This is a genomic window from Pseudomonas moraviensis, from assembly GCF_900105805.1.
Lineage (GTDB): Bacteria > Pseudomonadota > Gammaproteobacteria > Pseudomonadales > Pseudomonadaceae > Aquipseudomonas > Aquipseudomonas moraviensis_A.
This window is the reverse complement of the sequence record NZ_LT629788.1, coordinates 797,664-853,992: the sequence shown is the minus strand read 5'-3', so window position 1 is coordinate 853,992 and position 56,329 is coordinate 797,664. Positions and strand designations below refer to the sequence as shown.

Annotated in this window: 59 protein-coding genes and 2 pseudogenes; 15 read left to right on the top strand and 46 right to left on the bottom strand. The window is 56.6% G+C overall.

Going from position 1 to position 56,329, the window contains the following annotated elements; genetic code table 11:
- Window positions 1-1,740 precede the first annotated feature (1,740 nt).
- A complete protein-coding gene (locus BLU71_RS04105; RefSeq protein WP_083352375.1) occupies window positions 1,741-3,162 on the top strand; it encodes an AAA family ATPase in 1,422 nt (473 codons plus the stop codon).
- Window position 3,163: 1 nt separating this feature from the next.
- Window positions 3,164-4,051, top strand: a complete 888-nt coding sequence (locus tag BLU71_RS04100; protein ID WP_083352374.1) for a DUF4435 domain-containing protein — start codon at window positions 3,164-3,166, stop codon at window positions 4,049-4,051.
- Between the two features lie 545 nt (window positions 4,052-4,596).
- Here BLU71_RS04100 and BLU71_RS27225 read toward each other — a convergent pair.
- The 37 genes and pseudogenes from BLU71_RS27225 to BLU71_RS03915 form a co-directional block, all read right to left on the bottom strand.
- Window positions 4,597-5,697 carry a hypothetical protein gene (locus tag BLU71_RS27225; RefSeq protein WP_156889211.1) on the bottom strand — a complete coding sequence of 367 codons (1,101 nt, stop codon included), beginning with the start codon at window positions 5,695-5,697 and terminating at the stop codon, window positions 4,597-4,599.
- A gap of 82 nt (window positions 5,698-5,779) precedes the next feature.
- Complete coding sequence (locus tag BLU71_RS04090; RefSeq protein ID WP_083352372.1) at window positions 5,780-6,346, bottom strand: hypothetical protein; 567 nt, start codon at window positions 6,344-6,346, stop codon at window positions 5,780-5,782.
- 242 nt (window positions 6,347-6,588) lie between these two features.
- The gene (locus BLU71_RS04085; RefSeq protein ID WP_083352371.1) at window positions 6,589-6,807 is read right to left on the bottom strand and encodes a hypothetical protein; all 219 of its coding nucleotides are present in this window, start codon (window positions 6,805-6,807) and stop codon (window positions 6,589-6,591) included.
- Between the two features lie 299 nt (window positions 6,808-7,106).
- Window positions 7,107-7,466, bottom strand: a pseudogene (locus tag BLU71_RS04080) (DUF4113 domain-containing protein); the annotation flags it as partial.
- Window positions 7,467-8,070: 604 nt separating this feature from the next.
- Complete coding sequence (locus BLU71_RS04075) at window positions 8,071-8,865, bottom strand: DNA adenine methylase (protein ID WP_083352369.1); 795 nt, start codon at window positions 8,863-8,865, stop codon at window positions 8,071-8,073.
- Window positions 8,866-9,015: 150 nt separating this feature from the next.
- A complete protein-coding gene (locus tag BLU71_RS04070; RefSeq protein ID WP_083352368.1) occupies window positions 9,016-9,558 on the bottom strand; it encodes a lysis system i-spanin subunit Rz in 543 nt (180 codons plus the stop codon).
- Window positions 9,540-10,103 carry a glycoside hydrolase family 19 protein gene (locus BLU71_RS04065; RefSeq protein WP_083352367.1) on the bottom strand — a complete coding sequence of 188 codons (564 nt, stop codon included), beginning with the start codon at window positions 10,101-10,103 and terminating at the stop codon, window positions 9,540-9,542. Before BLU71_RS04065 ends, BLU71_RS04070 begins: the two co-directional genes overlap by 19 nt.
- A 48-nt stretch (window positions 10,104-10,151) precedes the next feature.
- Window positions 10,152-11,201 carry a phage late control D family protein gene (locus tag BLU71_RS04060; RefSeq protein WP_083352366.1) on the bottom strand — a complete coding sequence of 350 codons (1,050 nt, stop codon included), beginning with the start codon at window positions 11,199-11,201 and terminating at the stop codon, window positions 10,152-10,154.
- A gap of 97 nt (window positions 11,202-11,298) precedes the next feature.
- Window positions 11,299-11,505 (bottom strand): tail protein X, encoded by a 207-nt coding sequence (locus tag BLU71_RS04055; RefSeq protein WP_034156567.1) that lies wholly within the window; start codon window positions 11,503-11,505, stop codon window positions 11,299-11,301.
- Window positions 11,480-12,325 (bottom strand): phage tail protein, encoded by an 846-nt coding sequence (locus BLU71_RS04050; protein WP_083352365.1) that lies wholly within the window; start codon window positions 12,323-12,325, stop codon window positions 11,480-11,482. Before BLU71_RS04050 ends, BLU71_RS04055 begins: the two co-directional genes overlap by 26 nt.
- 9 nt (window positions 12,326-12,334) lie before the next feature.
- The gene (locus BLU71_RS04045) at window positions 12,335-14,953 is read right to left on the bottom strand and encodes a phage tail tape measure protein (protein WP_083352364.1); all 2,619 of its coding nucleotides are present in this window, start codon (window positions 14,951-14,953) and stop codon (window positions 12,335-12,337) included.
- A 150-nt stretch (window positions 14,954-15,103) separates the two neighbouring features.
- A complete protein-coding gene (locus tag BLU71_RS27970) occupies window positions 15,104-15,703 on the bottom strand; it encodes a phage tail assembly protein (protein WP_083352363.1) in 600 nt (199 codons plus the stop codon).
- A gap of 13 nt (window positions 15,704-15,716) precedes the next feature.
- Window positions 15,717-16,220, bottom strand: coding sequence for a phage major tail tube protein (locus tag BLU71_RS04035; protein ID WP_064364595.1), 504 nt, complete (start codon window positions 16,218-16,220; stop codon window positions 15,717-15,719).
- Window positions 16,221-16,233: 13 nt separating this feature from the next.
- Window positions 16,234-17,400, bottom strand: coding sequence for a phage tail sheath family protein (locus tag BLU71_RS04030; RefSeq protein WP_083352362.1), 1,167 nt, complete (start codon window positions 17,398-17,400; stop codon window positions 16,234-16,236).
- A gap of 103 nt (window positions 17,401-17,503) precedes the next feature.
- Window positions 17,504-18,058, bottom strand: coding sequence for a DUF4376 domain-containing protein (locus tag BLU71_RS04025; protein WP_231982460.1), 555 nt, complete (start codon window positions 18,056-18,058; stop codon window positions 17,504-17,506).
- A complete protein-coding gene (locus BLU71_RS27420; protein WP_162276421.1) occupies window positions 18,055-19,890 on the bottom strand; it encodes a phage tail protein in 1,836 nt (611 codons plus the stop codon). The genes BLU71_RS04025 and BLU71_RS27420 overlap by 4 nt, the downstream gene beginning before the upstream one ends.
- The gene (locus BLU71_RS04015; RefSeq protein ID WP_083352361.1) at window positions 19,883-20,491 is read right to left on the bottom strand and encodes a phage tail protein I; all 609 of its coding nucleotides are present in this window, start codon (window positions 20,489-20,491) and stop codon (window positions 19,883-19,885) included. Before BLU71_RS04015 ends, BLU71_RS27420 begins: the two co-directional genes overlap by 8 nt.
- Before the next feature lies 1 nt (window position 20,492).
- Entirely contained in the window at window positions 20,493-21,374 is an 882-nt protein-coding gene (locus tag BLU71_RS04010) for a baseplate assembly protein (protein ID WP_083352360.1), read from the bottom strand.
- Window positions 21,371-21,697 (bottom strand): GPW/gp25 family protein, encoded by a 327-nt coding sequence (locus tag BLU71_RS04005; RefSeq protein WP_083352359.1) that lies wholly within the window; start codon window positions 21,695-21,697, stop codon window positions 21,371-21,373. The genes BLU71_RS04010 and BLU71_RS04005 overlap by 4 nt, the downstream gene beginning before the upstream one ends.
- Before the next feature lie 5 nt (window positions 21,698-21,702).
- Complete coding sequence (locus BLU71_RS04000) at window positions 21,703-21,951, bottom strand: hypothetical protein (protein ID WP_083352358.1); 249 nt, start codon at window positions 21,949-21,951, stop codon at window positions 21,703-21,705.
- A 52-nt stretch (window positions 21,952-22,003) separates the two neighbouring features.
- The gene (locus tag BLU71_RS03995; RefSeq protein WP_083352357.1) at window positions 22,004-22,570 is read right to left on the bottom strand and encodes a phage baseplate assembly protein V; all 567 of its coding nucleotides are present in this window, start codon (window positions 22,568-22,570) and stop codon (window positions 22,004-22,006) included.
- Window positions 22,567-23,079, bottom strand: a complete 513-nt coding sequence (locus BLU71_RS03990) for a hypothetical protein (protein ID WP_083352356.1) — start codon at window positions 23,077-23,079, stop codon at window positions 22,567-22,569. The genes BLU71_RS03995 and BLU71_RS03990 overlap by 4 nt, the downstream gene beginning before the upstream one ends.
- Window positions 23,072-23,737, bottom strand: a complete 666-nt coding sequence (locus tag BLU71_RS03985) for a hypothetical protein (protein ID WP_083352355.1) — start codon at window positions 23,735-23,737, stop codon at window positions 23,072-23,074. The genes BLU71_RS03990 and BLU71_RS03985 overlap by 8 nt, the downstream gene beginning before the upstream one ends.
- Complete coding sequence (locus BLU71_RS03980) at window positions 23,734-24,054, bottom strand: head-tail joining protein (protein WP_083352354.1); 321 nt, start codon at window positions 24,052-24,054, stop codon at window positions 23,734-23,736. Before BLU71_RS03980 ends, BLU71_RS03985 begins: the two co-directional genes overlap by 4 nt.
- A gap of 2 nt (window positions 24,055-24,056) precedes the next feature.
- Window positions 24,057-25,052, bottom strand: a complete 996-nt coding sequence (locus tag BLU71_RS03975; RefSeq protein ID WP_083352353.1) for a major capsid protein — start codon at window positions 25,050-25,052, stop codon at window positions 24,057-24,059.
- A 63-nt stretch (window positions 25,053-25,115) separates the two neighbouring features.
- Window positions 25,116-25,460 (bottom strand): head decoration protein, encoded by a 345-nt coding sequence (locus BLU71_RS03970; protein WP_083352352.1) that lies wholly within the window; start codon window positions 25,458-25,460, stop codon window positions 25,116-25,118.
- Window positions 25,457-26,611 (bottom strand): head maturation protease, ClpP-related, encoded by a 1,155-nt coding sequence (locus tag BLU71_RS03965; protein WP_083352351.1) that lies wholly within the window; start codon window positions 26,609-26,611, stop codon window positions 25,457-25,459. The genes BLU71_RS03970 and BLU71_RS03965 overlap by 4 nt, the downstream gene beginning before the upstream one ends.
- A complete protein-coding gene (locus BLU71_RS03960) occupies window positions 26,608-28,089 on the bottom strand; it encodes a phage portal protein (protein ID WP_083352350.1) in 1,482 nt (493 codons plus the stop codon). The genes BLU71_RS03965 and BLU71_RS03960 overlap by 4 nt, the downstream gene beginning before the upstream one ends.
- Window positions 28,089-28,295: a phage head-tail joining protein gene (locus BLU71_RS03955; protein ID WP_083352349.1), complete on the bottom strand. Its 207-nt coding sequence runs from the start codon at window positions 28,293-28,295 to the stop codon at window positions 28,089-28,091. Before BLU71_RS03955 ends, BLU71_RS03960 begins: the two co-directional genes overlap by 1 nt.
- 1 nt (window position 28,296) lies before the next feature.
- Complete coding sequence (locus BLU71_RS03950) at window positions 28,297-30,318, bottom strand: phage terminase large subunit family protein (RefSeq protein ID WP_083352348.1); 2,022 nt, start codon at window positions 30,316-30,318, stop codon at window positions 28,297-28,299.
- A 4-nt stretch (window positions 30,319-30,322) separates the two neighbouring features.
- A complete protein-coding gene (locus BLU71_RS03945) occupies window positions 30,323-30,925 on the bottom strand; it encodes a terminase small subunit (RefSeq protein WP_083352347.1) in 603 nt (200 codons plus the stop codon).
- 168 nt (window positions 30,926-31,093) lie between these two features.
- Window positions 31,094-31,438, bottom strand: a complete 345-nt coding sequence (locus BLU71_RS03940) for a phage holin family protein (protein WP_083352346.1) — start codon at window positions 31,436-31,438, stop codon at window positions 31,094-31,096.
- Window positions 31,439-31,966: 528 nt separating this feature from the next.
- Window positions 31,967-32,326, bottom strand: a complete 360-nt coding sequence (locus tag BLU71_RS03935) for a hypothetical protein (protein ID WP_083352345.1) — start codon at window positions 32,324-32,326, stop codon at window positions 31,967-31,969.
- Window positions 32,319-34,535 carry a VapE domain-containing protein gene (locus BLU71_RS03930; RefSeq protein WP_083352344.1) on the bottom strand — a complete coding sequence of 739 codons (2,217 nt, stop codon included), beginning with the start codon at window positions 34,533-34,535 and terminating at the stop codon, window positions 32,319-32,321. Before BLU71_RS03930 ends, BLU71_RS03935 begins: the two co-directional genes overlap by 8 nt.
- Window positions 34,525-34,755 (bottom strand): TraR/DksA family transcriptional regulator, encoded by a 231-nt coding sequence (locus tag BLU71_RS03925; RefSeq protein WP_083352343.1) that lies wholly within the window; start codon window positions 34,753-34,755, stop codon window positions 34,525-34,527. The genes BLU71_RS03930 and BLU71_RS03925 overlap by 11 nt, the downstream gene beginning before the upstream one ends.
- Window positions 34,748-35,266, bottom strand: coding sequence for a phage regulatory CII family protein (locus BLU71_RS03920; protein ID WP_083352342.1), 519 nt, complete (start codon window positions 35,264-35,266; stop codon window positions 34,748-34,750). Before BLU71_RS03920 ends, BLU71_RS03925 begins: the two co-directional genes overlap by 8 nt.
- Window positions 35,267-35,597: 331 nt before the next feature.
- The gene (locus BLU71_RS03915; RefSeq protein ID WP_083352341.1) at window positions 35,598-35,858 is read right to left on the bottom strand and encodes a hypothetical protein; all 261 of its coding nucleotides are present in this window, start codon (window positions 35,856-35,858) and stop codon (window positions 35,598-35,600) included.
- A gap of 79 nt (window positions 35,859-35,937) precedes the next feature.
- Between BLU71_RS03915 and BLU71_RS03910 the strand changes: the two genes are divergently transcribed.
- Window positions 35,938-36,669: a LexA family protein gene (locus BLU71_RS03910; protein ID WP_083352340.1), complete on the top strand. Its 732-nt coding sequence runs from the start codon at window positions 35,938-35,940 to the stop codon at window positions 36,667-36,669.
- Window positions 36,670-36,676: 7 nt separating this feature from the next.
- Here the strand turns inward: BLU71_RS03910 and BLU71_RS03905 are convergent, their stop codons facing one another.
- On the bottom strand, window positions 36,677-37,708 hold the full coding sequence (locus BLU71_RS03905) for a DUF2806 domain-containing protein (RefSeq protein WP_083352339.1): 1,032 nt from the start codon (window positions 37,706-37,708) through the stop codon (window positions 36,677-36,679).
- A gap of 348 nt (window positions 37,709-38,056) precedes the next feature.
- Here BLU71_RS03905 and BLU71_RS03895 point away from each other — a divergent pair, with 348 nt between their 5' ends.
- The 8 genes and pseudogenes from BLU71_RS03895 (at window position 38,057) to BLU71_RS03855 (ending at window position 41,732) form a co-directional block, all read left to right on the top strand.
- Entirely contained in the window at window positions 38,057-38,647 is a 591-nt protein-coding gene (locus BLU71_RS03895) for a hypothetical protein (protein WP_083352337.1), read from the top strand.
- 10 nt (window positions 38,648-38,657) lie between these two features.
- On the top strand, window positions 38,658-38,942 hold the full coding sequence (locus BLU71_RS03890; RefSeq protein ID WP_083352336.1) for a phage antirepressor KilAC domain-containing protein: 285 nt from the start codon (window positions 38,658-38,660) through the stop codon (window positions 38,940-38,942).
- A gap of 158 nt (window positions 38,943-39,100) precedes the next feature.
- On the top strand, window positions 39,101-39,418 hold the full coding sequence (locus BLU71_RS03880; protein ID WP_083352334.1) for a pyocin activator PrtN family protein: 318 nt from the start codon (window positions 39,101-39,103) through the stop codon (window positions 39,416-39,418).
- A gap of 58 nt (window positions 39,419-39,476) precedes the next feature.
- A complete protein-coding gene (locus tag BLU71_RS03875; RefSeq protein WP_083352333.1) occupies window positions 39,477-39,908 on the top strand; it encodes a hypothetical protein in 432 nt (143 codons plus the stop codon).
- Window positions 39,905-40,447 (top strand): phosphohydrolase, encoded by a 543-nt coding sequence (locus tag BLU71_RS03870; protein WP_083352332.1) that lies wholly within the window; start codon window positions 39,905-39,907, stop codon window positions 40,445-40,447. Before BLU71_RS03875 ends, BLU71_RS03870 begins: the two co-directional genes overlap by 4 nt.
- 247 nt (window positions 40,448-40,694) lie before the next feature.
- Window positions 40,695-41,138, top strand: a pseudogene (locus tag BLU71_RS27645) (DNA cytosine methyltransferase); the annotation flags it as partial.
- Window positions 41,139-41,220: 82 nt separating this feature from the next.
- Window positions 41,221-41,466: a hypothetical protein gene (locus BLU71_RS27640; protein WP_231982552.1), complete on the top strand. Its 246-nt coding sequence runs from the start codon at window positions 41,221-41,223 to the stop codon at window positions 41,464-41,466.
- On the top strand, window positions 41,463-41,732 hold the full coding sequence (locus BLU71_RS03855; RefSeq protein WP_083352329.1) for a pyocin activator PrtN family protein: 270 nt from the start codon (window positions 41,463-41,465) through the stop codon (window positions 41,730-41,732). Before BLU71_RS27640 ends, BLU71_RS03855 begins: the two co-directional genes overlap by 4 nt.
- A gap of 29 nt (window positions 41,733-41,761) precedes the next feature.
- Here BLU71_RS03855 and BLU71_RS03850 read toward each other — a convergent pair whose 3' ends face one another.
- Both BLU71_RS03850 and BLU71_RS03845 read right to left on the bottom strand, forming a co-directional pair.
- Complete coding sequence (locus BLU71_RS03850) at window positions 41,762-43,315, bottom strand: P-loop ATPase, Sll1717 family (RefSeq protein ID WP_083352328.1); 1,554 nt, start codon at window positions 43,313-43,315, stop codon at window positions 41,762-41,764.
- Between the two features lie 50 nt (window positions 43,316-43,365).
- The gene (locus BLU71_RS03845; RefSeq protein WP_083352327.1) at window positions 43,366-44,481 is read right to left on the bottom strand and encodes a site-specific integrase; all 1,116 of its coding nucleotides are present in this window, start codon (window positions 44,479-44,481) and stop codon (window positions 43,366-43,368) included.
- Between the two features lie 102 nt (window positions 44,482-44,583).
- Between BLU71_RS03845 and dusA the strand changes: the two genes are divergently transcribed.
- Window positions 44,584-45,603, top strand: coding sequence for a tRNA dihydrouridine(20/20a) synthase DusA (gene dusA, locus BLU71_RS03840; RefSeq protein ID WP_083352326.1), 1,020 nt, complete (start codon window positions 44,584-44,586; stop codon window positions 45,601-45,603).
- Window positions 45,604-45,647: 44 nt separating this feature from the next.
- On the opposite strand, the gene BLU71_RS03835 is transcribed toward dusA, so the two are convergent.
- Complete coding sequence (locus tag BLU71_RS03835) at window positions 45,648-46,481, bottom strand: undecaprenyl-diphosphate phosphatase (RefSeq protein ID WP_042609074.1); 834 nt, start codon at window positions 46,479-46,481, stop codon at window positions 45,648-45,650.
- A gap of 572 nt (window positions 46,482-47,053) precedes the next feature.
- Between BLU71_RS03835 and BLU71_RS03830 the strand changes: the two genes are divergently transcribed.
- The 3 genes from BLU71_RS03830 (at window position 47,054) to BLU71_RS03820 (ending at window position 50,517) form a co-directional block, all read left to right on the top strand.
- Window positions 47,054-47,794, top strand: a complete 741-nt coding sequence (locus BLU71_RS03830; protein ID WP_042609073.1) for a winged helix-turn-helix domain-containing protein — start codon at window positions 47,054-47,056, stop codon at window positions 47,792-47,794.
- Window positions 47,795-48,071: 277 nt separating this feature from the next.
- Window positions 48,072-48,731, top strand: a complete 660-nt coding sequence (locus BLU71_RS03825; RefSeq protein WP_042609072.1) for a winged helix-turn-helix domain-containing protein — start codon at window positions 48,072-48,074, stop codon at window positions 48,729-48,731.
- 391 nt (window positions 48,732-49,122) lie between these two features.
- Window positions 49,123-50,517, top strand: coding sequence for an undecaprenyl-phosphate glucose phosphotransferase (locus BLU71_RS03820; RefSeq protein WP_042609071.1), 1,395 nt, complete (start codon window positions 49,123-49,125; stop codon window positions 50,515-50,517).
- A gap of 751 nt (window positions 50,518-51,268) precedes the next feature.
- On the opposite strand, the gene BLU71_RS03815 is transcribed toward BLU71_RS03820, so the two are convergent.
- The 5 genes from BLU71_RS03815 to BLU71_RS03795 all read right to left on the bottom strand — a co-directional run bounded on the left by BLU71_RS03815 (window position 51,269) and on the right by BLU71_RS03795 (window position 56,223).
- Window positions 51,269-53,347, bottom strand: a complete 2,079-nt coding sequence (locus tag BLU71_RS03815; protein WP_042609070.1) for a YjbH domain-containing protein — start codon at window positions 53,345-53,347, stop codon at window positions 51,269-51,271.
- Window positions 53,344-54,105: a capsule biosynthesis GfcC family protein gene (locus BLU71_RS03810; RefSeq protein ID WP_083352325.1), complete on the bottom strand. Its 762-nt coding sequence runs from the start codon at window positions 54,103-54,105 to the stop codon at window positions 53,344-53,346. Before BLU71_RS03810 ends, BLU71_RS03815 begins: the two co-directional genes overlap by 4 nt.
- Complete coding sequence (locus tag BLU71_RS03805) at window positions 54,102-54,767, bottom strand: YjbF family lipoprotein (RefSeq protein WP_083352324.1); 666 nt, start codon at window positions 54,765-54,767, stop codon at window positions 54,102-54,104. Before BLU71_RS03805 ends, BLU71_RS03810 begins: the two co-directional genes overlap by 4 nt.
- 12 nt (window positions 54,768-54,779) lie before the next feature.
- Window positions 54,780-55,841 carry a polysaccharide biosynthesis/export family protein gene (locus BLU71_RS03800; RefSeq protein ID WP_042609067.1) on the bottom strand — a complete coding sequence of 354 codons (1,062 nt, stop codon included), beginning with the start codon at window positions 55,839-55,841 and terminating at the stop codon, window positions 54,780-54,782.
- Window positions 55,842-55,986: 145 nt separating this feature from the next.
- On the bottom strand, window positions 55,987-56,223 hold the full coding sequence (locus BLU71_RS03795; protein ID WP_016775457.1) for a hypothetical protein: 237 nt from the start codon (window positions 56,221-56,223) through the stop codon (window positions 55,987-55,989).
- Window positions 56,224-56,329 lie beyond the last annotated feature (106 nt).

Sequence of the window (56,329 nt, the reverse complement as noted above, 5' to 3'; positions counted from 1 at the left end):
AAAAGATGGAGGACGCTTATCCAGAAAAAGTGTTCTTCATCAAGAAAAGTCCGACATTTCAATTGAAATTCGAGAATATTTTCGCTTATGAATCAGATGACAAAACCATAGGTGAGTTAAGCGAGAAGGAGCGGCAGCTGGTTATTCAGTACTGCAAATATCGGCTTGGGGTGACGACTGAACTGCATAACCAAAAAGAACTTGAGTTGTGTAAGAAGAGATAGGTGGAATTTCCGTTGCAGCCTATACAACGTAGGCATGGAGGGTCTTCTGTACGAATACTACATGTCGCTGCGCGGCCTTTGCCTGGTCCATCTATCGCGAGGATCACCGCCTAAATGATCATGGACTTAGTACTGACGGTACCACCCAAGGGATGGGGAAAAGGAATCAAAATACATGAATGCAAATAAAACCAGACGCCGGTATGGGCGCTGGATCCTTTTGGCGCTCATTGCTCTTCCAATCGCTGTTTGGTACTTCGCCTCCCCCGTCGTAGCGGTGAATATTTCCCCGAACAGTGAGGAGGAATTTCACTACGTTTGGAATACCCAGGACAGAATTCATAAAGACAATGCACTGGCGAAGCTGACCCATTCCGGCCATGAGTTAGCCGTGAGCTCTCATGACACATTAGGTCGACCACATCGATCGTCATAGATGGGGCGGCTGCGCCCCACTCTAGGCCGAGAATGCCATTGACTCTTTCCAGCGCAACCAAGACTGAGCGTGAGTGCAGCCATCGATTTGCTCGACTCCAGCTACCTTGCCCGCATGATCGCCCGCTCATCCAGTTCTGATTCACGCTCGCGTGGTCCGTTTCCGGGGCGGAAATCTCGCTCTCTTGGTAGACTTACACTCCATTTCGTCTGATGCGGTGCTGTGCGGTTTAGCGCAGGACTTTCATCCGCCAGTCTTGATGTCATGACAGCTGCCATAACCGAAAGTGGTACGCATCGGTTTCGAATTGGTACATCGTATCCAGCAGATCCTGAAAACCCCTGAAAACGCCCAAAAGCACGCCGAAAACACGTTGAGTAAAATGGTCCAGAATCAGAGCTTTAGCCCAGTAAAACCAACGCCTGAGCCGTCTCGGCGCTTCAGTGTGGCACCCATGATGGATTGGACGTAGCCCCTCGTCCACACCCCGGCCAGTCTGGGCATGCGCTCAAACACACAATAATTTGTAGCAATTTATAAGCATGCAAGAATTTCTGTCCACTGAAGGCAATACAGGCTCTGTATTTGCTCTATTTCGACAGAGTCGGTGAAGTGCCATACAAGTATGGAGTAGCGGATATGCTTGAAGGGTGCGCCTGAATCAGGTCTAGAACGCTTCACTCGACCAGACACTTATGTTGATCATGAAGGCGAGACCGAAGTCGGACACGAGTATGAGGTGCTTGCGGCTGGTTACCAGTACTGGCTGATGAAACAAGAACTGCCAAACGGTGGGGATTAAGTGTATTTAACTCGATCTCTACCATCCGCAGATTGCCTAGGGGCCGGAGCGCATCCAGCATCGGCAGAAGAAACTTATCAGCGATCACCAGGTAGATGCCATGGCGCCTACCTCCTTCCCAAGCTCCATAGCGAGACAGATCCTACGTTAGGAAAAATTCAAAGGTAACCCTCTGCCTTACACCTATCGTTAGCACACATCTGCAAGCATAATAGCATTGAGCTATCCCTAAAATCTCTGTAAAATTTTTTGATTTTTTACCAGCATCAGGGAAGAAAATGAAATTAATCACATTTGTAGCAGGCAACGTACACGAATACTTGAACTTCAATATTAAGTTTAATAATGATGTGAACTTTATCGCAGGCCTCAACGGCTCCGGAAAAACATCTGCATTAAATATTATTGCCGCATTGCTCGCTCCCTCGCTTGAGGACCTAGGAAAAATATCATTTGGATTCGCCGCTTTATCTGTAGTAGCAGATGGCGGCATGCCTTTTACTATTCGTGCGCACCAAACTAAAGAGCATTTGCATGTCTGGGTAGAAGGACCTGACTTACTCGGAAACGAAATCATTATCACCCCACTAGACGAATTAAAGCAGTCTTCCGACCACGCAATCACCAACAAATTTCGATTAACTCCCGTATTTAAATTTATTTCAAACCTTCCCTCTCCAATGTATTTGAGTTTAGATCGACGCTTCATAAAAGAGGTTACCCCTTATGATGCCTCGCCTTTCAACTTTAGTAAGATATGGTTGGATAAAGCAGCAGATAATGATGCTGATGCAGATATTGGAATGAAGGATGCTTTAGCGCTGATTTCCAAAAAAAGCGCCGAAATTAAAGATAAGCAAACAGTCGAAGATAGAAGCTTACGTAACAAGATTATTCTGGACTCGTTTTACGTAGACAATCCTGATCGAGGAGCGATGGTAATACCTGATGGAAAAAGCCTTCAACAACTGAAAGCTAAAGCAAAAACAATTAAAAACACACTCATTGGACTGGATTTCAAGAATGAAGAACTTTCGGGAATGTATGATAAGTTTTTCGAGAATCTCACCAGCATCTTAAAGAACGTTCTTGAGGTATTTGAAAACAGAGAGAAATCGTCAACAGCATTGAGCCGTAGCCCATCTCATAAAAGGAAAAGCGTTGATTCTGCTTATAACGTAAGCCCGAAAGCGACGGCTTCAATGAATATCCCATTAGAATATTCTCGGGTATTAGCAACCTGGTTTTCGAACAGCCACCAAATGGCTCGAATTGATCGACTTATTAACCTGATTGGTGACTACGAAAGGATCAAGTCAGATATTTATGAGCCTTTAAAAAAATTTGAAATCTTAGTTAACTCGTTCCTTAATCAAACGAAAAAGAAGATAAGCATCACCAACAGAGGTGAAGTTAAAATCTTCATATCCGACGTTGAAAAAAAGCTTACGGTATTGTCTTCCGGTGAAAGGCAGATTCTGATTATGCTCGCGCATTTATCTTTGAACTCACATCTACCCAAAAGCGGTGTTTTTATTGTAGACGAACCAGAGCTTTCGCTACATATTGCGTGGCAAGATATGTTTCTAGAGTCTGTGCAGGCTGCTGGACCAGACCTTCAGATAATTCTAGCAACTCATTCACCTGCGATCATTGGAGGTCGCAAGAAATATTATATTCCTCTAAACGGAGGGATCTAGGATGCAGCTCGATGAAATCCCCTCATGGTCAGCAACGGCTAGCGAGAGCATTGGTTTACTTTATAGAGAGTTACAACCGATCGAAGTCTATGTGGAAGATAGCAATTCTGAAGCATTTTACCTTGAGCTACTCAATAGAATGATGGTTGATGAGCAAAAAATAAAGAAAATCATCCCATTGCATGGAAGGGATCACGTCCTAAAAAACTGTTCAGAGTACGATGGAGGCAGTCCCGCTCTATTTTTAATTGACGGAGATTTAGATCTGCTACTTGCAGAGCGCGAGCAGGGTTATACCAACTTATTCCAACTAAGTGCCTACTGCATAGAAAACTATCTTTTTTGTGCTAATGCCGCACGAGAACTTATTGTCCAAGGTTCAGGCGTTATTAAACGCGAGGACGCGCTACCTGAGCACGAATGGACTAGCTTTTTCGACCCTGTATATTTAGAACTAAAAAATTTATTCGTCGTGTTTGCTGCGGCACGAAAAGCAAAACCAGATCTTAAGACGGTTGCTCACGGTCTTGGAGCAATCGTGTCACAACATTCTAAAACTACTGGACCAGTAGTAGACCTAGATAAAATACAAATCCTTATAGAAAATATTTCCAGCCAGTGTATTAATGAGGTCGGACAACAGAGATGGGATCAGTTAATTCAGGAGGTGAATGAATTTTCTGAAACGTTAGACTTTACAGATGTCGTTTCTGGTAAAGACTTTTTAATACCATTAATGACTTTTCTCATCCGCTCGAAAGTAACAGGTTCAATGACCACTGCAAGCCTTATGTTTAAACTTGCAAAATACTGCTCCTTAGATCGACTAGAGGATCTCAAGAAAGCTCTTCATTTAATATTGAGCGGTAGTACTTTCGTATCCCAATAAATCAAGACAAGTGTGTGCTAATGCTAATTAGCATTAGCACACTCCGAATCACTTGTCAGCACACTCAAAATAAAATAAGTTGAAAAACTCTATATATTTTGGTGTTGAACACAGATCAAAAACTTAAATAATCCGACATCTTATTTGAGCTGCATGATCAGAAATAAGCTTGCACCGACCGTTATAAATTAGCGTATCGACTGTCAGCAATATCGGATACCCCTTCTTGAGTCCTTTCGGGCCGATTTAGGCCACTGAATTCGGCGATCTACCAGTTAGCTGCTTGCATATCGCGGCCTACCCCGGCCTGCAATTTGCCCTAAAGCTACCGCCCCTACAGGCACTCGCAGTGGGGAGCGGTCGGCACGTCTAGCCAGACCGTCCGGGAATGCTAGAACAGTCCAAGAGGAACTGGTTTTCAAGGCCGCAGAAAAAGGCCCCCACGCTTGGGCCAGGTGTGAGGGCCGATTTAACATAGGGTGGAATTCAATGTATCTGTCACTGAGGGCCGCTACCGACCCAAACCAGTTATTCGAGCAAGTAACTCACACATACCTCATAGCACTGTAATGTGAGATTACATTTTTATTCCATTGGATAAGAAACTTACGTCTGTCCATTTGCGCCTTGAGCAGAGTTTTATTATCTGCTCTAAACTCATTTTGGTTGAATAAAAAGATCTGAAACTCGTAAATCTGTTTCACAAGTTCATGCATCTGTCGGGAATGAATTCCCATACAGCTTTGAAATTGTATCGGTTGGTTTGTATCGAAGATAGGCTCAACTCTATCCAGATGTTGAAAATAGAGGATTCCCTTCCCTGTTGGATAGGGAGGCATCGTATTTTTAACTAAATATGAATCATCCGAATTTTGCACACCGAGAAATCCGGACGGAAACCTCTTACTTGTCGTTTTTTGGATGATCGGTTGGTATAGGTGTATTGACGGCTTCAATATAGCTTTTCGAATCAACGGGTGTTTTATACGTCTAGTGAGTACATAGTCATCCGTATGCATCATGTAAGCGTCATCCCCATCAAGCCTTGTAAAACAGCTCTTGGGATAAGGAAACCCGCAACGCGCTGAAAATAAAAAATCGTTTGACATATTAATAATCAGAACGTTATTTATTCTAAGTCCAAAACATGAAGGCTGACTGTGAAAAACTAATGACTCCACACCGAAAGCATTTAGACCAACACCTTCTCCTGTTAATGCATAAATAGCGATCATCCGATCCTTTTGGCTGATTCGAGATTTTACATGAAAGCTTGGTTGAATATTCGTAGGATTCCCTTGAATGAAGTGGTACGCAATCCAAACACCTATGCGAACCTTATCAAGCCAATCCATAAAATCTGAATACTCAACACTTGAGAGAGTTCCTCTCGCAAGAATAGCCAAAACGTAATTCTTGGCTCGCTCTTCAAGGCCAGAATATTCGGTATTGCACTGCTCACATGCGGGAACGCAAAAGTTGAGCCAGTCAAACCTTACCGTTCTTCCATCTCTAAAATTTGTACCGAAGTTTACAACTCGCTTGGGATCTCCGGTGAGTCCCAACAACCATTGAGGAAGAATATGCTCTCGATTCTTTTTCTCTGGTGGACCACCACAGAAAACACAATATCTATTGCTGCTCATTTCATATACTCATTGAAATGTAACGACAAAACTTAACCACGCGGCGCTATCGCCTGCAGCGCGTTTCTTGGAACGGCGTGGACTAGACATCTTGGTTCAGCCCCGAAATGGGAACCTTATAAAACTCAAAGCGCTCAGGGTTAGATTTGCACAACTGGAAGGCAAACTCATGGAGCCCGTGAATCAGCTTGCGAAGAAGAGATTCAAAATCCCTCCTTTGCTTTCCGGTGAGCAGCAGACCTTCGTCAAAGATGAACACAGGTGCTTTAATAGAATTTTGCCCACCAAATTCAAGTGTCTGGACCTTGTAATGCATCTCTTCTGTGTCTGAATGAGCAACTATCTTATTCCTCAGGAGAAGAATTTCATTACTGTGCTCCCTTTCTTCCGAGGTGAGGTTGACACCGACCCTCTTGGCACTCAGCTGTATACCCGACCTAGATGCGACGAAAGGCCGAGCAAACGAAATGATAGACTGCGTTTCGTAGCATTTGAACCGGCGAAGCTCCACTCTCGAATACTTTTGCGTTAAATCGCACTCTTCTTCGAGGAAGGTTAGCGCAGAGAGAGCCTGCTGAAAGTCCCATATCGAGAACACGATCCGGTGGAACTGCTCTTCTGATGGTTCGACCGGGATTTTCCGCGTCATCTTCGCCAACTCCTCTATTGTGCCGAACTATTTTTAGGCGACAGACTGTCGCATTGAATACCCTGTCGTTAAGTAAGCTCTTGTTAATTATTAAGTGCTCGCGAAAAGCGCGGGGTGGATCAAAGAAAAACGCAATATAGCAACGAGATCTGTCGTCGAGCATTTCCAGTGACAAGCTACTGTTCCGCCACCTGGGCGTCCACTGACCGTTCTTGGCCGAGTGCTGCCTAACGGGGCGACTCCTAAGACTGCCGTATTCGCAGGATCGCATCTGTTAATGCTTGTGTATTTCTATCCAGTGTTTCCAGGGCCACGACAGCGTTGTCGGCAACATCGTCTGCGCCAGTCCCTGAGATCCAATGGGTGATCTCTTCGATCGCTGCACCGAGAGCATGCTGGTTGTGCAGTAGCAACGTCAGCGCATCAGCAGTGGCGATGTTGGAGGCTGAGTTATCAGGCATGCGATCCATCCTGGAAATGAGGTGTTCGCAAAGCCTAGCTCATGCGGCCGCAGTGAGGGGCAGAGATACGCACTCATAGCCCCATCTTCCGCACCAAAATAGCGCCCCAGTCCCATCTGAGTCCCATATGGCCTTTTTTCGGGCGCCAAAAACCACAAACCCCCGACTTTCTCTAGGAAAATCAGGGGTTTGCGTTTATTGAATGTGGCGGTGAAGGAGAGATTCGAACGCTCAACATGTATGCGGCGATGGCAAACCTAGGCACGTATTCGTTCGACGCGGCCCAAAGCGAACGCCCATTATCGACAATTAACTGTCCACAACTGGTCCAAGCGCGTTGTATAGCTTTGGCTCATCATCTCCCGTCGCATGCCCCAATCTGGATTGCTCGGCACACTCGCAGCACGGAGCGTCCCCCTACCCCATCGCTCATTGATTTCGTCCAATACCGCCATAACCCTAGTCGCCTCAGTGGGCTGAGAAATGGCGAACAGATCGTCCGTGTATTCACCCGGCTGGCATAGATTCAGCAGCAGAACTTCCGCTTTGCTGTAACTGAAACCAGGACGGAATACGCGATCCAGTGCATTGACCGCTGACGTCGTTAACAGCCGAACGTCATCCGTTGGGTACGGTAGATCGATCACGACACCGTTTGCGGAGGGACTTGCTAAACCCTAAAGAGGACTAGTGCTTCATAGTTGATTTTCGAGCGACGCCGGTGAATTAAGACCACTTTATTTCTTTATTTCATCATTTCGTTAATTCGTTAATTCGTTAATTCGTTAATTCGTTAATTCGTTAATTCGCTAATTCGTTAATCCACCATTAAATAAATATCCTTCCGATATCCTTTGGATATTCAGATTTGCAAAAGCGCGAGTGCGAGCGTGAAGAAATCGCGACCCTATACACCCAATGCCCTAGTCCCCAGCGGCCATATACACCCATTGCCCTAGGACAAATTAGGTGATGCGGGCGCATACACACTCAGCCCTACTACAACTTCCCCGAATGGGATTGCGACAGCAGACGAAATTAATTCCAATCAACCATTGACGAATACCGAAATAAGCAACTAGCTTAAAAACAGTTCGACCTACCTCCTTTCCGCTACCGCGCCAATAAGCGCGGCATGTTTCTTTGCGAGAATAAAAAATGAATGTGCTGATTCTTCTGATGGCGACTGTCGAGTTTCTTATCAAACTCACCGAGCTGTTACAGCTGTGGGGCATCGGATGTCCTGGGTTCGCACAATGGTGATCAGAACAATCCGCCCAACGCTTTCGGCTCCCAATTCATGATAACCAGCTCGCCACTGATTTCGGCCTTCCCCTGCCGCTGGTTGGTGGTGGTGTAGCGAATGTCCAAGGTCTCGAAGTGGAAGCCGTCGAACACGCGGCGAATATCCGGATGGTCGTTGATGCTTACCATCACCTTGCCTTTGCAGCGGCGCATGAAGTCGGCCATCAGCTCGTAGTTTTCGAACGGAAAGTCCACGCCATAGCCGGCGGTCTGCCAGTAGGGCGGATCCATGTAGTGGAAGGTGTGGGCGCGGTCGTAGCGTTCAGCGCATTCAAGCCAGGGGAGGTTTTCGACGTAGGTCCCGGACAGGCGCTGCCATGCAGCCGAGAGGTTTTCCTCAATGCGCAGCAGGTTGATGGCCGGGGCAGTGGTCGCCGTGCCGAACGTCTGACCGGAGACCTTGCCGGCGAAGGCGTGGTGCTGCAGGTAAAAGAAACGGGCGGCGCGCTGGATGTCGGTGAGGGTTTCGGGGCGGGTCATTTTCTGCCATTCGAACACCTGCCGAGAACTGAGCGCCCATTTGAATTGGCGCACGAATTCTTCAAGGTGGTTCTGCACAACGCGGTAAAGCGTGACCAGGTCGCCGTTGATGTCGTTCAGGACTTCGACCGGCGATGGCTGGGGCTTCATGAAGTAGAGCGCGGCACCGCCGGCAAAGACTTCAACGTAGCATTCGTGTGGCGGAAAAAGCGGAATGAGGCGGTCGGCCAGGCGGCGTTTGCCGCCCATCCAAGGGATGATGGGGGTAGACATAAAAAGCAAGACCTTTACTGTATGGATAAACAGGTGCTAGGCTCGCCGCGCTTTGTGCACGGAGCAAGAGCCTTGGCTGGACTTGCAGGGACAATCTGCAGGGACGGCGGTCGATCCGGATGTTGACGCATCTGGAACGGCCGCTCTTTTTCACTTCGGTGTTGAAACTTCTTTGGCGTATGCCTGACAGGCCGCGAGGGCAATCAGCCCCCGGTCGCCGTCATCGGTGACGCCGATAATTCGTTGAGCATGCGCTGGGTCAAGTTCGGCTCTTGTGGGGCCATGAACCACGCCGCCGGTGGCGGTGGTGGCTGACACCGATCCGTTGCCGGCGCCGGTGGTGGCATCGAGTAGGACTGACAGGCGCAGATCAGCAGTGGCAAGGCGGTCGCGCAGGCGACCTTGATCACGTTGGACATCGCTCAAGGCTCGATAATGGGTCTGTTCGCTGGTGGCCAGGCGCTGCTCGAGCGCGAGGCGTTTGTCCTGTTCGGCACGCTGCTGTGCGGCCGAGGCCACATTCAGTTGGTTGAGGGTTTCAGTGTGGAGTCGGGCCTGCTCTGCGAGCTGTTTGCCGTAGCGCCAATCCTGTATTTGCCAGGTAATGGACGCAGAACCACCGACCAAGACGACCAGCAGCACTCCTTTCGCCAGCAACCGATACGGCGCCGGGATCAGTTCGCCGAGACGCATAGCACCGCCCTCGCCCGCCCCCACAACTCCAGCCGATCCTGCAGGCCATTCAGGCCGCCGTTGATCCTGCGGGTGATCGTGTTGAATTCGTTTTGATCGGCCAGCGCGTTCAGCCCATTCACTGACCAGAACCATGCGGCCGACTCGGCGGCCCACTGCGGCAGCTCCAGCAGTTCAGGCGTACGCAGCAATCGCTCATCGCCGAACAGCGCCAAGCTGCAGCGTAGGTAGTTGTCGTGGCCAGTGACCTGGATCAGGCCGCGACCGCGATAGCGCTGGCCATCACCATCCGCTGCCAGTGTGTTGCCCAGTTTCGCAGCCAGGTTGCCGGTGTCGTATTTGCTCAGGTACTGGTCGCCGCCCAGTTCCCGGACGTACTGCAGCTGACCCGACTCGTGACCGACTTGCGCCAGAAACGCGGCTTGACGTTTCGGCGTGTTGATCTGCCGGTGGGCCATGGCTGCGTTGAGGGCGGATACAAAAACGCCCGCTTGGCGGCGGGCGTTAGGCATGATGCTTTGCAGCTGTTGTTCAGTGATGGACATACAAACTCCAGACGTAAAAAACCGCACTCAGGCGGCGATGGGATGCGGTTATTGTTTCTCGATGTTCACTACCTTGAGGGGTGATTTCGGCCCTTTCTTTTTCTTGCCCTTGGATTTACCTGCTTTGCCGGCATTGCATTCGACCGTGGTCGACCAGCCAGACTGGGTGAACACCTGCTCGACCGAATCCGCCAGGTATTCACCATCAAGCCCGGCCTTGAAACCCTGAGCGATGATGGGACGCTCGGCGAAGATGTCCGTCCGGCCGGGCATCTCAAGCCGCACATCGGCGGTCGAGCGGTTGAACGCCGAAAGACGGGCCTTGGCCGCCGCTTCAGCAGCGCCCTTATCTGGGTAGATATGGCGGTCGGTATGCAATGCCGGCAGGCCGTCCGGAGCGTCATCATTGTCGATGGTGACCACCGCCAGCTTGCCGTCCTTCTTGTTCTGATGCTTGGTGGCGACTGCCTTGTGTGAGTTGCGATCACCGAGACTGAATTGCCAGCGGCTGAGGTCGCGGCGGGTCAGTGTGATGGCGCCGAACGCCTTGCCGCTGGCAGTCTGGCCACCTTGGCGCGGCATCACCAATAGCTTGCTGTCGGCGACCTTGGCTGTGCAGTCGTATTGCTTGGCCAGACGGGTGATGAAATTAAAATCGGACTCGTTGAGCTGGTCGACGCGGGCGACCTTGGTCGATACCGGACACCCCGGTTGCCAGCCATTGCGCGCGGCGACGTCAGCCACGATCTTCGACAGCGGCACGTCCTCCCAGCTTCCGCTGCGGATGGTCTTGCCACTGCCCCGCATGTCGCTGGCCTTGCCCTTGATCACGATCGTGTCCGGCGGGCCTGACACTTCGACCGTGTCGACGGTGTAACTGCCCATACGCGTCAAGGTCGTTTCGGCATAGCCCAGGTAGATCTCGATTGAGCTGCCACGCCGTGGCAATTGCACTTGCCCATCACGGTCGTCGATACGCAACTCAAACTCGTCGGACTCCATGCCCGGCTTGTCAGAGGTACGCAGCAACAACAACCGATCATTGATCTTGGCCGTGACATCGGCGCCATCGGCGACAATGCGAAACATCGGAGTCATGGTTTTTTCCAATAAAAAACCCGCACAAGGCGGGCCAGAAAAACAAGGTGTCGTTACGCGTAACGCGACGCGGCGCCGGCGAAGGCATCGCCCCGGGTCAATCCCACAAGCTGACACCTTCATTGGTCGGGCTGGGCAGATCCGGCAGGACGATGATCACGCCCAACCGGAACGGCTGAGGCTCATCAGCCAACCCCTGATTGGCATCGAGCACGGCCTCGACGCTTCCATTCAGATGGCCGTAAACGTTGTTGCAAATGACATCGAGCATGTCACCATCAGACGTTCTGCATGTCGTCGCCATAGCGCTCGAACTCCAAAGTGAACCCCTGTTTTCGAGCAATCCCGCCGTGCAGCAGCGCGGACTGTTCCTCGTTGATGTTTTTCAGGCACCACGTTCCGATCACCTCGCCATAACCCGTGGTCAGGGTCAGCGGCTGTAGCCTGGCACCAATGGAACGCAGCGTGTCGAGCTGCTTTAAACCGCCCTTGAAGCCCGGATAGATCGTGCCCTTGAGCGTCAACTTTTCATCGCCCATACCGATGGCCTGCTTCGCCGGCCGGCGCGTCAGCCGCTCCTGCGAAGCCCAGCGGAATTCGGTCGAACGGCTCAGCTCGTCGAAAGCTGCGGTGTCCAGGTTGAAGTAGTACGGCTCAGTTTTCGGATCGCGCGGCTGAATGATCATCAGATGCGGGAACGGCTTCACCGCCTCCGGCGCCGGCGTGGCCTCCACGGCAAAGGAACTGGTGGGCACGATGTTGGCCAGCGACGGGCTGACCTTACCGGCGACGTTGTTGATCGCCGTGGCCGCCTTATCCGCCTGTTCCTTCAACGTGCCCAGCCGATCCTGCACCTCGGCGGCTGCGCGTGTGGCGCGGCCGTACACGGCCACCACCTGCCCGACCTTGGCCTGAGCCGCGTCGACGCCGCGCATCACCCGCTGCAGTTTGGCGCCGATGGCCGGACCAACAAACGGGATGTTCTCCAGCTCGGACGCGGCGCCAGTCAGTTCGCGGATCGCGCCATTGACCGGGGTCAGCATGCCGTCAGCACTGCGCCGCCCGGTTTCCGCTGCCTCGACCAGATACTTCAGGCTCGATTGCATCTGCTCCATGTAAGCCATGAAACCTCCTTAAACATGGGGTTCGTCGTACAGCTTGGCAGCGTTAGTCTTCGCCGCGTCCGCCATCATTCGCTGCATGTGCGGCATGAGATCCTGCGCGAGGCGCTGAGGGTCTTTGACATCCCCCTGCACCGTGACCGGCATGCTCAGCGAATACTGAAACTGCTGATCCACCTTGGCCGGCTCCGGCTTCGCCGCCTCCTTGGGCTGGATGGCCAGCGTCGCCGACTTGAGCGGTGCCGTCACCGCCATCGAGCGCGTGACATCCCCCAGCACCGGGCCTTGCTGCGCCGCTGACATCAGCATGAGCGGCGTAGCCGGTACCGGCGCCTTTGCCGTTTGCTCGGGCTTTTCATCCTCACCGCCGAACAGCGACTTACCCAACGACCCGCCCAGCGCCGCACCGCCCTGACTGCCCAGGTAAGCGCCGATCATGCCGCCGATCGCAGTGCCGATGATCGGCACCACCGAACCGATGGCGGCGCCTGCTGCTGCACCGGCCATGGTGCCAGCCAGGTTGCCGGCGGCCGAACCGTACCCTTCGGCTTTTTCGTCCTTGGTCTTGGCGTTTTGAAAGGTTTCAAAAGCCATCGCGCCGGACTCCAGCAGCGTGCCACCGGGAATGACCTTGGCTACCTTGCCGACCTTACCGACGGTTCCTGCGACGACGCTGAGCTTGGACAATGCCCCACTTGGAACGGAAGGGGCAGATGACAATGGGACCGAAACAGGTGGACGAGGCACAGATGGGCGAGGACCTCTCGAACTCGGCAACGACCGGCGCCGAGCGCTTCGACTTGACCCACGCCCACGTCGACGCGATTCGCCCGACGCATCCACACCGCCGCCCATAGCGCCGGCATTGACGACGAAGACCTTCTTGACGCCGTCGTCACCTGCACCACTGTCAGTACCAAGGCCACCGCCTGTTGCCGCGTCCTTAACCAGCGAAACAACATCCAGGCCAGTCGCTACCAGATCAAGTTCTCCGGGGTTTTTATTTAGGGCTTCGCTCCCATTCCTGCCACCGCGCGACCCACGCGCAAGGTTTAGCAGCCCCTTACTGATCTTGATCGTGCTGAAGATGCCTTTTAAGGCGATCAGCCCCGCTCCGACCGTGGCGATACCGGCAACCACCCCGGGCGCGCCATCCGTCAGCGACGTAATGCCTTTGGTAACCTTGGTCAACGACTCGGCCACGGTGTCCGTCACCGGGCGCAGCGCATCGCCGATGCTGCGCATGGCGTCATCCATCGACTGGGCCATTTCCGCCCATTTCTGCGATGACGACTCACGCCGCTCGGCGAGGTTCTTGTCGAGGATCCCGGTTGCGTCACGCGAATCGTTTTTGAGCTGGCTGTACAGCGCCTTGTTCTGCATGTAGGCCGACAGTGCGGCCTTGACCTGCATGTCGGCGAACAGATCGCCAGTGCGCAGGGATTCTTCCAGCGAGGCCATCATGGCCTTGGCCTTTTCTGGATCGGCCTGCTCACTGATCTTTGCCGTGGCCTCGGCCATTTTCGCCGCACGCGCCGGATCGGTCGCCTGAATGTACTTCTGAGCCAGCGCCATGCTGGTCTCAAGCGTCGACATACCGTTTTGCAAACCGGTCTGCATCGACCCCTTGTAATCAATCCCGGCTTTTTCGTAGGCCTTGACCGTATCGGTCGAGCCGATTTTGCCCATCCAGTTTTTCAGGTTGTTGGCCGCTTCGTCCGAACTGCCGGCCTGCTTCATCTGGACCTGCAGCATGGCGCCCAATTGCGTCACTGCATCCAGGCCGGTGATGCCGTTGCTGGCCATGTTGGCCAGCAATTCCGGAAACCACTTGGCCATGTCGGCCGCTTCAAAGCTGCCCGCCTGACCTTGGTAGGCGATCGCTTCCAGCGCCTGCTGCATCTGCTTGGGATCGGTGATCTTGGCGTTCTGCCCCAGGGCGTTGATCATCTTCGCCGTGTCGACACCGCTGGATCCCTGCCCCACGACAAACTTGGCCGCGACAGGCGCGTATTCCAGCGCCTTGCTCAGGTCCATACCGGCGCCGACCAACTGATTGACCACGTCGGCAACATCGTTGCGCGCCATGCCGGTGTCGCGTGAAGTGTTGATGATCTTGCGCGACATCTCCTGCTCTTGCGGCTTGTTGGCAATACCGGCCTTGATCGCGATGTCACGCACAATGGCACCAAAATCCGCGCTGACTTTGGTCGGTACCGCCATGGCACCTAAACCGACCACCGCCGCACCGACGGCGCCCTTCATGCCCTTCACGCCGGAATCAATCTGCTGATGCCCCTTGGCTTTCAGCTCAGCTTTGTTGGCCGTCTGACCCATCGAGCGATAGGCTTTTTCCAGCCGGCCGACCTCGACCCCCTGCTTTTTCAAGCTGTCGAGGTTCGAGTTCAGACGGTTGAGCAATTTGGACGCGCCGGCAGCGCCGGTTTCGTGAGCCTTTTTCCATTCTTCGCGCAGGCGGATGGTGTCGCCAATCGTGCGCTGCAGCACGCGCGCTTTGTTGCCTTCTGCCTCGAGGCGCTTGATGCGCCCGGTCACATCCTTGAACGCGGTGCCGACCGTGGAACTGACGGCACCGCCGATCACCAGCCCGAGGGCGAGTTTGTTTGCCATGTCATGGCCCTCATGTGCCCAGCACTACCGGTGGCAGCTCAATCCGTGAGCCACCACACCATGTCCGCGAACGGCATCGACTGGATCTCGGCGGCGGAAAACCCGGTTTCCGCCGCCAGACGTTTCGCCGCCGACTTGATCACGCTGGGGTTAAAGCCCGTCGTCGTTGTCCATGCGAAAATAGCCAGCCTGTAAGCGGTTAAAATCCTTCAGCTTCAGCCCCTCCAGATCCCCAACCGACGCGCCGGACAACGCAGCAAACAACACCAGCTCGCGCTGCTCATCATCGCCACCCACCTCACGGTTGGCCGCTCGCACGTCGCCCACGGTCGGTGAACGCAAGACCAACTTGTCGACGGTCACGCCGTTGATTTCGCTCGGGCACGACAGCGTTACCAGCACCTGATCGGTGGTCAGCGACAGCCATGCCGGCATCGAGTCCGAATAATCGGTTTTCGGTACCAGCTGCGAATACGCCGTTTGCACGCGGCGATAATCCGTCAGCTTGAGGCCTTCCAGATCCTTCAGTCCGACTTCGGCGAGACCGGCAAACAGCATCAGTTCGCGCTGTTCATCATCGCCGTTGGCAGCACGATCAGCCGCGCGCACTTCACGCACGGTCGGGTTGCGCAGGTTCAACGTCTCGACGTCGATGCTGTTGGCTTTGGTTGGCCGGGTCAGCGTCACGACCGCGCCGTGCGCGCTGAGCGACAGCCAGGCCGGCAGGTTTTGAGCGATTGCTTGAGTCATCTGGATCTATTCCTTACAGGCCGAGCGCGTTGCGCACTTCGAGCAGTTGGTCTTTGCCGTCGATCACCTGAATGCCGGCGACCATGTCGATTTCGTACATCAGGCGCCCGTCGATTTCGAGCTTGTAGTACGTGACCGCAACGGCGTGTTTGATCTCGGCAGCATCACCCGCCTTCCAGTCACCGAGATCGACCTCTTTGAGGCGACCGCGCAGGGTGGCAACGACCGCTGTCACCGCGCCCTTCTGGCCCTTGAAGGCACCACGGAACGTGGCGTTGAACGCGGTGCCGTCAGCCAGGCCGAAGTATTTGAGCGACTCGCGGCGCACGCCCTTGGTGACAAACGAGGCTTCCATTTTCTCCAACCCCTGATCCATCTCGATGGGGCCGGCCATGCCGCCCCCACGATATTCGTCAGTCTTGGTGGTCAGCTTGGGCAGCGTCAGGCTCGGCACGTCGCCGGAGAAGTTCACGCCGTCGACGAACAGGTTGGTGTTGTACAAAGTCTGAGGAATCATTGGTTACGCCCCCTTAGGCTGCTTCAATCACTTCGGTCATCCACTGATCGGTGACTTCGAAAAGGAAATTCGGGTTTTCTGCCGGCGGCACGTCGGTGAAACGGATGCGCCAATACACCTTGCCCTGGGCGATCTGGCTGGCCGTGTTCAGTTCGGTGTCGGGGAACACTTCAAAATTGATGATCGCGCCCTGGGCTTTGAGGTCAGCCATGAACGCGTTGAGACCGTTGGTGACATCGGTCACGTAGGTTTTGGTGATCGAGCGGTCGACCGCCCATTTGTGCCCGGCCTGCACCGCGTCCATGAGGATGAACAGCGTGCGAACGCGGGTAACAAACGCCCACTTCGGATCGCTCGACAACGTGCGGTTGCCCCACAGGCGGTAACCGTCATCGCGAATGATCGTGGTGATATTGGCGTTGTTGAGCAGGTTGGCCCGACAGGTTTCGTCGCCGTCCAGGTACTCGACCGCGCGGCCGGTACCGGTGATGCCGGTCAACTCCTTGTTCGACGGCGAGGCCCAGAACCCGTATTCAGCATCCGTCCAGGCGAACAGGCCCGCCGCCCAAGCTGAACCCGGCGCGTCGACGGTCTTGCTGGTGATGGTGTCCCAATACTTAACGCCCGGGTCGACCATGAACAGGTTGCGACTGCCGAAGTTATCGGCGAAGGCCATGGCGGCCTCGTCGGTGGTGCCAGGGCCGTCGATGATGCCGATTGCCCGCAGTTTCTGCGCCAAGCTATCGAGCGCTGTGGCGACCGCCTGAGTCGCGGTATGACCCGGTGCAATCAACAATCGCGGCTGCGCATTGAACAGGCTTTTACCGTCGAGCAGCGCCTGCAAACCGGTGCGCTGACCCGAGGCCAGAACGCCGCCGATGATCGCTGAGGTCTGCAGGGCGGCATCTTCCAGCTTGGGCACACCAATGGCGACGATCACCGCCTTGGCTTTGACGTAAATCGCCTGACAGGCCTTGGTGATCGCCGAATCAGCGCCGAAGGCGGCAATGGCTTCGCGCTCCGTGGTGATCAGTTTCAGCTCGCCTGCCTTGGCCGTACCACCGCCCAGAACGCCAGGTTTGAAGGTGTCGCACAGACCAATGATCGAGGACGACGGCAGCGAGATGGTGCGCGCGCCAGTGTCGACCGACGTGGTCGTGACGCCGTGAAAAAAAGTCATAAGGCTCGTTCTCCAGAAACGAAAAAGCCCCGCATGTGCGAGGCTGTGAGGGTGTTCGAGTTACGCGTAACGGAAAAGAAAACGCCCCGTCAGTGCGGGGCGTCTAGTGCAGCTCTGCCGGATCAGGCGGCAAGGAATCCGGCCAACCTTGCGACAGCATCTCGTCGTGATACTCGCCGGCCTCGATCGCGCGCAACAGCGCAAACTCGCGGTCAAAGCAGGCTTGAACGTGCGCCCGCACGGCCTTGGCAATCGTGATGATTTGCGCCGCGCCGATTTCGACAAAACCGTCTGCTGTCTTGAAGTTGCAGCGGTAGTCAGGATCGAGGACGGCGGACAATCCCGTACTGGCGATCAGCGCCTGGCTGTCGCGAGTTGTCTCGATGGCGAGCCCCTCGACCACGACGCCCGTACCCTCTCGGCGGAAGCGTTCGGCGGCGACCACTTCGGCGAGCGGCAGGGGGGCGACCGCCAAACCCGGCGCCGAGAACTGCCAAGCGCCGTCAACCTCTACCGCCTTCCAACCCGCCGCCGGCATCGGCTCGATGCCGTCAACACACACCCACACCATGGAAGGGTGATACAGCGCCGTGATATCGGCGTCAGTCTCGATCAGCTCAAACACCTGCTCGCCGTAGACCCGCGCATAAATACTCATGCCCACTCCTCAACATCGATCCAACCATCAGCACCGTGACCGCCGCGCAAATGCGCAGGGTATGAAGGAAGCGCAACGGCACCGCCGCCACCCGACCCCGGGTTGACCGCATCAGCACCCTGCGAACTGGTTGAGATTGAATTACCCCCCGGCCCCATTTCACTCGGGCCGCCCTCGCCAGATACGACAAAGTCAGTTTTTGGCCCAATGACGCCACCACCACCCTTGCCCTGCCCATTTTTCACAGTCGCGCCGACCGCCGGTTGTGAATTCGGCGTCTGGCCCAGGTACAGCGGCGGCGCCACGTTCGCCGACAACCCACCACCGATACCGCCCGGCGCGGTGACATGTGATCCGAACGAAGTGGCCCCGCCGTTGTTACCCGGACCAACCAGCACACCGGTGCCGCCCTTGCCGATCGTGGCCATCACACCGTCGAAACCGCTGGTGATCCACGTATCAAATGGCGCCCCCGCACCGCCGCCGCAGCCGGCGGAAACCTGACCCGCCGCGGTTGATGCTGCACCACCGCCAGCAGCGCCTGCCCCCTGCCCCCTCACTCGGATTCTGATGGTTCCAGGCGTCGACCAGTAAATCTGAGTCGCCCGAATTCGACGCAGGCCGAGAAAACGCCCGGTCGCCTTGCGCACTTCATCGGCCAAAACTCCGACGTCAATCACGCCTTGGTTAACCGGCGCACTCCAAGCCTTAATACACCACATCACCGCGACGTTACGCGGCCGGGTTACGCCACCGGCAGACGGGAACGGGCTATAACTCACATTCGCCGAGGTGAAAGTGATCCCGACGCCCGGATAATCCGATTCGCGATATAAGTCCGCCTGCGCCTCAACTGGAGAACCTCGCACAATGTCGACCGATTGCCCGCCCGTATAGTTACTGTCGAACACCGCAAGCGTACCGAGCTGGGCGCTGCCAATCGCGCGACCCACATCGTAGCCACGACCGTGATCCCAGCCGCGCAGGAATTCAGCGCGCAGATCCGGCAAGCGGAAATTGCCGGCGCCCTCGTTGCCCTTGTTGAAGGCCGTCCCGAGGAAGGCCGACAGATCCGGGTAAGCGGCGACACTCTTAACGCTGCCGTCCAGCTCCAGAAACCCGGCCGGCTGCTTGTCGACCGGGAACGACACAATGGCGCCAACCGGCATGGCCGTGGCCTTGGCAATCACCGCGTCGACCTGCTCCGACGTATAGGTGTCGGTGATGCCCATGCCGGCGAGCGTTTGCGGGTTGTCACCCGACACGAAAACACCACGATCGTTGACCTTGACGCGCGTGTATTGGCCAGCCGCCTTGTTCCTGGGCAACACCTCCAGAATCGCCGTGTCGACGTAGGACCGCGTCGCCAGCACCACGGCCGGGTCAATCTTGAGCTGAATGTTGCCGGTGCTGGTGACGATGAAGTTCATCCGCACGATTTGCGTACGGCCCGAGCCTTGCGACAGCAACGGCTTGAAGCTCGGCGCGCAGTTGGCCACCGCCACCAGATCGCCGTCAGCATCGTAGAGGCCGATTTCGCGGATCCACTTACCGCCCTCGTCGGCCGGGATGATCTGCTCAGCGATGATCACCGCCGGGTTTTTAGGGTCGACCAGCAATTGATTCAGCGGCTGACGGCGCCACTCGTTGAGCAGTTTGGTTTGCCCGGCCGTGGGCACCGGGTTGGGCGGGTCGGCCAGCCCGTTCGGGTTGGCATCCCCCACGCCCATTTGCGTGATCAGCCAGGGAATGCCGAGCGCGTCGGCGTTCGCCTGCTTGGCCATCCCCACATTCGTAAGGATCGCGAAAAACTGCGAATTCGCATCAATCATAATAAACGTCCAGGGTGTCTATGGTGTGTTCGCGGCCGACCACGCCGAAGCTGCCAGTCACCTCAATGTCACGCATGACGGGCGGGTAAACGTCGATTTCGTCGCCTTCGTAGACGGACACAGCGATATTCAAATTGCCTTGAGTTTCCAGGCTGATCGCCAGCCCGGTCAGTTGCCGGGTAACGGGTTTGGCATCGTCGATCAGGCGCTCAAGCTCCTGATACATTTCTTCAGTGATGCCAGTATCGAGCACCCCGACCTTGAGCGCGAAGGTGCCGGGCACGCCCTCGGGCATGGTCTGGAACCACTCGACAATCTCGATCAGGTAGCCCAGCGGCTCGACCACACGGCGCAGAGCGCCGATGGTGCCCTTGTGTTTGTGGATGTAGTACGACGCCTTGATGGCCGCGCGCTTGGTCGCCTCAGTCCACCGGTAATCCCAGCGATCCACCGACCACGCCCATGCCAGATGCGGCAGCAGATGAACCGGGCAGGTATCGGCGTTGTAGAGGTCGCGCAGAGGGACAATCGTCTTTTCGAAAAACGCGGCCTCCATGGCCCGTTCCAGTTGGGTGCTGTTGAGCGGCAGTAAACTCTTCATATCAGCCCTCCAGCTTCACGTTGTAGCGCGTACAGAACGCCGCTTGCGCCTTGGTCGGGGCCAGATCCTGCCACCCAATCAGCTCGACTCGGGCAACGCCGGCAACGTGCAACTGGGCGTCAACAGCGGAGCGGGCGACCTCGACGCCCAGCCGCTTGCGTGGATTGATCCAGGCTGCCAAGCGGCTTTTCGCCTCGGCCAAACTGGCATCCGCTTCCGGGCCAGCGCTGGCCATGTGCAAAATGGCGTCAATCTCGTAGCGGATCACCTGCGCACTCTGCACGATCACCCGATCACCGACCGGCCGAACGTCATCGTCATTCAACGCAGCAGCCACCGTCGCCAGCAGCTCAGGCGGCGCTTCGCCCTCCCCCTCTAACCCCAGCACCGTTACCGTAACGTAACAAGGCTCCGGGCTTTCAGCCGTGGCATCTGCCACCAACCCCGAGGCGTTACGAGCGTGCAGGATGTAGCTGTTACGCGGGCCGGCCGTGGTCAAACCCTCATAGGCCAACTGGATGCGCTCGCGAAACGGGTCGTCGTCTTCCATGACCTTGGGCACTGGTGGCACCGCCAGCAGATCCTCGGCCTGAATGACCAGACGCTGCAGATTGACGTTGGCCCCCAAGTGATCGAGGTCGCCGCGAATGGCATGCGCCAGCAACAGCGCCTTGCCGGCGTCATTGACTCGGGCGCGGTTGCCGACCTTGTTGTAAGCCCCGACCTCAAGCACTTTGACCACTGGGTCGCTTTCCAGCGCGGCGGTCCAGTTGCCACCCATGTACCCGCGAAACACGCTCAACCCGTCCTGATAAACCTCTTCGAAGTCCAGAGGCTCAAGCACGGTCGGCGCTGGCAGCGACGACAGATCTACGGTACTCATGCGGCCACCTCCAACGTGACGCTGTCGCCCAGGTACTTCCCGACGATTTGCAAATTGATTTGCCCGCCTATAACGGAAATGACGCGCACCTGATCCAACTTCAAACGCGGCTCCCAGCGCCCGAGCGCGCGGGCGACCTCAGCCTGTACGGCGCTTTTCCAGCCTTCGTTGATGGGCAAATCGACAAACCGCCGCAGCTTGCTGCCGTATTCCATACGGTGCCGGCGACTGCCCAGCGGCGTGCTCAAGATGTCGGCAATGGATTGGCGCAGGTGCTCGATGCCGGATATGGGTAGGCCGGTCTGGCGATCCATTCCGATCATCGATGTCACTCCTTGAACGGCTCGAATTCTTCGCTGGCTTTCAGGAACTTGACCGCATCAATGTCGGAGGCCGGCACCACGACCGTCGCCTTGTCGACCGGATAAGAACGGTCAGTACCGGGCACGATCAACAGTCGCGACGTGTAGAGCTTGTCGCGGAATTTCATGAACTCGGGCGATGAAAACGGTGAGGATGCAATTGCCGGTTCCGAGGGGGCTTGCACCTCGGCGACGGTTGTATCGATCTTGGCCATGTGTTTCTCCAGGCATGAAAAAGCCCGCACTGGGCGGGCTGTCGTGAATGAATTAATGCGTGTGGTGATTACTGTTGCCAGTGGCGTCGATGATTGCGCCGGCGCTGGTGATGCCCTTGGTGACGTGCAACGCCCCTTCGATCATCACCGCCGCTTTCAGATTGATGTTGCCGGTGGTCACGTTCACGGCGGCATCGGTTACGACCGCTTCGGTGCTGGCCACTTTGATGGTGACCGTACCGCTCGGCAGGGTGATGGTGTAGCTCTTGGCCTGCCAGTCGTAGATCAGCGAGCCGCCATCATCGAAGCGCCAGACCTCGACATGGTCGCGGTTATCTGGCGGCGGGCCAGCATTGCCATACAGGCCCGGGACAAACGTGCCCTGCGACACGTCACCGCTGGGACTGATCAAACTGCCCTGCTCGCCCAAAGACGGCGCACGCCAGTGCCTGGCCTTGCCAGCGGCGATGCTGTGCCAGCGAACCCACGCGCTGACCCATTCACTGCCGTCCGACACGCGACATACCGGCGGCGAAGCGGACAGATCCACCGCAACCACGTAGCAAGCCTTTACCGCCCCCGCGATCATGCGGTCATGCTGGGCGCTTGCGTAACTCACGGTAAATCCTTGGGCTTGAATGGTCCGTCACCCGGCTCAACGTCAAACACCAACGTTCCCGGCGGTTCGTCCGACCAGGGCCATTCCTCAACGCCGAGATAAACCTGCTGAGTCCACTCCACCAGCCAAACGGTGTATCCATCCAGGTGCGGCTGGGTCCAGTCCTGCAGCGATTGCACAAACTCGGCGGGGTCAACTGCCAACCCCCACGTCTGCGAACGCAGCAACACCGCCAACTGCGTCGCCAGTTGCACGGCCTGTTGATGATGGTGCGCCTTGATCGGGTCAACAATGATCCGAGCCTCGAACTTGCAGACCAGCGAGGTTTCGCCGGTACCGATATCGGTACCCGGCTCGATCTCGGCCACCTCAACGAACACCGCTGGCAGCGACACGCGATCCTTAATGTCTGGCCAGGCTGTGACGGCCCGTACGCCAGGCAAGTGGGTAAGTAGATGCTGTTCTACCGCCCGATATAGCTGGTCCAGGCTGAACAGTTCTTCAGACATTGCCGATCCTCTTAAGGTATTTCTGCAGCTCAAAGTTGAGTTCCTGCTTGAGAATCGCCAACAGGATCTCATCTGCCTTTTTGACCCAGCTGTCGAAATGCGGCCGGGCTTGCTCCAGCGACACCTTGGCTTTGGCCAGCGGGAAACGACTGCCGTTTTCGGCGACCCACCCCGAACTTGGCCCGCGACCGGGGGACACCGTGCTGTCCGGGTAGTCGTCCGCGTTGAAATGCTTGCTGGCTGTGCGGATCCAGATGTCCGGCTTGTTGCCGTAGACCTTCTTGAGAAAGGCACCTTGGTAACGCCGCCCCGCCACCGACACACCGCTGCCGGTCTGCCGCGCCCGGCCGATCCGACTGGATTCGATGGTGTTCAACCCGAACCACAGTTTGCCGCTCGCGGCCGCGCCGGAAACTGGATAGCTGCGCAACCGCTGACGCACCGCGGCTACGGCGATGCGCTCTGACCGGCTGACAGCTCGGGCAATGTGCGTGCGCAACCTTCCCAACGTTTTGTTGATCGCGCGCCGATGCGCCGCAGCAGCCGCTTTCGGCACCACCTTGGCAAAGTCCTGGAACGCCTGAAAATCTGCGGCCGAGGACTGGATAGAGATCATCCCGCCCCCGGCCGAGGGTCTGAAATAGCTGCCGACACTCATGGCCGCAACCTCAGAATCAGGGCGACCAGTCCGTCGCCGCTCGGTTCGAGCTGGATCAGGTCGTAGTCACCGCCGCCATCCAGGGCAGGCAGGTCAACGCTGACCAGCATGCCCTGTTCCAGACCTTGCGAATCGCTGACGCGGATCTCGAAGCGCGGCTCGCGCAATCCGGTGTTGAGCTTGCCGAACTTGGGTTGCAGCCAGGGCGCGGCAAACATGCCGAACACTGGCTCTGCGCGACCTTCGATCCGCGCAGTGTCGCCCAGCGTTTCGAACACCACCGCGTCGACGTCGGCGATCAGATCGCGAAAGCCCACGATCAGAGTTCCAGCAGGATCTGGGCGCGCGGTCGAGTGCACAGGTGTAGGGGGTTGGACTGCGCTTCACCGGCCATGCCTTTGTTGAAAGGCAGCGGCTCGATCATGCTGTAGTACGGGATCCCTTGAGTGTTGACCGTTTCCATGTAGTCGGCCGGTGCAAACACCGAGATGTACAGATCTGGCACGCCTTCCGGAACCAGAAGCGCCTTGTCGTCATGGACAAAAGACACGCCGGCGACCTTGCCACGATAGCGCTCCCAGATGATGCCGCCGAACTCGAAGCTTTCGCGCGCATCACCACGCAAGGCCGCCGCTTGCTGACTGTTGAGGTAGGTTTCTTTGACCGACTTGTGAACGATCAGCTTGTTCCAGAAGTTCTTGCCGCAGAAGGCGCGCGAGCCGGTGCTGGTCACGCTGCCCAGCGCATCCTCCTGCATGTCCAGCGCCTCACCGCATTTGACCCGCAGCTCGGTACCGGCTTCAGTCAGCCCCATGGACAACTTCTGACGCTGAACACCGAAGCGCTCATACAAGTCCAGCAGCACCGTCGAACCATCAGCGTCGAGGATTTGGCCGTTGAGTGCGCCCATGCGCTGGAATTCATGCGTGGCGTCCAACTGACGACGCGCCTTTGCCAGGCGTGCATTGACCACATCCTGCACCGCCTGCAGCTCAGTGCGAGTGCCGAAGGCGCGGATGCCTTGGATCTCATCCGCCTTGATCGTGAAGCGCTCAGGCAGATGCACGGTGTTGAACGGGATCAGGTTGCGCTTGCTGGCAGCAACCACCAGGCCAGAACCACCACGCTCACCAGCAGGCACCAGGGCCAGGGTGTCACCGTCCTTTTCAATCTGCACGGTCAGGGTGGTGATGCCTTCCTCGCGGAACAGCCCCAAGGCGCTGATGCGCCCTGGCAGGTACGGTTGATCATTGAGTGCAGCGGTGAGCGAAGTAACGGTAAACGCTTCGTCGTCAAAAATGGCGATATCGGCCATGGGTACTCTCCAGAAACGAAAAATCCCGCACGCGGCGGGATGCAAAATAAAGAGGAAAATGTTTTAGCGGACGATCAGCGAATGTGCGGCCAAGGCTTTCTCAGCGGCCAGATCGAGTCCGGTCAAGTGCGCTTCGCTGACCTCGGCCAGCCGCACCACGGCGCGACCGCGACGCACCACGTCGGATTCGCCGAGCGGGCCGTACAGAATGGCGACAGCGTTTTCTCTGCCGTCCTCTGCCGTTGGGTTGTACGGTGCGAATTCGCCGCTGGCAGTCACCAGCCCGAGAATTTGTCCGGGCCACAATGCTGGACCCGCCGCGACATTGATCGCTTCGCGCGAGATCGTGCCGGCGCCCTCGGACAGCAGGAATTCACCTGCGTGCATCGGTTCCTGTTTGATGGTCATGCTCGTGCTCCTTTCGCGCCGCGCGCGGTTCCTGTTTGAGCCGCTTGGCGAGCAGCCCAAATCGAGTTGGGGTCAGGTTGTTTGGCCAGCACCTTGGGCGCTGGGTCGTCCGCCAGCGGCAGACTGTTGTCGATTTCAAAGCCCTTACCGCTGGTGACGATCTTGTCGAACAGACGCGCACGCACCGCCGCCGCATCCAGACCAGCCGTGACATACTCGGCGCTGAATTCCGGCAGACGCGCGGCGACGCAGAGGTCGTTCACCGCCTTGGCGCGAGCCAGGCCGGCGAGAACAATTTCCTCGCTTTCGAGTTTGGTCGAACTGAGTAGCGGCTCGATCAAGTTGCTGATGCCCGCCGCCGTGCAGCGCTGAGTGATCATCAGTGCCAACTTGGCCGAGTCGACTACAGGCGGCACAAGCGGCGGATCGACAGGTTCGAATTCGGGTTCCGATTCAGGTGGCTCATCGAGCTGGGCCAGTAATTCAGGCGGCGCGTTCTGGAACCGTTGCAGCACCGCGCCTTGACCGAGACAAGCTTTGACTTTGACGCCGTCGCCCACCTCATCAGCCAGGCCCAGAGCCACCGCTTCGTTGGCGGTCAGCCAGGTCTCAGCCGCCACCAAACGCCGCAGCTCCACCTCATCAATTTCGGGGGCTTTGGCCTTGTACGCGGCAATGATCGCTTCCATGGTCTGGTCGAGAACGTCGGCGACTTTGCGGAAGTCTTCAGCGTCACCGGCGGCGTAGGTCCAGGGGTTGTGAATCATCAACATCGCGTTGGAAGCGATTACTACGCGGTGTGCACCGCACACGGCGACGCTGGCCGCACTCGCGGCCAGTGCATCGATTCGCCCGGTGCAGCGTTCGCCCAGCCGCGACAGCGCGTTGTGCATGGCCAGACCGTCAAACAGGTCACCGCCGATACTGTTGAATGCGGCGATCACCGGGGACACACCATCATCCATGGCGCGCAGATCCTGCACGAACTGATTGGCTGTGATGCCCCACGCGCCGATCTCGCCATAGACGAAAACCTCGATTACTCGCTCGGTGGCTTCTCCGCTGGTCTGCAGGGCGTACCAGGTCTTGTCCTGAACCTCGACACGCTTGCCTGCGCGGTTGTAAATGCGCGGTCGCGCTTTCTTGCTCATGGTTGCTCCTTGTCGTCGGTGTCCTCGACGGCATCAAGAGTGTTGTAGTTGAGACCCAGTTTTGTGGCCCGTGCCAGATCGGCGGCGTTTTCAAGATCGACCGTTTCAGCGTCGTAACCGGTGCGCAGCACCATCTCGCTGCGAGAGGAAAACCCGGCCTGTACCTCCATCCGGCGTGCCTGCACGTCCTGTACTGGCTGGATGTAGGCCCAGCCTTGTGGCACCCAACGGGTACGCAGGTACTGGCGGCGTTTCTGTGCGTAATCGTCCAGCACCAGAACACCAGACAGCACCGCCATATCCATCCACGCCGCCCGTACAGGACGGCAGAGCTGATGCACGTACACGCTGAATTGCAGTTGTTCCAGACGGCGCCGAAACTCGTTGAGCACCACCCGAAGCGCTCGGTCGTTGATTCCGCGCATGTCGCCGGTGAGGATCTCGTATGGCGTACCCGACCCCGCTGCAGCAGCCATCAGTTGCTGCCGCATGAAGTCCGGATAGTTGTTGCCGGCGTCTGGCGGTTTGGAGAACTCAACCTCCTCGCCTGCCCCTAGTTCCTGCATAGTGCCGGGTTCGAGCGCAACCATCGGCGTGTAGCCATCGCGGTCCAGATCCAGCAAGGCGCCGGTAACGGGGTCGCGGGGTTGTTGCCCCGACTCCGGAGCCGGGCGCTTGATGAAACCAGCGAACAGATTGGCTACTTCCTGACGGAACAGCACCGCGTCGTCGTAGTTGTCCAGACTGCGCAGGCGTTTGAGCACCGGCGACAATCGCGGCACACCCCGCAACTGGCCAGGCTCCACCGGTTCGAAGATGTGCAGCACCTGAGCAGCCGGCACGCGGACCAGCTGGTTGTAGCCGGCGTTCAGCGAGGCTGCATCGCGCGGATGCGAGAGGTACATCCAGTACGCCACCCGCTTGCCGCCGGGAGTGAACTCGATGCCAGCGCGGATGACGTTGCCGTTTTTGGTGGTCTCGAATTTGTCGTGCGGCACAAATTCCGGTGCGAGGATCTGCAGCTGCAGCGGAACGGCCAAGCCTTCATCCAGACCGCGTGGACGCAACCGAACGAAGCATTCGCCCGAGGTTTCCACCGTGCGCGCCACCAGCGCCTGCTGGCCGTAGAAGTCGGTGCGATCATCCGCATCCGACTCATCGACCCAATCCGCCCACAGCTCCTGCAGAAGTTTGCGCAATGCATCGTCGTCGGTTGTCGGCCGAGGGGTGATGCCCGTGCCTATCAGGTTGCTGACACGCTTGTCGATGACGTTGAAGGCATACGGGTCATTGCGAACTGCTGACCGTGAGCGCGACCGAAGGTTGCGCAGTGCCGGGGTGTTGATGCTGTTGATCCCGTTGTCGGACGCATCCCAGCCAGTGGAGCGACGGCCCTCTCCGGCGCCCTCGTAACTGGCCTTGATGTTGGACGGCAGCACAAATCCGTTACGGGTAAGCGTTGGAAACTGTCGGGCCATCAGATCCCCTTCCCTGCGTGGTACAGCCGAACCACGCGCGAGCGAGGCCCTGCAGCGTTGACCAGCGACGAGCGTATTTCTTCACGCGCCTTAAGCAGTTCGTCGACAGTGCGGTATTCCACGGTGCGGTCGGTATAGCGCACAGTTTTCTCACCGCGAGCAATGGCCGCCTCAACCGCGTCGAGGTGCTTCTTGGTAAATGACATATCAGCGTCTCTTCAGGTAGCCACTGGTGGAGCTGCGGCGTTGAGGGGGTGTTGCTGCTGGGCGCGGTGGCACGACCGGAGCAACTGGTGGTGAAGCCGGAGGCCGAACAGGCGTAGTTAGTTCAAGTCCATCGACCCGTTCACCTTGAACGGGCTTGATGCCCGGCGCTTCGTCAAACAGTCCGGACTGCGCCAAGGACTGACGCACGCGCTCCCAGTCGTGTTCCTTATATCGGTGGAGGCCCAGGTAATGCGCCATGGCGAGGCAATACACCATCAGATCGAGCGCTTCGTTGCGCTCTGCCTTGCCCTTCACCCATTCGATGCGCTTGTGGCCACGCACATAACGGGCGACCTTGCGTTCTGCTACGCACTGGTCGAAGAAGTCGTCCGGCAGGTCCTTCGCGAAGTGCAACGCGCCCGGCCCGGACTCAAACGGGTAGCGGTTGTAGATCCAGTCCTTCGCTGTGTCAGTACCGACGAACCAAAGCTCGGCACCGTTGCGTTCGGTCTGGCCTTTCCACGTCACGTCGACCATGGACGGGCGTTGAGCAATGACCGGTTTGCCGGGTTTGCTCGCCCCCTTGATGGCGAAGACGTTCCGCCAGCGACGAACGCGGCAGAATTGGTAGACCTCATCGGTGTGGTGACCACCGGAGTCAACGGCCACCGCAAGAATGCCCAGACCGACAGCGCACGGATGGCGATATTTGGCCTTGAGTAATTCGTCCAGCGCCGCCCATGTGCGCTCGTCTGCGGGATCGCCGGAGACCACTTGGTAGTCGACGACCCAACGCTCCATGCCGACACCCCAGCCCATGGCCATGAATTCCAGCCGGTTGGCTTGAACGTCAACGGCGCCGGTGATCATCATCACCGCCGCCGGCAGAGAGCCAAGGGTGTAGCCTTCCAACCTCGCGCGCTGCCTCAGAACGTCGGCTTTGGTCTGCTCTTGAGCCGCGTCCCACACCTTCGCCAAACGGGTGTTGTAGAACACCTGCATGGGCTCAAGATCGCCTTTGGCCTGGGCCTTTTTTGCCTTCTCGAATTGCTTGGCCAGCGACTTCCAGTCCATCCAACCGAGCGGTGAATACAGCGCGTTAAGGTGGAAACCCACCGTCTCGCCGTCCCCCTCGGCATGAGCGCGCCACTCGCCCTTGGCGAGCATTTCACCCTTGTGGTACTCATCGATCAGTACGTCACAGTCCATCCCGGACGCCGCGCATTTGTAATGCACTACGCTAAAGTCGGCCGAGTAGAGAAGGTTCTCCCACTCAAGCACCTGCATGTGCCCACAGTACGGACATGGCACGTAGTAATGACGCTGGTCACTGCCGTCGAATAGGTCGGAGATTCGCGAGGCGCCCTTGATCGTTGGCGAGCTGGAGAAGTAGAACTTGGCGTTACGGCCAAAGGTACTACCCCGGGTTTCCGCCAGCTCAATGGGATCGCCCTCCTCGCCGAGGTCGACCTCCCAGCGGTCGATTTCGTCGCCGTAAACGTAGCGCGCCGACAGCTCCGACAGGTTGGCGGCCGAGCCGGCAGTGGTGACGTACAACGTGCCACCCTCGAACTCTTTGGTGTCCATCGTGTTACGCGAATCCCGCGAGCGGTTAGCCGCGACACGCTCGCGCAGTACCGGCGTCGCCTTGATCGTTTTACCGATCCGCGAGGACACCCGTTTGGCCAGGCCGAGGCTTGGCAGTAACGCCAGGATATTCGACGGTGCCATGTGCATCAGGCCGCCAATCCAATTTAGGCCGATCTGAGTTTTCATTAACTGCGACGCGACCATCGTGATCACGCGCTTGCAGGGGTGAGCCGGCGAAAGGCAACGCATGGGCTCGCGGGCATATGGTGTACGCGAAGTGCGGTACTGGCCCGGCTCAGCGGCGCCGGTGTCACGCGGGATGCGCATGTACTCATCGGCCCACTGATCGATCCAGACGTCCGGGTCGGGCCGTAGCCCACGAAAATACGCCTCGCGGTACACCTCTGCACCGTCAGGGATTTCTGTGGGCATAGGATTAACTCGTGGTCAGTGCGTGTTCAAGGTCCGCTGAAGACGTGCGCTCTGCGTCTTCCAGCGAGCGGCGGATCGCCGCGGTGAGGTGCTTTTCGATTTCCCAGGGGTCGGTCATCGACGCTAGTTCTGGAGCCAGTTGGGGAGGCATGCCCAGCAGTTGATCACGCAGCATGCGACCCGCGTTGTAAGCGCCGGACTGCACCGCCGACAGGGCAACCAGCGAACCCTTGGCCTTGTGCAACTCGATCTCAGCGAGCTGTGCCAAGTTGTGCTCGCGCAGTGCTCGGGCCTTCTGAAAGTCGGGGAGCTGCCCCGCAGGTGTAATCGTGAGCGGCGGCGCAGCCGTTGAAGTCGGCTCGGCCTGGCTGGATAGTTGGCTGTAAACGTCGCGCTGAATCCGGTCCTGCTGGTGTCGTTCAGCGACGGCGACCTTGCTCGGGTCTGCGGTGTCGCGAATCAGCGCTTCGGTGGCATGCACATCAACCTGTTTGCCGTTGGGCGATAGCACCAGACGGTTGTTGTCTTTCAGCCAGGTGACGTAACTCGGCGACCTGCCGAGCCGGGCCGCGAAGGCACTCTTCGACAGGTAGGTTGGTTCTGTCATGAGCCCTCCTTTTTCAACGTATTTCAATGAATCCTTTCAAGATTTCAATGATTGAAATTTCAGTAAGCTGGGGGCGCTCCCGCTAACACTTTCCCGCGGGTTTCCGACCCCGTGCCCCTCAGATACCCCTAGGGTCCCCGGCGGTTTCCGGGGCGCCGGGGCGGTGCATCACATCTGCCCGCCCCTGGTTGGCGGGGCTTCGCTAAGGCCCAGTCGCTTGGCAGCCCATCGTTCATACAATCCGATGGCAACGTCCGCGCCGGCCATCGCCGTTAGGCAACCCAACGCCCCCGCCGTCCACAGCGACATCCCGGCGGCAATCATCAACATCATCGCCGTTACCCCGCAGACAATGCAGGCACCCGACCGAAGCGCGAGCCTGCGTAACAACGCCCAGCCCCGCGCCCCGTCCTTGTCTGCCCGCCACATCTCCCCCGATACGCCACCGACCAGAGCCAGGACGATCACTAACCAGATCGGCATTTCTGCCAGTGCTTGTTGCTCGCTTGTCATCGCCTACCCCATGAACGCAAAAACCCGGCGCAATGGCCGGGTTTGGTGGTGTGGTGCCTGCCGCTCTCTGCGGTCGCACCTATCGAAGATAACTACTTTTTACAGGTCGATTCCGGTGGCAGCAACCCTGTTTTAATGCCACCCGGTGAATAAGTGGGTAACGCAGGGTGAACGCCTAGCGAATGTCGGTGAATACACCACCACGGCAATCTGTTGTGACGGTGGTGTCCCATACGTCCCACTTTTCTGAATCGAAGTGGGACGCCTGAGAGCGCCTAAATTCGGGGCTTCGCCCCACTGTCCTACTTATCTTTCTCCTTTCTCGTGTAAAGGAAGAAATTTAAAGAACACGCGTTCGCGCGTAAGCGCGTAGTGCTCGCCCGCTACGCTCACACGGGCGGGAGGCACTTCTAGGCGGGACGGTGGGACAACCCAACAACGGCAAGGCCCGCACGTGTCCCACTGCATCAAAACGCAGCGAGACAAGACGGGCCAGTGGGACAACCACAACCGGAGCGCTGCCTGGGGTCACGCAGCCGCCCCCATCAGCACCCAGTAGATCTGCAGATGCGCATCATGCAAACGCTGGTAGTACGTATCGCGGCCACAACCGCAGTGGGCATACCGCAGGCGCATATCCACATCGAGCGTGCAGTAATGCTCACGCACCACCTTCACCAGCTCTGGCGCAAGATGCTTGGTCACGATCAGCTCAATGTCCAACGAACTCTCAAGCGGCGCACGGAAGGCACGCCGCCCCCTGATAAGTTGCCCGTTGCTCTCCATCATCATGGCAACCATATTCCCCCCAGCCAGCCCCCCTTTCGAATGTTCCGAGTGCAGCTCCTGCGCCCACAACCGAAGCAGCGAATCGATCTCCTTAATCAAAGCAAGGCTCCTCGAATTCCACTCGCTGCAACGCCGAGGCACCGCCCCACCCTGTCGGCTTCTTGTAAGCCCAGGGCCGCAGGCCGCTCTTAGCCAACGCCGGCAACCGAACACGCCGCCAGCCCAACCGATGCATGATCGCGCCGACGCGCATCTGCTCCGGTTTGCCCCAATGCCCGAAGTCCAACTTCAACGCACTGGTGAGCATGTCGCTACCGGTGATGGTCTCGCCGATCTGCGACTCCTCGAGCCAAGTCAGAATCGGACCTTCCCATTCATCCACAACGAAACGCTCGTCCTGCTCTTCGCCGAACATTGCCGCCTCATCCAGCGTCACCCACCAGAGGTCGCCCGCGTCGTAGCAGAACACCGCCTCGGCCCACAGCTGATCGCGCATCGAGCGCAACAACTCCAGATCCACCTTGGTACACGCGACCGGCCAGTAACGCCGGTTGCCGGTGGCGTCCTTTAGGTACTCATCTTGGTTGGTCGTACCCACGAAAACACACTGGCGTGGCACGTCCATCGTTCTTCGGCCGTAGCTCTCGCGGTAAGTGTCGGTCGACGCCGAAAAGAACTGCTTGGCCTTCGTACTCTCAGCCTTGTTGAAGCTGTCCAGCTCGCCCAGCTCGACGATCCACTTGCCGCGGATCGCCTGAAAGCCGTCCTTGTCGCCGAGCGCAAACGGCGTGTCCATGAACCACTCGCCGCCGAGAATGCTCATCGCCGTCGACTTACCGGCGCCCTGCGCACCTTCCAGAATCATCACCGAGTCAGCCTTGCAACCCGGCTTCATCACCCGCGCCACGGCCGACAACATCCAGCGCTTGCCAACCTTTGCCGAATAATCTGTTGCCTTCACGCCCATGACGTCCGTGAGCCAACTTTCGAGCCGAGGCACCTGATCCCACTGCAGCTTGCGCAGGTACTGCCGCACTGGATGAAACGCATGGTCATGCGCAACTACGCTCACCGCCTCGATCACATGCGATGCCTTGACCCGCAAGTTGTACTGCTGCGCGAGCCACTTCATAACCCGAACATCGTCAATGTCAGCCCAATCGCCCGTGCCGCCGCCATAGGGCGCCGCACGTAGCTTGACGATCTTCGAGCTGAACGCGCTGTAGCTGATCACCCCGGCCCAACGCTCATCGTTGGCCAGGATCAATTCGACGTTCTGCATGTGCGCAATCAGCGCGCCGCTCTCGCTACGTGCAAGCAGATCTTTCCAACCACCAGCAGCCGGCGGCTTGACCACCGCCAGCACCTGACGACGCACAGCTTCCAAACCTTCCGCAACATGCAGGTCGTTGAAGTCGGTCCACTTCGCTTCCCGCTCGCCGGAAAAGATCGGTGCGACCACCTGGCCACCGACAATCAGCGCCGCGTTGTTTGCTTTCTCCTCACCGGGGTTCCACGCATCGCCATTCGGCTTTGTGGTTTTCCAGTCATCGTCCCGGCAAATGATCAGCGGGCAACCGGCGAAACGCTCTCGCATGGCCTTGCAAACCACTAGCAAGTTGCCCGCATCAAACGCAACGGCGACGGTCAGTGACGTGGCCATATGCAGACTTGCGCCGGTCGCGTAACCCTCACAAACCAGCACCGGCTCGCCCGGATCAGGGTGAGGCCCGATCAGATGGAAAGCGCCCTCCTTCGACATGCCGTAAGGCCAATAGGACTTGTCCCGGCCGGTGTCCTCTTGCTTGGTCGGAAACACCACCTGCAGGCCAACAATCTCGTCCCGCACATTGCTCATCGGTACCAGGAACGCGCCGGTGCGCGGCGCATACCGAACGCCGAAGCCGACAATCTGCTTTCGGTCCAGATAGTCGCTACGGCCCTTCTCCGGCATGCGCTTGAACATAACCGCCGCCCGCTTTGCCGCTCGACGTGCTGCGTTGGCCGAGATCTCAGCCGCCCGGCGCTTGGCCTCTTCCTGTCGAGCGCGCATAACCTCGCGCTCTTCAGGAGACATCCGCCCAGCCTTGACCTTGATCTTCTGAGACTCGCCCGACCGCCAGTCACCGAACGCACCGAAGATCAGCGTCTCCCCTTTCGCAGTGCGCTGCTCATGAACGACATACCAACCGTTCTTTTCCTTGCCCTTGTCTTGTGTCGTCTTGCAGCGGGTCAGCTTGCCGAACACCAATGGCTGCGCTGGCTCAAGACCGTAATCCGCGAACTGCACCAGTACCTCATCGAGCATGGCGTGCCCCTTTCAATTCCGCGAGCGAAAGGCAGTCGACGCACTGGGTACAGCCGGGCTGCGCCAAACGGCGAGCCTCTGGGATGGGGCCATGGCAGGTTTCACAGTACAGAAACGAATGTGCCGCCAAAGCAGGCTTGGCGGCGAGAAGACGTGCAGCCAGCGCCTGATCGATGCGCTCCTGTACCAAGTCATTAGCGAAGTCGACGATATCAACCACGATCAGTACCCCGCGTCGTCTGATTGACGTAGGTAGCGCGATTGAACAGCCCCAACAGCCCTTGAATGCCTCGAAACACCTGCAGGCGAATCGCGGCCAGTTCTTCATCAGAAACCACACCGTCGCCAATGCTCTTGGCCCAGGTATCAGCCAGATCCGCGACCTGCCGGAAGTACTCGGCAATACCGGTGGTCAACGTCTCGGGCATATCGTTGGTGTACGCCTCAGCCAGCTCCTGCCAAGTCGTGTCACCGACTAATGCATGCACCGCATCCAGAATGCGGCGATCCTTGGTCAGCTCCAGAATCTCGCCGAACTCTTGAATGTTTACCGTGTGGCTGGGGTGGGTTGGAGAAAGCTTATGCTGCAGCGTGGTCGCATTCCGGCCGGTGGTGGCGGCGATGGCTGCGGCACCGCCGGGGTAGTCCCGAGCGGCATGGTAAAGCGCGAGATCGAGCGGCAAAACTTCCCGCTGCGCCCGCTCAACAGAACTCAGAGCGATACGGCTCATGGCATTAATCCTTGTAAGTTGCCAGTGCCGCGCGACATGCAGTGGTGATACATTTGCCGCGTGGCTTGAAAGGGCCCAAACGCCGGCTAGATCTTCGGGATCGATACCGGCACCGTGCCGGGGCGAGCAATCCGTTGTTCACCCCTGGCGCAACAGCTGCCAAATCTGTGGTGGAAGAGGCAGCAACACCAAGGCTTCCGAGCCTTGGAAAAGCGCGATAAAGAACGGTGGTTGCATGTGGTGTGCCCGCCTTTCTCTATCGCGACCCGACAGCGCTGTGGTGGTGCGTGCCGGGAGGAACTGGGCGACCTTTGGGTCGCCTTTTTTCTAGCTACGCTGCGGCTTTTTGTGGGGCCGAAGCGTTCAACAGCCAAGCCGCTTGGAATGCATTGCCTTTCTGCTTCGCCGCAGTCGCCAACAGCTCGGCGTATTGGGTTTCACCTGTGTAATCCGTTCGGGGCAGGCATGCAGCCTGACGCCATTTGTTCAGTGCTTGGTAGCTTCTATTGCATACCTTCGCAGCGGCCCCGATGCCGCCTACGGCTTCAAACGCGAACGCAATTGCGCTCGGAAAATCTGCGGGGGCCAACATGACAACCTCCATTTATCAACTCGCGGTTGATGTTATAGATCAACTGACTATTGCGCAACCTTTATGAGACTCTCAACTCATGGTTGATAAAAATTCCCTCCGCGCAGCTTTCAGCGAGCGCCTACACGAAGCTCTCGACGATGCCGGCGTACGCGCCCGTGGTCGAGGAGTGGATATTCATCGTCAGTTGAAAAGCTTAGGCGTTGATAAAACGACTCAGGCCATCAGCAAGTGGTTAAATGGCGAAGCGATGGCTGAAGCGGACAGTATGTCTGCCCTCTGCTCATGGCTTGGTGTCAGGCGGGAATGGCTTGAGTATGGGGTTCTGCCGAAAGAGCAGACTGGCCATGGCAACGTTTGTGCTCTTGACCCTACAAACTTGAGCAACGTTAGTGAAATCAATCAGCGCTTCGGTAAGGTGCCATTAATCTCATGGGTTCAAGCTGGGGCTTGGTGCGAGGCGATCTCCAACATCGAGAGTTATGATAGTGACTCTTGGCTATCGTGCCCGGTTCCGATTAGCAACCATGGCTATGCCTTGAAGGTTCTCGGTGACTCGATGACTAATCCAGGGCCTGGGCGCAGCTACCCAACAGGATGTATCATTTTTGTGGATCCAGAAGCGGAAACAAAGACCGGAGATCGAGTAATTGCCAGAGTGCCACGCACAAACGAAGCAACGTTTAAGATATTAGTAGAAGACGCTGGACGGCAATTTCTTAGACCAATCAATCCGCAATATCCAATCATCGATATTACGGAGGAGACGCATATATGCGGCAAAGTGGTTGGGTCATTCATACCGGAATAAACTAAAATCAGTTTACTGCCTTCATCTTTAAATTTCTCGAATGAAAAAAGCCGTGTAGCGCTCCAGCATAATTTTCATTTGGAGTAATATCTACAATAGCCATTAACTCTTTTCCCACCGAACTTAAGCTAGGCCCACTCAACCACAGCTCTTGATTAGCGTTTGCCTCAGCGGTTTGATCCAAAACCCATTTTTTTCCCTGAAACTCAAAAGGGAATGCTTGTTTGCCAACCTTAGAAATTGTGTATGAGTAATTCATCTGAGTTTTTAGTTCTGCGACAATCAAACCAAACTCTTGAAGCAATAACAGCTTACTATAGCTGACGCCCCACTCTTTCAATGGGTCCGCCTCATTCACTTTCCCTGGAGTAAAAACTCTTGCATCAATGACTTTGTCGCTGCCTTTTAAACAAATGACCATTGAGCAAAAATCTGCAAAGACTTTAGCAACGTTGGCATCAAGCTGTCCTAATAGCCTTACTGTTCTGATAGAAAAAGATGAAGGCCTTCGAATTTCCCCTGCTAGGATCTTTCCGAAAAGGAACTGCATTTCTTCAGAACTTTTAGCCGAGGCTTCCCTTTCAAACAGGTTTAGCCAATCGTCAGTTACACCGTCATTTTCAGAGGCAGTCACTTCTGACTCTGGTAAACACTTCAACTCATCAGCAGCTATTTTAGAAATCGTCTGAACGTTTCGTTGTTCTCTGACAATTTTTTGTGAGAACTTTTGTGACGCTGCATCTATAAAACTTTCACTGACTAAAATTTGTTCCGAAATCTGTCTGCCACTTTCACCTATCAAAGCAATCCTAGCTTTGGTCTCTGCTCTCTTCTCTGCAGCAAGCCCCTCTAAATGTGCAATCGGTACATCTACTATTGCCGTACACAACTGAGCGAACGCCTTAAAAGCATTCTTTCGTATGGGAGCTGGTATTCCACTTATGGCGTCAGCAATAAAATCACTTGCACCAGTAGTTATATTAGATTCCCTTGATGCCGAAGAATGGCTTGGATCTAAATCCGTAGGAAGGTCTGACATGCTTGATCCATGCGTTAGTGGAATCCAAAAAGAGGTCTAAAACTACTAAACAAAAACGCTGATGTCTACTGAGTTAGTGTTCGAAAAACCTCGAATATCAACCGGTAGTTGTTGACATAAAGCAACCAAAGGTTGATATTTGCTTCACTCTTCCACCACAGAGCGAGGCAACATGATGCACAACACAGCAACCCTGCACGTCCACCCAGCCGCTGCTAGCCCCGTCCAAATCTTTGAGATCCGGCGCCTAGCCCGCGAATACGGCTGCGCGTTCGCCATCAGCAAACCGAAGCTGACAGCACGCGCCACTTCTGCCCCAGTCAATCCGAACGGCGGAGGGCGCGCAGCATGATCAAGTACAAAATCGACAACCGCACCCTGCAGCTGCTTAATGCTCAGGTCAACTTGACCGAGACTTTCAATCACGTACTACGGACCGCACCTAGGCGCGAGTGTCTGGCATTTCGCCTCAAGGTTGAACGTGGCACCCCTGAAAGCACCTTCGTCGTGGAGCTGGGCAGCGAACGCCACACGCTGACCCTGCCGAACGAAAAGAAGATGCATCTCAAGCTGGCCGACTTCATCGAAGAGATCGCCAACGGCCCGTTCGATGCGAGCAATACCAGCGACCTGCTGCACCGCCCTCACGCCAGCCGCGAATACGGACGCTTTGAAGTCTCGGACAAGCAACGAGTGTTTGAACTTGTGCGCACCGGCGGCGTGCTGAATCTCGACATGGGTTTCGACTACCCGCTAATCGTCGCGCTTCATCGCACTCAATCTCGAACAGGTGTCACCACCATCCTGAGCATCGGTAACAAAAGCCCGCACACCCGTTGCTTCACAGTGTACGGCAGCGATGTCGAGATCTACGGCAAAGTCAGCGAGTCCATCAACCACCTTGCTGCAGCGGCAACACCAGCTGCGCACGCGGCATGAGGGGCACATTATGGAACGCACTCTCGCCCAAGCCGCAACCCACCTCGGTCTGACTCGGCCGAAGCTCATCGCACGTATGCGTGAAAAAGGGCTGATTAACGAGCGAAACCTACCAGCCTACCCCAACCGTGATCGCGACTACCTGCGAATCAAGGACGGTCAGTGGTACCACGATCAGCTCGGCATGCAGTACAGCCAATCAACCCGGATCAAACAGCCCGGTATCCGTTGGCTGGCTGAAAAGTTGGGCATCGACCTACCCGCCATTCCGGCAGACAGCCGTGACGTGGCCTAGGGAATACGCCCGCCAGATCATCGCCATGCGGACACGAGAGGAACGCAACGCCGCGCTCCTCGAAGTGCCCGAACATCTGCGCGAGCTAACCAGAACGCATTGCCTGAACGCCTGGAACCACCCGGCCAGAAAAAAACGCAAGGAGGCCCAACAAAGCCATGAGTAACACAGCACAAAACCCACTACGCCTGCACCCGGCGCCGGAATCAGCCACCGTCGAATTGCTTTACCGCATCTTCGGCGACGTCCTGATCCCGCTCGACAAAGTGCGCGAGCAGTATTTCCGCAACCTCAACGAGCAATCGTTCGTGGCCGAGATCAGCAGCGGCCGCATCCAGCTCCCCATCACCACGCTGGACACCAGCCGCAAGGCACCGAAGTACGCACACATCCGCCACGTCGCCTCCCTGATCGACATCCGCGCCTACAAGGCCGACGAAGACATGCAGCGACAGCAGGACGACACCACCGAGTAACACCCACACATAGAACGGCTGCCACCACCAGCCAATGACATCATCAGGAGCACACCACATGACTGAGATTCAAATCTACGCGCTGATAGCAATCGTCTTCATGACGGGCGCCATCTACTGGATCGCCTACCGGTGCGGCATAAGCAATGGTCGCACCGTGGGCTATTCAGAAGGCCTCGGCGAAGGCATAGCGGTTCAATGCGCCGACAAATCAGACGAAATCCGCAACCTGACGCTTTCCTTGAAGCAGGCTCACGACCAACACGAGCAACTCTACGACTTTTACAAGCGCGCGTTAGAGGTCTCGCAACTTGGAGAGCCTGCACGAATTACCCTGTTGGAGATTGCTGAAAAACTGCGGATTGCGGCTGAGACGTTCGCCGCCTTCCGCACGGGCAAAAAACTGGAACGCGACACCCGTACCCTTCGCGACCAAGCGCTTGCCATCGCAGCACTTCTGGAGCCAGCAGATCAGGAGAACGCTGCATGAACGAGATTCTGACTTCTACCGGCAAACGCTTCGAACTGTTCAAGCCCGACACCATCATGATTGACCCATACGACATCTCGCACGCGCTCGCTCATCTGTGCAACTTCAACGGCCATGCCCGAGAGTTTTACAGTGTTGCTCAGCACAGCTGCATCGTTGCCGCCTTGGTGCCAGAAGAGCACAAACTCGCAGCTCTACTTTATGCCGCCGCCGACGCTTATGTGGCCCTCATCGACGAACACCCCAGCGTGTGGATGTTCGTCCACCAGCATTTTGAAGAGCTTATCTGGCAACGTATTTGCGAGCGATTTGACCTACCCCTCGAGACCCCTGAGTGCGTGTACCAGGCCAGCCTCGTTGCAATGGCCACCGAGCACCGCGATCTCATGCCAACCGATGCGGATATCTGCGATTACCTAGACGGTATCGAACCTTCAGCCGAAACCATCCGCCCTTGTCCACCCAAAGACGCTCGGAACGCGTATCACCAGCGCCTGATGGATCAACTCGATATCGAACACCGGAGGAAAGCGGCATGACGCACGCACTGAACATCACTCAACCCCAACCCGCTTTGCTCCGCAATAACAACGGAATCGCCACGTCTGTAAACAACAACTGCTGCGCAGCAGCAAGCATCATTGCCTCTTCCTGCAGCTCTGCCGAGGGTCTTATACCCCACGAGAAGCTGCGCGAGGCAGCCACACCCAAAGCCTCGCTAATCACTCAGAATCGCCCCCCCGCGCAGCTTGTTCAGGGGTATAAGCGCTCTTTATTGGAGGCCGCGTGAATGAGCTGGCTCTTTTCGCAGGCGCTGGTGGCGGAATACTCGGCGGACACCTCCTCGGCTGGCGCACCGTCTGCGCCGTTGAGCGTGATGCCTACGCCGCACAGATACTGGCGCAACGACAAGCCGATGGACTGCTCCCGCCTTTCCCGATTTGGTCTGACGTGTGCAGTTTTGACGGACGACCATGGAGAGGCCTTGTTGACGTGGTTTCGGGAGGATTTCCTTGTCAGGACATCTCGGTTGCAGGCAACGGCCTTGGTATCGCCGGCGCCCGCTCTGGACTGTGGCAGCAGATGGCACGAATTACCGATGAGGTACGACCGCGCTACGTCGAACTGGAGAACTCACCATTGCTTGTGGGAAGAGGACTTGCCGTGGTGCTCGGTGACCTTGCCGAAATCGGGTATGACGCGCGATGGGGTGTTATCGGAGCGGCTGACCTCGGCGCCCCTCATCAGCGGGACAGGATCTGGCTCATCGCAGAAGACACCCGTCAGACGATGGCCAACACCGGTGGCGAGCATGGCCAAAGGATCCTCCCCTGCCGCACTGACTCGCCGTTCCGGGGCAGACCGCTCGAACGATCGCCTGGATCACGCCGTGATGGCACTGGATGGTGGTCATCTGAACCCGGAATGGGCCGAGTGGCTGATGGGGTGGCCCATCGGGTGGACCGACTTAAAGCCATTGGCAAAGGACAGGTTCCAGTCGTGGCTGCAAGCGCATTCGAATCGCTTTCCCGCAATCATTAATCAGGAGGTTGCATGAACACCCTTTTCCTTTTGATGGCCCAGTACAACGGGCAAGCGGTCATCCCCCTGGATCGAGTCTGTGCAGACTACATGAATTTAACTGTCGAAAAATTCAAAGCAAAACAGCTTACCGGCGAGATCGACATACCAATTGTTCGGCTAGGTCCAAACAGCCAGAAAGCCGGGCTCGGCATCCACCTCAGGGATCTCGCAGATTACATAGACTGCCAACGGAAAAAAGCCTTAGCTGATCACAATAAACTCATGAACCGAGTGGGATAAAAAAGGGGCTGATCAGCCCCTCTCCTTTTTTATCTATATTCGCGACTAATAGATAGATGCGCACAGAGCGCATTGTGAATAAATATATCCTGCTCAAAAAGTATCTCGTCATCCCCTCGAAATGAGAATCTCATGTGAGAACCACGAGGCCCAATATTTCCTATGACGCCTATACGGAAGAGATCCTTTACCACTTCCCTTATTGAAACTCTTGCGAGTAGTTCACGGGTTTCTTTATGATCTACTGCCACGATATCTGCACGAGCTATGAGATCGCTCAAACTACAGATCTGTTTGAAGCCATAAAATATATATTTAATCCCTTCAACCTCGCCAGGTTTATACTTGGCTTTGAGCTCCTCGGTAAGTTCTACCCACGACGCAGTAGAATACGCTTTTCTTACTGCCTCTAGCCCCTGAAGAATAAAACTTTTCTCATCAGGATACTGATCCTGCACAGAGATCAACAGCCTAACTATGTCTCTCGGACGATACCAAGAATTATGAAGTATATAAACTTGCGGCATTTGCTTGTGAATGAACTGAGGAAAATAATCCTTCCACAAATCAATTGAACTCAATACCTCAAGACCTGCCTCAACTCTTGCATTATTTATCCTTTGCTCAACTATGTTCAACAATGGTTGCTGCGCCGCACTCAACCCCGGACGATTCCAGTGAATAATCGAACCAAAATCAGCAATAGGCTTATTTATTTCCTTACCAAGGGCTTCAACCGAAACTAAAACTTCAGATCGAATTGCTGCGTAGAGACACAAGGGAAACCCCAGCCTCTTCGAATACGCATTCAATTTCTCAATAGAAACAATCAAATCTCTCACTAAACGTGAGTCGCGCTGATACTGCTTGCTCGTACCGTAGTTTAACTCTAACTCATCAAAAAAGATATTCAGCCGTTGACTACTCGGATCGAGACTATTAAACGCAGCATCTGCCTGCCTTACAAGATCATTAAAATTTACCTTAGCCTTTCCATTTTCATCCCAATCAAACTCTAGTCCTAATTTCGGAGTTTTGCTAATTTCGATACTGCCTTTCCGAATATTTGGAACCAGCCTAATCAACCCAGCCTTCTCAGGCTGCGTTAGCGCCTCCGAGCTGACCACCGCAATGAATCTAGCTAGATTTGCATTATCTTGAAATGCGTCGACATTCTTTTCCTGAATTACTGCCGCTATTTTCCTATAAATAAACCAACGCCAAACCGATTCAAGATCATCACCATCGAAAGCATCGCTATTCTCATTAACAATCTGCACTCGTGCCGCTTTGGAGAAATCCTTCCGAAGGTCCTCATCGACTTCAGACTTGAAAAGTACAAAAGTTGAAATTGAACCAAGCTCCTCCTCCAACTTAATAGAAATATAACGCAACAGCGCTGTCTTACCTGTGCCTTTTAGCCCCACAACATAATACTTGCTTCTATCAGTAAACTTATTAATAGTTAGCGCTGGAGGAACAACAAACGAATCGACAAATCTCTTAAATTCCTCGGGACTATTACTGAGCATTTCATTTTTCGCATCAGTACTCCCAAGATATATATCTTTAAGCTTCAACATCAATGTTTCCCTATTCCTTGATGGCTTTTTGCCAACGCTACTGATAACGCTTAAGATTGTCCACTAGAGTTTTCTCCCCCTAGCAGTGCCTCAAGCCATCGCCATTGATCATACCGATCACCTCTCCCACGTAGATGTGTATACCTGCGCAAGGAGTTCCAATCGCGGTGACCCGAGACACTAGATACCCGCGGAATGTCCCAGTCCATCTCGAACAGACGGCTCACCCCTTCGTGCCTTAGATCATGGAAGTGCAGGTCCTCAATCCCCAGCAGCGGGCACGCCCGTGTGAACGATGCGGATACCGACCTTGAGTTGTACGGAAAGATCTCCCGCTCGGTCTTGGGCATGCTCTGAAGGATCGCCCAGGCCTCATCAGGCAAGTGACACCACACGTTATTACCGATTTTCTGCCCGGGATTCTTCATGTCACGCACAAGGACCGCCTGCCGGGACTCGTCGAGGTCATCCCAGCGAATCCGCGTGATCTCCTCCTGCCGGCGCGTCGAGAAGAGAGCGAAGGCAATCATCTTCGGCATGTTGATCTGGGCTTTATGACGCGTCTGCATCTCAAAGAAATGCGTCATCAGCTTGTCCAGTTCCTCCAGCGTCGGACGGCGGTTCCGTTCCTTGCTCTTGCTCACCATGCCCAGCTTTCGCAGCACCTTGCGCGCGTCAGGCATGGCCAAAGGATCCACCTCGTAGCCCCACGCCGGCCGCGCCACAGACAGGACTGCACCCAGGTGCGAGAGATCATTACCGACCGTCTGCGCCTGAACACCGCCGCCCTCTTTACTCATCCGCCACTGCGCGAACTCCACCAGCTTCTGACTGGTCAGCGCCGAGTCGTCGAGACCACCTAACCAGGTATCCTTGATCGCATTGAGTGTGGCGTTCTTTGTCTTACCCAACGGCCGGATCTTTTCGTACTCATCCAGGTACTGCTCGATCATCTTTCTGATCGTCACACCCTTGCGGTTCGCTCGCTCGATTGCACCAGGCTCGGACAGCTCCGTCTCACGCCGTTTGATCCATGCCTGGGCGACCTGCTTTCGGTCGAAGGTTTGGCTTTCCTGATAAACTGTGCGCCCATCCCGATTGATCCGTATCTGCGCCGTGTAGGCCGTCGAGTTGTCCTTGCGCTTGCGTGATGTGATCGTGCCCATTTCCAGTTGCTACATTGCCGAATTCACTTGCTACATTGTAGCAACCGACTTCGAAAAACAAGGAAAAATGGGTAAAAACCGCTGTATAAAAGATCAGTATCAATGAAACCCGAAAAATCTGAAGCGCGCGTTAACACTAGCCTCACCCGTTCCGAGCCGTCTCGCCGCTTCAGCGTGGCCCCGATGATGGATTGGACGGACCGCCATTGCCGGTACTTCCTGCGCCTGCTGTCCAAGCACGCCCTGCTCTACACCGAAATGGTCACCACTGGCGCGTTGCTCAACGGCGATCACGAACGTTTTCTCCGTCACCACGAAGCCGAACACCCGCTCGCGTTGCAGCTGGGCGGTAGCGTTCCGCTCGATCTCGCCGCCTGCGCGCGTATGGCGCAAGAGCATGGCTACGACGAAGTGAACCTGAACGTTGGCTGCCCGAGCGATCGTGTGCAGAACAACATGATCGGCGCGTGCCTGATGGGGCATCCGCAGCTTGTGGCGGATTGTGTGAAGGCGATGCGCGATGCGGTGTCGATTCCGGTGACGGTAAAGCACCGCATCGGCATCAACGGACGCGACAGTTATGCCGAGCTGTGCGATTTCGTCGGTACGGTGCGCGATGCCGGGTGCACGAGTTTTACCGTGCATGCGCGGATTGCGATTCTCGAAGGGTTGTCGCCGAAGGAGAATCGCGACATTCCGCCGTTGCGTTATGACGTCGCGGCGCAGTTGAAGGCGGATTTTCCGGAGCTGGAGATTGTGCTGAACGGCGGGATCAAGACCATGGAGGCCTGCCATGAGCATCTGCAGACTTTCGACGGTGTGATGTTGGGGCGTGAGGCTTATCACAATCCGTATTTGCTGGCAGAGGTCGATCAGCAGTTGTTCGGCAGTAACGCGCCGGTGATCAGCCGGTCTGAAGCGTTGGCGCAGTTGCGGCCTTATATCGCCGAACATCTGCTGGCCGGTGGTGCGATGCATCACATCACGCGGCATGTGCTGGGTTTGGGTACCGGTTTCCCCGGGGCGCGCAAGTTTCGGCAGCTGTTGTCGGTGGATATTCACAAGGCCACGGATCCGCTGGCGTTGCTGGATCAGGCGGCGGAGTTGCTTGAAGGGCGTTGATGCCCCTCATCAGCCGGGCGGTTTGATCCGCCTGGCTTGACGCCTCAAGCGGCCGCAGCCGCCGTCCAGTTCACCCAGCCAAACACCCAAGTCGCCAGAATCAACAATCCAAAACCGATCCGATACCACGCGAACGCCGCATAGCTGTGGTTGGCAATAAACTTCAGCAAGCCACGCACGGCGATCATCGCAAAGATGAATGCGGTGACGAAGCCAAGGGCGAAGACTGGCAGGTCGTTGGGCTGAAACAGGTCGCGGTATTTATAGCCGGAGTACACCGCGGCGCCGACCATGGTCGGCATGGCGAGGAAGAACGAGAACTCGGTCGCGGCTTTGCGTGAGAGGCCGAAGAGCAGACCGCCGATGATGGTCGAACCGGAGCGCGAGGTGCCGGGAATCATCGCCAGGCATTGTACGAAACCGACTTTTAGCGCGTGAGACCAGCGCATGTCGTCGACATGTTCGACGCTGACCACATGGCTGCGCTGTTCCGCCCATAACATGACGATGCCGCCGACAACCAGGGCAACCGCAACGGTGATCGGGTTGAAGAGATATTCATGGATCGCGTCGGCGAATAACACGCCAAGGATAACGGCGGGGAGAAACGCGATCAGCAGATTAAGGGTAAAACGCTGTGCATTGCGCTCGGTGGGCAGGCCTTTGACGATTTCGAAGATCTTCGGACGGAATTCCCACACCACCGCAAGAATAGCCCCCAGTTGAATAATGATGTTGAACGCCATCGCGCGTTCGCCGCCGAATTCGAGCAGGTCGGCGACAATAATCTGGTGACCGGTACTCGAGATCGGCAAGAACTCGGTCAAGCCTTCTACCGCGCCCAATATCAACACCTGGAAAAGGGTCCAGAAATCCATTAATCCTCCGTCAGAGCACTCAAGACGAGCGACCGGTCAATAACACTCAGGGGTTGAGTATCTGAAGTTACACAATTGGCTTTTATGAATATCAAAAGATCGCAGGCTTCGGCAGCTCCTGTAGGGGAACGCATTTCAAGCGTAGGAGCTGCCGAAGGCTGCGATCTTTTGGTGTTGAAGAATAGGTCTAACGGATTGCCACACTCAAGTCATGTTAGTAATCGTCGGTCGACGAACTTAACTGGAAAAATTTACATCTATTACAACAATTATTTCAGTTCAGATATGAAATGTGATCAACTTCACACAATCAGGACATGGCCAACCCATGGCAAAAGGACATAGACAAAGCCATCGCTATAAGCTCAAAATAGTGGCACCATTGCATATAGCCATCACCCACGCATTAGTTCACAACCCCCGAAAAATCAACTAAAAGCTTGAAAAGCTTACTTATTGTTAGAAAACTCGGGAGACACGTCTAAAATCCGCGTAAATGTTACCAATTGTCAGTCACAGATGAGAACCGGTGCTTTAACATCCCGATGTCAGCACCTAATTCGAGTCAACGCATGATGCTCTCAGGGAACTTGGCGACTAGAAGTCCGCGCCCGACAAATGATGAATCCGGTGTTCTTGCTCTGGGTCGTACCTTGGGTGTGGCCGATCATTTTACGACGCTGATCGCAAAGCACGTGCAGCCCGATATGATCCTGGAAACAGGTGCTTTCACTAGTTCATATAAACAGCAGCGCTACATCGATTCCTATCGCGCCATCTTCCTCATCATCGATAGCCCACAGGCCCTCGAAGACAATTTGGCGCTTATACAGAATCTGCGTGATGCGAACTTGAAACCGCTTATTTGCGCAGTCATCACCGGCCGCGGGGCGGTCAACAAGATCAAGTATTATCTCGCCGGCGCCGATGCCTGTATCAAGCTCAACACACTGAGCGATGACAGCGACGACTTGCTCACGGAGTTCTTCAACAGCGAAGACTGGCAGCGGGATATCACTCTGACGCTTGATCCGACGCGGATCTGCCTGCTGGACAGTCGGCGCAAACTCGATATTTCTTTCGCCGAGATGAAGATCCTCGAGGCCTTTGCGCAGACCGCCAATCACATTCTGAGCCATGATGAAATCGCCAGCATCATGGGCCTCAACGCCAATTTCTACGATCCTCGGGCACTGGAGAAATCAATCAGCCGCTTGCGTGGAAAAATCAAGGACATGTATGGTACAAACGCGATTCAGAGCATCCGCGGCTACGGCTATCGCCTGATGCGGGGTCTGATATCGACTGCCTGAGTCTCGGGCAGTCTTCCCTTTTGCATACGTACGAAGGATCGTCTGATGCAGCCATATCGTTTCAGTTCCGCTTCATATTTATTAAAACTCAAGCACTTGAATGAGCGCGGCAACACGCCACATAACAATAAAACTCCATAACATAGCAGCAGATCGAGTGGAATTTATCGACGGCCATTTTCGGCCCGAACCCTGCCTACGATTACTTCCGAGGAAGTCATTGCTCGCCTGCCGATTTATCTTTTAGCCAATTTTGGTGTGTATTTAGGAGAGAGACATGGAAACGAGTACAACCCTCCCCAGAAAATATTTTGTAGTTGTGACGCACAGCACAACGTCGCAGCGTGAACTGGAAAGCATCTTGTCCAGTGAGCGTTTCAATTCGTTTGGCACGTCGCAGGCGCAAATGTTTGTTGAAGGTGTTGCTTCGCCCTCTTCCGCCCCGATGGTCATGGAGTTCAGTTACCCAAGCCTTAGCCGAAAGAACGTTGCGCGCAGTATCGAACATGATACTCAACGCATACTGGCCACCCTTGAAAATGAATGGCGAGCCGCGCAAACAGACAACCCGTTCCAGAGCTTTCCGGCAGTTAGTGCAGAACGAGCACATATCTCGAATGTCAGCGAGAGTCCTGAGGCCTGCAGCGACACCTGGCATCTTGACGATGATCAAGGCGTACTGCTCAAGGACAACATCGCAATCAGCCTGACTGGCCTGGAAACCGCCCTGGTCCGGAAAATGCTGACCCATGAAGAACGGGTGGTCAGTCGCGATGACTTGATCATCAGTATTGGCCGGGAACCGGAGCAATACCGTGGTCTGGAGATGTGCCTGAGCCGCTTGCAGGATAAATTCAAGAGCGCGAGTAATGGCGAGCGATTGTTTCGAGCCGTAAGAAATCGCGGATATTGCTTGATCCAGGAAGTCGTCGCGTAATCACAGGCGACATTCTAACCAAGACAAACAGATATAAAGTGCGACTACAACAACAAGAAGAGCACTCTGTTTGGTTTTTCCTCCCTGATTCAATAAAAGCTTCCCTGCCTCCACCCCGCCAACAGTAACAAATACATCCCCGCCTTTTCATCCCCCTCTCTACGACCTTTTCTAACAGACTGGTATTTAAATATTAGAAAGTTGGCATTGTGCCATCTTGTTAGAACTCGTCAGACACCATTCCCAACAATAACTTAGTCTATTGGCTGACGACAGTTCGGCTCTCGATGTTGTTACCTCAAGACACTCGCTAAAACAAAAACAATAAGTCTGCATAACAACTCGGCTTTCAACTGTTGAAACCTGAATGGACGTCTTTTGGGGATATCGTATGGATCTTTCTCTCAGTATTAATCGAAGCACGGGCCTCAAGGGACTGACCTTTTGGGGCCAATGGGCGCTGGCACAGGCTTTCGTTGTGACGCTGTTGTTCATCCTCGCTGAACAGCACACCGGCACCGTCGCGTTCTACTACCGAATGTGCGCCACCCTCGCCGTCCTGGCCTCGGTGCCGGCTTACACATTCAGCGGCGTTTATCGCAAACGCGACAACTACCTGACTGGCCTCGGCCGTCTGTTCATGGGTTGGTCGATGACCATGGCCGCGCTGGCGTGCATCGCGTTTGTCTGCCAGGCCGATGAGCTGTTTTCCCGTCAGGTGATCCTGAGCTGGGCGGTGTACGGCTTCCTCGGTCAGGCCTTCCTCTACGCGCCGCTGCATGCGTTTTCCAAGTACTACCAGCGTTCGCGTAAAAGCGAGCACCGGACGCTGATCGTCGGCACTGGCGAACTGGCACTGGGCCTGGCGAAGAAACTCAGCCAACTGGAAAACCTGCCGCTGATCGGTCTGGTCAGCAACGGCGACAAACCAGTCCTCGCCGCAGACGCACCACGCGTCGTCGGCGCTCAGGATGAGTTGCTCGAACTGATTGAGGCTCACGACATCCGCCGCTTGTACATCACCCTGCCGCTGTGCGAAGCCGCCAAAATCGAGGCGATGTATGTCGATCTGCTCGGGGCCAACGTCGATGTGGTGTGGGTGCCGGACCTCAACAGCCTGACCCTGCTCAACCACTCGGTGAAAGTCGTGGACGGCCTGCCAGCGATCTACCTGAACGAAAGCCCCCTGACCAGCCGCCCGACCGCTGCCCTGAGCAAAAGTCTGGTTGAGAAGACCGTGGCGTTCCTGGCGATCATTGCCCTCAGTCCGCTGCTGTTGATCATCGCGCTGGCGGTGAAACTCAACTCGCCCGGCCCGGTGTTTTTCAAGCAGGATCGTCATGGCTGGAACGGCAAGGTGATCAAGGTCTGGAAATTCCGCTCGATGCGTGTCCACGATGATCGCGAAGTGAAACAGGCCAGTCGTAATGACTCGCGTATCACCGCCGTGGGTCGCTTTATCCGCCGCACGTCGCTGGATGAGTTGCCGCAACTGTTCAACGTCTTGCAGGGGCATATGGCTCTGGTGGGTCCGCGTCCACATGCTGTTGCGCACAATAACTATTACTCGGGCAAGATCCTCGCCTACATGGCGCGTCACCGAATCAAACCGGGGATCACCGGGCTTGCACAGATCAGTGGCTGCCGCGGCGAAACCGACACCATCGACAAGATGCAGAAGCGTGTCGAGATCGACCTGCAGTACATCAACAGCTGGTCGTTGTGGCTGGACCTGAAGATCCTGGTAAAAACGCCATTTACGTTGTTATCGAAAGATATTTACTGAGGTTCACAACTTCAGATCGCAAGGGGACGAAAGTCCCCTTTTTTGTGGGCGGGATTTGGCACACCGGTATCGAACACAGGTGCGCCCCCTGTGGGAGCGAGCCTGCTCGCGAAAGCGGCGTGTATGGCGATGGAGATGTTGGATGTGCCGGCGCCTTCGCGAGCAGGCTCGCTCCCACAGGGATTTGGGTTATGGCCGGGATGTGTGGCGTGATGCCGATTTACTGTGGGAGTGAGCCTGCTCACGAAAGCGGTAGGTCAGGCGCTGGAGATTGTGGATGTACCGGCGCCTTCGCGAGCAGGCTCGCTCCCACAGGGATTTGGGTTATGGCCGGGATGTGTGGCGCGATGCCGATTTACTGTGGGAGTGAGCCTGCTCACGAAAGCGGTACGTCAGGCGCTGGAGATTGTGGATGTGCCGGCGCCTTCGCGAGCAGGCTCGCTCCCACAGGGGTTTGGGTTATGGCCGGGATGTGTGGCGTGATGCCGATTTACTGTGGGAGTGAGCCTGCTCACGAAAGCGGTAGGTCAGGCGCTGGAGATTGTGGATGTGCCGGCGCCTTCGCGAGCAGGCTCGCTCCCACGGGGATTAGGATGATGGCCGGGATAGGTAATTGAATGACGATCAAAGGTAGGAGTGAGCCTGCTCGCGATGGCGGCAGGTCAGTCAACAACGATGTCGGCTGATCGGACGCTATCGCGAGCAGGCTCACTCCTACAAGGGTTTATTGTGGGGCTTGGGAGGTCGGCGCTTACTCGGTAATCTTCTCGAAGTTGCGATAGAACATGTCCCCTTCCCGGCTATCCGTCATCGAGTGCAGTTGATAGCTGCGGCTCAGTCGGGCGCCGCCATCTCGGGTCAGTGGCGCCCAGACCAGGTTGGCGCGGCGCATGGTCGACATGCTCATCATTTCGTCGAACGGGATCGACAGGTACAGGCCCTTGTCGAAACTACCTTCGCCGTATTCGGCGCTGCTGGCCGTGGTAATGGTCGCCCAGGCACCGACGCGCACGCCGTTGAAGAACTCGCGGGAGATGTCCACGGTCGTGCCCCAGTCCCCGGCCAGATAACGACCGACACTGACCGCGGCCAGCGTGTCGAAAGGCAGATCGGTATAGCCAGTGATATGCCCGGTCACCACGGAGTAATCGCGCAACGCGAAGCCTTGATCGAAATCGCGCTGGCGCACCCAGTTCAAATCCGCGCCCACCGACCAGCGCTCGCCTGTCGGACGGAACAGCACTTCGGCACCGACGCCGGCAAACATCGATTCCAGATAACCGCCATAAACCATGCCGTAGAGATCCTTGTCCAACTGCTCGGCATGGCTGAGCTGGAACAACGGCATGGTCGTGTTGGAGGTGGTCAGGTACTGGCGCAAATCCGTGCGCACGCGCGGTAATCCGCTCGGTGCGTCGTAGACGAATTTGTCGAAGTTGTTGACCAGATTGGCGCTGAGCAAACCGCTCCACCAGGTGTTGCGGTTGAAGCGATATTCCGCGTCCGCGTCGGCACTGAATTGATAGAGCAAACCGTCCGGGCCGCCAACGTTCTGCTTGAAGCCCAGACCGACCCCATAGCTGAAATGCTGCGGCGCTTCGGTGTAGAGGGTTTTCTCGTTGCGCGGCATCGCCGGGTTGATTTCGGTGGTGCGGTGCAGCGACTGCAACGGCTCCTCGTTGTTGATCACCTCGCGAAAGGTCTGGCGCGGCAGGCTGGTTTCTTCCAGCGGCAAGTCGTAGCGCTTGTTGACCACGGTGAACCAGTCGATGTCGTCGTTGACGCTGTTGTCGAGAATCCGGCTCGCGCGGCCGACAGCCTTGGACGAATGAAAATATCGCTGCTGCTCGCCATACACGATCAGCTCGGAATCGCGCTGGCTGATGCGCTCGACCTTGTACCCGGCATTCTGCTGCAGACGCCGCGACACATCGGCCCAGTTGACCTGCTCCATCGAGGTCGTCGGGGCCTTCGCCGGCAGCGGTTCGGGGGTCGGATCGTAGGTTTTGGCCGGCGCCTTGCGGCTGACGAAATTGGTGTGGAAGGTGACGCCGAACATCGCCGTATTGCCCCGCTCCCACGCGGCGCTCAGATCGATCGAATCGGTGACCTTGAACACCGCGCCGAGGTTGATCGGCGAGTCCTGTTTGATTTCGTTGTCCTTCGGCTCGTTCTTGTAATCGTTGCCTTCGAACTCCAGTTTCAGGCTGAGACGATCCCAAGGCGTCTGATAGCTTACGCCACCGAACAGCGACGGTTTGCCACGAAAGTACGAGCCGGAGTTGACGTCGCCGGTGCCTTCAAGGGCCGGGCGGGTATCGAAGCGATTGCTGACGTAGCCCAACGGGTTGTCGAAGTCGCCGCGATTACCGATGTAGCCCCAGGCGATGCCCGCACTGAAATCGAAATTGTCGAAACGCTTGTTGGCGACGAAGAATTCGCTGGAGAACAAACCGGTACCACCGATATCTCGAAAGCCCAGCGCCACTTCCGGCGCCCAGTGGCTTTCCTGCCACAGGCGCACTTTGGCGTCGACCGCCTTGTCCTTGTAGCTTTGACTGCCGCTGAGGGCCTCCGAGCCGTACGGCCGGTTGGTGATCGCGGTGTAGCGAAACGAACCTTCGAGCCAGTCCAGCGGCTGCAACGACACGCTGTAGCGGCTGTAAGGGTCGGTGCGATTGGCGTTGACGCTCAGCTCGCCGGCCGGGGCCATGCGCGCCGTCGGCGTCTGCAACAGGCCGGTGCCACCGAAGTCATTCTGGGTGATGCGCGGCTCGGCGTGGGCCAGACCGCAGGGCAATAACAACACAGCTGCAAAACGTAACTTCAACGAACCACCTCGGCCAGCTGCGTGGCAATGAATTCGGCCAACTGCTGATTCAGTTCAGGAAGAGGCGGATCCAGATCATCATTTTTTATCGGCACCAGAATCCTGCTGCCGGCCACCGGAAACTGTCCGGACTCGCGATTCCAGTGCGCGATACCGACACGCCGCGACACGCCGTTGGGCTGGATCAGCCACAGGTAATCGGCCTCGGCATCGTCGAGAATCGAGCAACCTTCCAGGTATTCGCGAGCCTCCTGCAACGGCTGATACGGCAGGTGGCACGGCTCGGCGACTGCGCCCAATACCTGCACTTCGTCGACCCGTTTCGGGTAGATCAGCCGATCGCCGTCATCCAGACGAATGTTGCGCGCGAAGCCGACTTCCACGGCCACCGGGTCGAGGTCAGCGATCTGCCGCCCGGTCACCGGCATCTGCCGCACTTCTTCGGCAATGCGCTGTGCCAGTGCTGCGCGGCCTGGCCGGTCGAACAACGTCGCCATGCGCTGCAGCACATCGAGGTCGAACAGCACGCCGACCTTGAGCCGTGTCTGTTCCTCGAGCAGCGACTGACGCAACAAGCCGCCCGCCAGCCAATAGCCTTCGGCATTGGGCACGGCTTCGCTGATCACATCGAGCAGGCGCCCGCCCGGCGGCAAAGCAATTGGTCCGGGATTGGCGACGTCGCCGGACACCGTGACAGCGGCCTGACTCGCCCCGGCGATCAGCAGAAAGCCCACCGCGATTAGGCTGAAGCGCTTCACGGCAGATGCCTGCGATCAGGAGTCAGCTGAACCAGCTTCACGCGCAATTGCGAGGTCAGTTGTTGCTCGCTCTGCAGAATGAAACCGTCGCGCGGGTCGACCCAGTAACGGTTGGTTGCGCTGAGGCCGATGGCCGGCGCGTCGATCTGTTCGTCCACGCGCAGCACCGAGTAAGCCTTGTCGAGAATCTCCAGGGTCTCGGTGGAGCGGCGCGAGAAGCGGCTGTTGACCACCACGCCGACTTCCTGGCCCTTGTACAGGTCGATCCAGCGCAGCGTGGTGTAACCATCCGCGACGTGGTGCAGGCCTTGCTTGAACGGCGAGTCATCGGCCAGCCGCGTGCCATCCAGATCGCCCTCCAGTCCCAGGCCAATGCTGCGCACGGCAAGGCCATCGCGCAGCAGCAATACCTGCTTGCCGGAGGCGACCCAGAACTGCAGGTCTTCACGCTCGCGCACCAGCGCCAGCACGCCGGAGCCGGAGGGCGTGGTCAGTTTCAGTTGCGGATAGTTGACCCCGGCAACTTCGGCCGCCGAAACGTCAACTTCATCGGGGCCGACGACGGCGGCCTTGAGGTTGTTCAGCGACGCGCTCATCAGCGGGTTACAGCCGCACAGCAACGACGCCGCCATCAGGCAGACGCCCACTTTCAATAGGTTCACAGTCGGGCGGCCTTATTTGCTGTTGTTGCTGTATTCGCTCCAGTTCTTCGCTGCCGAAGCCCCAGTGCCGACAATCGACGCCGACGGCACCAACTGGCTGATGAAACGGTTCCAGCGAGTGACGTTGGCCGGGCCGACGTAGACGACATCCTGCGGCCGCACCTGGAAGTGCGATGCCAGCGCCATGGCGGTCGGTGATTCGGCTTCGAGCTGATAGATCTTCGCTGGCTCGACGTCGAGATTTTCTACCCCGCGAATGACGTAGACCGCGTTGCCGTTGGAGCTGGTCTGGCTGAGGCCGCCGACCGAACCGAGCACGTCGGAAAGGTTCATGGTCGCAGTCTTGAAGCTCAGCGCGCGTGGCTGGTTGACCTCGCCCATGACGTAGATGCGCTTGTTGTCGTTGTACGGCAGGTACAGCTGATCGCCGCCCTTGAGGTAGACGTTCTGCAGTTCGGAATCCTGCTGATTGAGCGAGTCGAGATTGAGCGGATAGACCCGCCCGTTGCGCGTCAGCAACAGGCCCGACAAGTCGGCGTTGTTGGTGTCGATGCCGGCGGAACCGAGGGCCTCGACCACGCTCAGCGGGTTGGTCGAAATCGCCTGCGGGCCGGCCTTCGTTACGGCACCGGTGACCACGACTTTCTGGCTGGCGAAGCGCAACACCGCTACATCGACCTGGGGCTCGGCGATGAATGCCGACAAGCGTTGTTCGATGTCCGCGCGCAGTTGCTGGATGGTCCGGCCAGCGGCCTGGACTTCCTTGATGAACGGGTAATACAGCGTGCCGTCGGAGCGCACCAGGCGGCCGTTGGCATCGATCTGTTGTTGCGCGCCGGAGGGGGCGGTCAGCTCCGGGTGATCCCAGACGGTGATGTACAGAACATCATTGTTGCCGATGCGATATTCCGCCGGCGTTACCAGCAGCTCCGCCGGCAGCGACTCACGCTTTTGCGTGGCGCGGTTCATGGCGATCAGCTTCGGGGTGATCGGAATCAGCTCGACCCGACTGCTTTCGCTGGCGCCCTGGCGGGTGATATCGCTGGTGCTCAGGTACTGACCGGGGGAAAACATGCAACCTTGCAAAGCGAGACTTGCCAACATTAAAAGATAAACACTACGAGTCATAATGGCACTACGCTATTCAAGGGCGAATCCAAAAAACAAAGTCACCCGACTTGCGTCGGGCGACTCTGTACTGCACTAACAAATGTTCCTGTTAGTTATGCGTGCCGGTTGTACCGGTGGTACCTGTCGTACCGGTGGTACCGCCATTGGCACTGCCACCGCTGTTGGACGCCGCTACAGCACTGGCAACCATTGCAGTACTGGCGGCGGGCGCTTGCGAAGCCGCCACACTGCCACCTACATTGGTTACCGCTGTCAACGGCGCTTCAGCTGCGGCAGCCCAGTTGCTCAACATCGTCAACAGGGCAACTGCCATCACTTTTTTCATAACAACTCCTTTCTAACATTCGACCTGTTAAAAAACCGGTCTGTGTCAGAGCTGGTAGCGTTCGAGTCCGCAAAGAGCGCGAACACGATCCGTTGTTCTTTCACAG

Coding starts and splice junctions, on each gene's coding strand:
- BLU71_RS04105 (WP_083352375.1), top strand. CDS start 1,741: ATGAAATTAATCACATTTGTAGCAGGCAACGTACACGAATACTTGAAC.
- BLU71_RS04100 (WP_083352374.1), top strand. CDS start 3,164: ATGCAGCTCGATGAAATCCCCTCATGGTCAGCAACGGCTAGCGAGAGC.
- BLU71_RS27225 (WP_156889211.1), bottom strand. CDS start 5,697: ATGAGCAGCAATAGATATTGTGTTTTCTGTGGTGGTCCACCAGAGAAA.
- BLU71_RS04090 (WP_083352372.1), bottom strand. CDS start 6,346: ATGACGCGGAAAATCCCGGTCGAACCATCAGAAGAGCAGTTCCACCGG.
- BLU71_RS04085 (WP_083352371.1), bottom strand. CDS start 6,807: ATGCCTGATAACTCAGCCTCCAACATCGCCACTGCTGATGCGCTGACG.
- BLU71_RS04075 (WP_083352369.1), bottom strand. CDS start 8,865: ATGTCTACCCCCATCATCCCTTGGATGGGCGGCAAACGCCGCCTGGCC.
- BLU71_RS04070 (WP_083352368.1), bottom strand. CDS start 9,558: ATGCGTCTCGGCGAACTGATCCCGGCGCCGTATCGGTTGCTGGCGAAA.
- BLU71_RS04065 (WP_083352367.1), bottom strand. CDS start 10,103: ATGTCCATCACTGAACAACAGCTGCAAAGCATCATGCCTAACGCCCGC.
- BLU71_RS04060 (WP_083352366.1), bottom strand. CDS start 11,201: ATGACTCCGATGTTTCGCATTGTCGCCGATGGCGCCGATGTCACGGCC.
- BLU71_RS04055 (WP_034156567.1), bottom strand. CDS start 11,505: ATGGCGACGACATGCAGAACGTCTGATGGTGACATGCTCGATGTCATT.
- BLU71_RS04050 (WP_083352365.1), bottom strand. CDS start 12,325: ATGGCTTACATGGAGCAGATGCAATCGAGCCTGAAGTATCTGGTCGAG.
- BLU71_RS04045 (WP_083352364.1), bottom strand. CDS start 14,953: ATGGCAAACAAACTCGCCCTCGGGCTGGTGATCGGCGGTGCCGTCAGT.
- BLU71_RS27970 (WP_083352363.1), bottom strand. CDS start 15,703: ATGACTCAAGCAATCGCTCAAAACCTGCCGGCCTGGCTGTCGCTCAGC.
- BLU71_RS04035 (WP_064364595.1), bottom strand. CDS start 16,220: ATGATTCCTCAGACTTTGTACAACACCAACCTGTTCGTCGACGGCGTG.
- BLU71_RS04030 (WP_083352362.1), bottom strand. CDS start 17,400: ATGACTTTTTTTCACGGCGTCACGACCACGTCGGTCGACACTGGCGCG.
- BLU71_RS04025 (WP_231982460.1), bottom strand. CDS start 18,058: ATGAGTATTTATGCGCGGGTCTACGGCGAGCAGGTGTTTGAGCTGATC.
- BLU71_RS27420 (WP_162276421.1), bottom strand. CDS start 19,890: ATGATTGATGCGAATTCGCAGTTTTTCGCGATCCTTACGAATGTGGGG.
- BLU71_RS04015 (WP_083352361.1), bottom strand. CDS start 20,491: ATGAAGAGTTTACTGCCGCTCAACAGCACCCAACTGGAACGGGCCATG.
- BLU71_RS04010 (WP_083352360.1), bottom strand. CDS start 21,374: ATGAGTACCGTAGATCTGTCGTCGCTGCCAGCGCCGACCGTGCTTGAG.
- BLU71_RS04005 (WP_083352359.1), bottom strand. CDS start 21,697: ATGATCGGAATGGATCGCCAGACCGGCCTACCCATATCCGGCATCGAG.
- BLU71_RS04000 (WP_083352358.1), bottom strand. CDS start 21,951: ATGGCCAAGATCGATACAACCGTCGCCGAGGTGCAAGCCCCCTCGGAA.
- BLU71_RS03990 (WP_083352356.1), bottom strand. CDS start 23,079: ATGTCTGAAGAACTGTTCAGCCTGGACCAGCTATATCGGGCGGTAGAA.
- BLU71_RS03985 (WP_083352355.1), bottom strand. CDS start 23,737: ATGAGTGTCGGCAGCTATTTCAGACCCTCGGCCGGGGGCGGGATGATC.
- BLU71_RS03975 (WP_083352353.1), bottom strand. CDS start 25,052: ATGGCCGATATCGCCATTTTTGACGACGAAGCGTTTACCGTTACTTCG.
- BLU71_RS03970 (WP_083352352.1), bottom strand. CDS start 25,460: ATGACCATCAAACAGGAACCGATGCACGCAGGTGAATTCCTGCTGTCC.
- BLU71_RS03965 (WP_083352351.1), bottom strand. CDS start 26,611: ATGAGCAAGAAAGCGCGACCGCGCATTTACAACCGCGCAGGCAAGCGT.
- BLU71_RS03960 (WP_083352350.1), bottom strand. CDS start 28,089: ATGGCCCGACAGTTTCCAACGCTTACCCGTAACGGATTTGTGCTGCCG.
- BLU71_RS03955 (WP_083352349.1), bottom strand. CDS start 28,295: ATGTCATTTACCAAGAAGCACCTCGACGCGGTTGAGGCGGCCATTGCT.
- BLU71_RS03950 (WP_083352348.1), bottom strand. CDS start 30,318: ATGCCCACAGAAATCCCTGACGGTGCAGAGGTGTACCGCGAGGCGTAT.
- BLU71_RS03945 (WP_083352347.1), bottom strand. CDS start 30,925: ATGACAGAACCAACCTACCTGTCGAAGAGTGCCTTCGCGGCCCGGCTC.
- BLU71_RS03940 (WP_083352346.1), bottom strand. CDS start 31,438: ATGACAAGCGAGCAACAAGCACTGGCAGAAATGCCGATCTGGTTAGTG.
- BLU71_RS03930 (WP_083352344.1), bottom strand. CDS start 34,535: ATGCTCGATGAGGTACTGGTGCAGTTCGCGGATTACGGTCTTGAGCCA.
- BLU71_RS03920 (WP_083352342.1), bottom strand. CDS start 35,266: ATGAGCCGTATCGCTCTGAGTTCTGTTGAGCGGGCGCAGCGGGAAGTT.
- BLU71_RS03915 (WP_083352341.1), bottom strand. CDS start 35,858: ATGTTGGCCCCCGCAGATTTTCCGAGCGCAATTGCGTTCGCGTTTGAA.
- BLU71_RS03910 (WP_083352340.1), top strand. CDS start 35,938: ATGGTTGATAAAAATTCCCTCCGCGCAGCTTTCAGCGAGCGCCTACAC.
- BLU71_RS03905 (WP_083352339.1), bottom strand. CDS start 37,708: ATGTCAGACCTTCCTACGGATTTAGATCCAAGCCATTCTTCGGCATCA.
- BLU71_RS03895 (WP_083352337.1), top strand. CDS start 38,057: ATGATCAAGTACAAAATCGACAACCGCACCCTGCAGCTGCTTAATGCT.
- BLU71_RS03890 (WP_083352336.1), top strand. CDS start 38,658: ATGGAACGCACTCTCGCCCAAGCCGCAACCCACCTCGGTCTGACTCGG.
- BLU71_RS03880 (WP_083352334.1), top strand. CDS start 39,101: ATGAGTAACACAGCACAAAACCCACTACGCCTGCACCCGGCGCCGGAA.
- BLU71_RS03875 (WP_083352333.1), top strand. CDS start 39,477: ATGACTGAGATTCAAATCTACGCGCTGATAGCAATCGTCTTCATGACG.
- BLU71_RS03870 (WP_083352332.1), top strand. CDS start 39,905: ATGAACGAGATTCTGACTTCTACCGGCAAACGCTTCGAACTGTTCAAG.
- BLU71_RS27640 (WP_231982552.1), top strand. CDS start 41,221: ATGGCCAAAGGATCCTCCCCTGCCGCACTGACTCGCCGTTCCGGGGCA.
- BLU71_RS03855 (WP_083352329.1), top strand. CDS start 41,463: ATGAACACCCTTTTCCTTTTGATGGCCCAGTACAACGGGCAAGCGGTC.
- BLU71_RS03850 (WP_083352328.1), bottom strand. CDS start 43,315: ATGTTGAAGCTTAAAGATATATATCTTGGGAGTACTGATGCGAAAAAT.
- BLU71_RS03845 (WP_083352327.1), bottom strand. CDS start 44,481: ATGGGCACGATCACATCACGCAAGCGCAAGGACAACTCGACGGCCTAC.
- dusA (WP_083352326.1), top strand. CDS start 44,584: ATGAAACCCGAAAAATCTGAAGCGCGCGTTAACACTAGCCTCACCCGT.
- BLU71_RS03835 (WP_042609074.1), bottom strand. CDS start 46,481: ATGGATTTCTGGACCCTTTTCCAGGTGTTGATATTGGGCGCGGTAGAA.
- BLU71_RS03830 (WP_042609073.1), top strand. CDS start 47,054: ATGATGCTCTCAGGGAACTTGGCGACTAGAAGTCCGCGCCCGACAAAT.
- BLU71_RS03825 (WP_042609072.1), top strand. CDS start 48,072: ATGGAAACGAGTACAACCCTCCCCAGAAAATATTTTGTAGTTGTGACG.
- BLU71_RS03820 (WP_042609071.1), top strand. CDS start 49,123: ATGGATCTTTCTCTCAGTATTAATCGAAGCACGGGCCTCAAGGGACTG.
- BLU71_RS03800 (WP_042609067.1), bottom strand. CDS start 55,841: ATGTTTTCCCCCGGTCAGTACCTGAGCACCAGCGATATCACCCGCCAG.
- BLU71_RS03795 (WP_016775457.1), bottom strand. CDS start 56,223: ATGAAAAAAGTGATGGCAGTTGCCCTGTTGACGATGTTGAGCAACTGG.